General features: G+C 60.9%; 56 protein-coding genes and 1 tRNA gene (2 of these 57 running past the window's edge). 26 read left to right on the top strand and 31 right to left on the bottom strand.

Annotated elements, in window-relative coordinates; genetic code table 11:
* The 11 genes from M1D78_RS12330 to M1D78_RS12280 form a co-directional block, all read right to left on the bottom strand.
* On the bottom strand, positions 1-414 hold the 5' portion of the coding sequence (locus tag M1D78_RS12330; protein ID WP_437422836.1) for a PhoX family protein. Its footprint begins 1,545 nt before the window's first position; the window shows 414 of its 1,959 coding nt (coding positions 1-414); its start codon is at positions 412-414; its stop codon lies beyond the left edge, outside the window.
* Between the two features lie 199 nt (positions 415-613).
* Positions 614-2,209, bottom strand: a complete 1,596-nt coding sequence (locus tag M1D78_RS12325) for an isocitrate lyase (RefSeq protein ID WP_437422727.1) — start codon at positions 2,207-2,209, stop codon at positions 614-616.
* Positions 2,210-2,698: 489 nt separating this feature from the next.
* The gene (locus M1D78_RS12320; RefSeq protein WP_437422728.1) at positions 2,699-3,508 is read right to left on the bottom strand and encodes a secretin N-terminal domain-containing protein; all 810 of its coding nucleotides are present in this window, start codon (positions 3,506-3,508) and stop codon (positions 2,699-2,701) included.
* A complete protein-coding gene (locus tag M1D78_RS12315; RefSeq protein WP_437422729.1) occupies positions 3,505-4,116 on the bottom strand; it encodes a DUF7931 domain-containing protein in 612 nt (203 codons plus the stop codon). Before M1D78_RS12315 ends, M1D78_RS12320 begins: the two co-directional genes overlap by 4 nt.
* Before the next feature lies 1 nt (position 4,117).
* Positions 4,118-4,543, bottom strand: coding sequence for a GNAT family N-acetyltransferase (locus tag M1D78_RS12310; protein ID WP_437422730.1), 426 nt, complete (start codon positions 4,541-4,543; stop codon positions 4,118-4,120).
* Entirely contained in the window at positions 4,536-5,702 is a 1,167-nt protein-coding gene (locus M1D78_RS12305) for a ribosomal protein uL16 3-hydroxylase (protein WP_437422731.1), read from the bottom strand. Before M1D78_RS12305 ends, M1D78_RS12310 begins: the two co-directional genes overlap by 8 nt.
* A 76-nt stretch (positions 5,703-5,778) precedes the next feature.
* On the bottom strand, positions 5,779-7,149 hold the full coding sequence (gene purB / locus M1D78_RS12300) for an adenylosuccinate lyase (protein WP_437422732.1): 1,371 nt from the start codon (positions 7,147-7,149) through the stop codon (positions 5,779-5,781).
* A gap of 100 nt (positions 7,150-7,249) precedes the next feature.
* A complete protein-coding gene (gene hflD, locus M1D78_RS12295; protein ID WP_437422733.1) occupies positions 7,250-7,873 on the bottom strand; it encodes a high frequency lysogenization protein HflD in 624 nt (207 codons plus the stop codon).
* Positions 7,870-9,000, bottom strand: a complete 1,131-nt coding sequence (gene mnmA / locus M1D78_RS12290; protein WP_437422734.1) for a tRNA 2-thiouridine(34) synthase MnmA — start codon at positions 8,998-9,000, stop codon at positions 7,870-7,872. Before mnmA ends, hflD begins: the two co-directional genes overlap by 4 nt.
* Positions 9,001-9,071: 71 nt before the next feature.
* On the bottom strand, positions 9,072-9,512 hold the full coding sequence (locus tag M1D78_RS12285) for an NUDIX hydrolase (protein ID WP_437422735.1): 441 nt from the start codon (positions 9,510-9,512) through the stop codon (positions 9,072-9,074).
* An 81-nt stretch (positions 9,513-9,593) separates the two neighbouring features.
* Positions 9,594-11,819 carry an NADP-dependent isocitrate dehydrogenase gene (locus tag M1D78_RS12280; protein WP_437422736.1) on the bottom strand — a complete coding sequence of 742 codons (2,226 nt, stop codon included), beginning with the start codon at positions 11,817-11,819 and terminating at the stop codon, positions 9,594-9,596.
* A 364-nt stretch (positions 11,820-12,183) separates the two neighbouring features.
* On the opposite strand from M1D78_RS12280, the gene icd reads away from it, so the two are divergent.
* The gene (gene icd, locus M1D78_RS12275) at positions 12,184-13,440 is read left to right on the top strand and encodes an NADP-dependent isocitrate dehydrogenase (RefSeq protein ID WP_437422737.1); all 1,257 of its coding nucleotides are present in this window, start codon (positions 12,184-12,186) and stop codon (positions 13,438-13,440) included.
* Positions 13,441-13,494: 54 nt separating this feature from the next.
* Here the strand turns inward: icd and cspD are convergent, their stop codons facing one another.
* Positions 13,495-13,752, bottom strand: a complete 258-nt coding sequence (cspD, locus tag M1D78_RS12270; RefSeq protein ID WP_437422738.1) for a cold shock domain-containing protein CspD — start codon at positions 13,750-13,752, stop codon at positions 13,495-13,497.
* Positions 13,753-13,967: 215 nt separating this feature from the next.
* Here cspD and clpS point away from each other — a divergent pair, with 215 nt between their 5' ends.
* Positions 13,968-14,330 carry an ATP-dependent Clp protease adapter ClpS gene (gene clpS / locus M1D78_RS12265; RefSeq protein WP_437422739.1) on the top strand — a complete coding sequence of 121 codons (363 nt, stop codon included), beginning with the start codon at positions 13,968-13,970 and terminating at the stop codon, positions 14,328-14,330.
* A gap of 30 nt (positions 14,331-14,360) precedes the next feature.
* Positions 14,361-16,631, top strand: a complete 2,271-nt coding sequence (gene clpA / locus M1D78_RS12260; protein ID WP_437422740.1) for an ATP-dependent Clp protease ATP-binding subunit ClpA — start codon at positions 14,361-14,363, stop codon at positions 16,629-16,631.
* Positions 16,632-16,748: 117 nt separating this feature from the next.
* Here the strand turns inward: clpA and infA are convergent, their stop codons facing one another.
* The 4 genes from infA to trxB form a co-directional block, all read right to left on the bottom strand.
* Positions 16,749-16,967 (bottom strand): translation initiation factor IF-1, encoded by a 219-nt coding sequence (gene infA, locus M1D78_RS12255; protein WP_002553999.1) that lies wholly within the window; start codon positions 16,965-16,967, stop codon positions 16,749-16,751.
* Between the two features lie 98 nt (positions 16,968-17,065).
* A complete protein-coding gene (locus tag M1D78_RS12250; RefSeq protein ID WP_437422741.1) occupies positions 17,066-17,773 on the bottom strand; it encodes an arginyltransferase in 708 nt (235 codons plus the stop codon).
* A 52-nt stretch (positions 17,774-17,825) separates the two neighbouring features.
* The gene (aat, locus tag M1D78_RS12245; protein WP_437422742.1) at positions 17,826-18,506 is read right to left on the bottom strand and encodes a leucyl/phenylalanyl-tRNA--protein transferase; all 681 of its coding nucleotides are present in this window, start codon (positions 18,504-18,506) and stop codon (positions 17,826-17,828) included.
* Between the two features lie 43 nt (positions 18,507-18,549).
* Positions 18,550-19,497, bottom strand: coding sequence for a thioredoxin-disulfide reductase (gene trxB / locus M1D78_RS12240; protein ID WP_437422743.1), 948 nt, complete (start codon positions 19,495-19,497; stop codon positions 18,550-18,552).
* Positions 19,498-19,658: 161 nt separating this feature from the next.
* Here trxB and ftsK point away from each other — a divergent pair, with 161 nt between their 5' ends.
* The 6 genes from ftsK (at position 19,659) to cysG (ending at position 27,473) form a co-directional block, all read left to right on the top strand.
* Positions 19,659-22,112 carry a DNA translocase FtsK gene (ftsK, locus tag M1D78_RS12235; RefSeq protein ID WP_437422837.1) on the top strand — a complete coding sequence of 818 codons (2,454 nt, stop codon included), beginning with the start codon at positions 19,659-19,661 and terminating at the stop codon, positions 22,110-22,112.
* Positions 22,113-22,127: 15 nt separating this feature from the next.
* Positions 22,128-22,751, top strand: coding sequence for an outer membrane lipoprotein chaperone LolA (gene lolA / locus M1D78_RS12230; RefSeq protein ID WP_437422744.1), 624 nt, complete (start codon positions 22,128-22,130; stop codon positions 22,749-22,751).
* Between the two features lie 66 nt (positions 22,752-22,817).
* Complete coding sequence (locus M1D78_RS12225; protein ID WP_437422745.1) at positions 22,818-24,143, top strand: replication-associated recombination protein A; 1,326 nt, start codon at positions 22,818-22,820, stop codon at positions 24,141-24,143.
* Positions 24,140-24,514, top strand: a complete 375-nt coding sequence (gene crcB, locus M1D78_RS12220; RefSeq protein WP_437422746.1) for a fluoride efflux transporter CrcB — start codon at positions 24,140-24,142, stop codon at positions 24,512-24,514. Before M1D78_RS12225 ends, crcB begins: the two co-directional genes overlap by 4 nt.
* Before the next feature lie 75 nt (positions 24,515-24,589).
* Complete coding sequence (serS, locus tag M1D78_RS12215; protein WP_437422747.1) at positions 24,590-25,873, top strand: serine--tRNA ligase; 1,284 nt, start codon at positions 24,590-24,592, stop codon at positions 25,871-25,873.
* Between the two features lie 205 nt (positions 25,874-26,078).
* Positions 26,079-27,473 (top strand): siroheme synthase CysG, encoded by a 1,395-nt coding sequence (cysG, locus tag M1D78_RS12210; protein WP_437422748.1) that lies wholly within the window; start codon positions 26,079-26,081, stop codon positions 27,471-27,473.
* Positions 27,474-27,495: 22 nt separating this feature from the next.
* On the opposite strand, the gene M1D78_RS12205 is transcribed toward cysG, so the two are convergent.
* The 7 genes from M1D78_RS12205 to M1D78_RS12175 all read right to left on the bottom strand — a co-directional run bounded on the left by M1D78_RS12205 (position 27,496) and on the right by M1D78_RS12175 (position 31,702).
* Positions 27,496-28,494 carry a glutathione S-transferase family protein gene (locus M1D78_RS12205; RefSeq protein WP_437422749.1) on the bottom strand — a complete coding sequence of 333 codons (999 nt, stop codon included), beginning with the start codon at positions 28,492-28,494 and terminating at the stop codon, positions 27,496-27,498.
* An 87-nt stretch (positions 28,495-28,581) separates the two neighbouring features.
* A complete protein-coding gene (locus M1D78_RS12200) occupies positions 28,582-29,562 on the bottom strand; it encodes a glycosyl transferase family protein (protein ID WP_437422750.1) in 981 nt (326 codons plus the stop codon).
* A complete protein-coding gene (locus M1D78_RS12195; RefSeq protein ID WP_437422751.1) occupies positions 29,559-29,894 on the bottom strand; it encodes a TusE/DsrC/DsvC family sulfur relay protein in 336 nt (111 codons plus the stop codon). Before M1D78_RS12195 ends, M1D78_RS12200 begins: the two co-directional genes overlap by 4 nt.
* Positions 29,891-30,193 carry a sulfurtransferase complex subunit TusB gene (gene tusB, locus M1D78_RS12190; RefSeq protein WP_437422752.1) on the bottom strand — a complete coding sequence of 101 codons (303 nt, stop codon included), beginning with the start codon at positions 30,191-30,193 and terminating at the stop codon, positions 29,891-29,893. The genes M1D78_RS12195 and tusB overlap by 4 nt, the downstream gene beginning before the upstream one ends.
* Entirely contained in the window at positions 30,193-30,552 is a 360-nt protein-coding gene (gene tusC, locus M1D78_RS12185) for a sulfurtransferase complex subunit TusC (RefSeq protein ID WP_437422753.1), read from the bottom strand. Before tusC ends, tusB begins: the two co-directional genes overlap by 1 nt.
* A complete protein-coding gene (tusD, locus tag M1D78_RS12180) occupies positions 30,552-30,944 on the bottom strand; it encodes a sulfurtransferase complex subunit TusD (RefSeq protein WP_437422754.1) in 393 nt (130 codons plus the stop codon). The genes tusC and tusD overlap by 1 nt, the downstream gene beginning before the upstream one ends.
* Positions 30,945-31,033: 89 nt before the next feature.
* Complete coding sequence (locus tag M1D78_RS12175) at positions 31,034-31,702, bottom strand: Bax inhibitor-1/YccA family protein (RefSeq protein WP_437422755.1); 669 nt, start codon at positions 31,700-31,702, stop codon at positions 31,034-31,036.
* Between the two features lie 129 nt (positions 31,703-31,831).
* Between M1D78_RS12175 and M1D78_RS12170 the strand changes: the two genes are divergently transcribed.
* Positions 31,832-31,921 (top strand) — tRNA-Ser (locus M1D78_RS12170).
* Between the two features lie 99 nt (positions 31,922-32,020).
* On the opposite strand, the gene M1D78_RS12165 is transcribed toward M1D78_RS12170, so the two are convergent.
* The 6 genes from M1D78_RS12165 to M1D78_RS12140 form a co-directional block, all read right to left on the bottom strand.
* On the bottom strand, positions 32,021-33,013 hold the full coding sequence (locus tag M1D78_RS12165; protein WP_437422756.1) for a peptide ABC transporter ATP-binding protein: 993 nt from the start codon (positions 33,011-33,013) through the stop codon (positions 32,021-32,023).
* Entirely contained in the window at positions 33,003-34,031 is a 1,029-nt protein-coding gene (locus tag M1D78_RS12160) for an ABC transporter ATP-binding protein (RefSeq protein WP_437422757.1), read from the bottom strand. The genes M1D78_RS12165 and M1D78_RS12160 overlap by 11 nt, the downstream gene beginning before the upstream one ends.
* 40 nt (positions 34,032-34,071) lie before the next feature.
* Positions 34,072-34,983 (bottom strand): ABC transporter permease subunit, encoded by a 912-nt coding sequence (locus M1D78_RS12155; protein ID WP_437422758.1) that lies wholly within the window; start codon positions 34,981-34,983, stop codon positions 34,072-34,074.
* A 10-nt stretch (positions 34,984-34,993) separates the two neighbouring features.
* Entirely contained in the window at positions 34,994-36,004 is a 1,011-nt protein-coding gene (locus M1D78_RS12150) for an ABC transporter permease subunit (protein ID WP_437422759.1), read from the bottom strand.
* Positions 36,005-36,106: 102 nt separating this feature from the next.
* A complete protein-coding gene (locus M1D78_RS12145) occupies positions 36,107-37,708 on the bottom strand; it encodes an ABC transporter substrate-binding protein (RefSeq protein WP_437422760.1) in 1,602 nt (533 codons plus the stop codon).
* 255 nt (positions 37,709-37,963) lie between these two features.
* A complete protein-coding gene (locus M1D78_RS12140) occupies positions 37,964-38,527 on the bottom strand; it encodes a cupin domain-containing protein (RefSeq protein ID WP_437422761.1) in 564 nt (187 codons plus the stop codon).
* Positions 38,528-38,687: 160 nt separating this feature from the next.
* Between M1D78_RS12140 and M1D78_RS12135 the strand changes: the two genes are divergently transcribed.
* The 3 genes from M1D78_RS12135 (at position 38,688) to M1D78_RS12125 (ending at position 42,263) form a co-directional block, all read left to right on the top strand.
* Positions 38,688-39,914, top strand: coding sequence for a M24 family metallopeptidase (locus M1D78_RS12135; protein WP_437422762.1), 1,227 nt, complete (start codon positions 38,688-38,690; stop codon positions 39,912-39,914).
* 111 nt (positions 39,915-40,025) lie between these two features.
* Positions 40,026-40,931 (top strand): drug/metabolite exporter YedA, encoded by a 906-nt coding sequence (gene yedA / locus M1D78_RS12130; protein ID WP_437422763.1) that lies wholly within the window; start codon positions 40,026-40,028, stop codon positions 40,929-40,931.
* Between the two features lie 135 nt (positions 40,932-41,066).
* The gene (locus M1D78_RS12125; protein ID WP_437422764.1) at positions 41,067-42,263 is read left to right on the top strand and encodes an MFS transporter; all 1,197 of its coding nucleotides are present in this window, start codon (positions 41,067-41,069) and stop codon (positions 42,261-42,263) included.
* A gap of 13 nt (positions 42,264-42,276) precedes the next feature.
* Here M1D78_RS12125 and M1D78_RS12120 read toward each other — a convergent pair whose 3' ends face one another.
* Entirely contained in the window at positions 42,277-42,444 is a 168-nt protein-coding gene (locus M1D78_RS12120; protein WP_437422765.1) for a hypothetical protein, read from the bottom strand.
* A gap of 413 nt (positions 42,445-42,857) precedes the next feature.
* On the opposite strand from M1D78_RS12120, the gene M1D78_RS12115 reads away from it, so the two are divergent.
* The 13 genes from M1D78_RS12115 to M1D78_RS12055 all read left to right on the top strand — a co-directional run bounded on the left by M1D78_RS12115 (position 42,858) and on the right by M1D78_RS12055 (position 55,352).
* Entirely contained in the window at positions 42,858-43,169 is a 312-nt protein-coding gene (locus M1D78_RS12115) for a con-10 family general stress protein (RefSeq protein ID WP_437422766.1), read from the top strand.
* Between the two features lie 288 nt (positions 43,170-43,457).
* On the top strand, positions 43,458-44,114 hold the full coding sequence (locus M1D78_RS12110) for a cytochrome c3 family protein (RefSeq protein ID WP_437422767.1): 657 nt from the start codon (positions 43,458-43,460) through the stop codon (positions 44,112-44,114).
* Positions 44,115-44,117: 3 nt separating this feature from the next.
* The gene (locus M1D78_RS12105; protein ID WP_437422768.1) at positions 44,118-47,069 is read left to right on the top strand and encodes a TAT-variant-translocated molybdopterin oxidoreductase; all 2,952 of its coding nucleotides are present in this window, start codon (positions 44,118-44,120) and stop codon (positions 47,067-47,069) included.
* The gene (gene nrfD, locus M1D78_RS12100) at positions 47,062-48,417 is read left to right on the top strand and encodes an NrfD/PsrC family molybdoenzyme membrane anchor subunit (protein WP_437422769.1); all 1,356 of its coding nucleotides are present in this window, start codon (positions 47,062-47,064) and stop codon (positions 48,415-48,417) included. Before M1D78_RS12105 ends, nrfD begins: the two co-directional genes overlap by 8 nt.
* The gene (locus tag M1D78_RS12095) at positions 48,410-48,937 is read left to right on the top strand and encodes a DUF3341 domain-containing protein (RefSeq protein WP_437422770.1); all 528 of its coding nucleotides are present in this window, start codon (positions 48,410-48,412) and stop codon (positions 48,935-48,937) included. Before nrfD ends, M1D78_RS12095 begins: the two co-directional genes overlap by 8 nt.
* Entirely contained in the window at positions 48,934-49,464 is a 531-nt protein-coding gene (locus M1D78_RS12090; RefSeq protein ID WP_437422771.1) for a c-type cytochrome, read from the top strand. The genes M1D78_RS12095 and M1D78_RS12090 overlap by 4 nt, the downstream gene beginning before the upstream one ends.
* Positions 49,461-50,519: a hypothetical protein gene (locus M1D78_RS12085; RefSeq protein WP_437422772.1), complete on the top strand. Its 1,059-nt coding sequence runs from the start codon at positions 49,461-49,463 to the stop codon at positions 50,517-50,519. Before M1D78_RS12090 ends, M1D78_RS12085 begins: the two co-directional genes overlap by 4 nt.
* A complete protein-coding gene (locus M1D78_RS12080; RefSeq protein ID WP_437422773.1) occupies positions 50,516-50,953 on the top strand; it encodes a hypothetical protein in 438 nt (145 codons plus the stop codon). Before M1D78_RS12085 ends, M1D78_RS12080 begins: the two co-directional genes overlap by 4 nt.
* Positions 50,953-51,816, top strand: a complete 864-nt coding sequence (locus tag M1D78_RS12075; protein WP_437422774.1) for an SCO family protein — start codon at positions 50,953-50,955, stop codon at positions 51,814-51,816. The genes M1D78_RS12080 and M1D78_RS12075 overlap by 1 nt, the downstream gene beginning before the upstream one ends.
* Complete coding sequence (coxB, locus tag M1D78_RS12070; protein WP_437422775.1) at positions 51,813-52,781, top strand: cytochrome c oxidase subunit II; 969 nt, start codon at positions 51,813-51,815, stop codon at positions 52,779-52,781. Before M1D78_RS12075 ends, coxB begins: the two co-directional genes overlap by 4 nt.
* Positions 52,782-52,829: 48 nt before the next feature.
* Complete coding sequence (locus tag M1D78_RS12065; protein ID WP_437422776.1) at positions 52,830-54,455, top strand: cytochrome c oxidase subunit I; 1,626 nt, start codon at positions 52,830-52,832, stop codon at positions 54,453-54,455.
* Positions 54,442-55,089, top strand: a complete 648-nt coding sequence (locus M1D78_RS12060; RefSeq protein WP_437422777.1) for a cytochrome c oxidase subunit 3 — start codon at positions 54,442-54,444, stop codon at positions 55,087-55,089. The genes M1D78_RS12065 and M1D78_RS12060 overlap by 14 nt, the downstream gene beginning before the upstream one ends.
* Entirely contained in the window at positions 55,086-55,352 is a 267-nt protein-coding gene (locus M1D78_RS12055) for a hypothetical protein (RefSeq protein WP_437422778.1), read from the top strand. Before M1D78_RS12060 ends, M1D78_RS12055 begins: the two co-directional genes overlap by 4 nt.
* Positions 55,353-55,460: 108 nt before the next feature.
* On the opposite strand, the gene M1D78_RS12050 is transcribed toward M1D78_RS12055, so the two are convergent.
* Positions 55,461-56,353 carry the 3' portion of a cation:proton antiporter domain-containing protein gene (locus M1D78_RS12050; protein WP_437422779.1) on the bottom strand. Its footprint extends 370 nt past the window's final position, so the window shows 893 of its 1,263 coding nt (coding positions 371-1,263); its start codon lies off the right edge, out of view; its stop codon occupies positions 55,461-55,463.

The following is a 56,353-nucleotide window of genomic DNA, read 5'->3' as shown; positions in this document are numbered from 1 at the left end:
TCCCTTGAATCGCGCGTCCATTGGAAAGAAGTGCATGCCGTCGTGGTGCATGCCGGTCTGCTGTGCCTGATCTTCGGCGCTGTTGCTTGCGTCCTCGAGATAAGCAGGATAACTACCGCAAATGGGCGTACCCCACGGAATGAATACTTCTGCGGTATAGCCTTCTGGGACCGTGATAGCGTCAGCGCGCGTAACCCCTACGGCACCAAAGGGGAGACGGCTGCGGCGTTGAAAGGCCGGCGCTTTGCCTTGAGGTGCGGCGGCTTGAGCGATCGCCGGCATCCCGCCCAGGAACGCCAGTGCACCCAGCGCGGCGCCGCCGGCGAGGATTTGGCGTCGCCCTAGGGCGATCACATCCTGGATATGCGGGTTGGTGGAACGGTTGCTGGGGCGTTCATCACCATTGCCGAACATGATGCTGTGATTATCGTCAGTCACGATTGAGGCTCCATTAGGCTAATCGACGGAGCCATGACGCTATAGGGTGCACGCGACAAGTTAATGACAGGCTTGCGCCGGCCGACGAGAGGTTTGCTGACGCAAAAAAAAGCCCCGGCACAAGGCCGGGGTTGGGAAATTTATCCGGCCCGGCTCACCCGGGCCGGCACCATGATCAGTGGAATTGGTTCATGGTGTTGTCTTTGCCGCTGGCCTTCAGAGCCGCTTCGCCAGCGAAGTACTCTTTGTGGTTATCACCAATATCGGAACCGGCCATGTTCTGGTGCTTGACGCAAGCGATGCCCTGGCGAAGCTCCTCACGCTGGACGCCCTTGACGTAGGCCAGCATGCCTTGGTCGGCAAAGTAGCCCTTGGCCAGATTGTCGGTGGAGAGTGCGGCAGTGTGGTAAGTCGGCAGGGTGATCAGGTGGTGGAAGATACCGGCGTGGGCCGAACCGTCGCGCTGGAAGGTACGGATCTTCTCGTCGGCAACCTGGGCGAGCTCGGTCTCGTCGTATTCAACGCTCATCAGCTTGGCGCGGTCGTAGGCGGACACGTCCTTGCCCTCCGCAACGAACGCATCGAACACCTGTTGACGGAAGTTCAGGGTCCAGTTGAACGATGGGCTGTTGTTGTAGACCAGCTTGGCGTTCGGGACGACGTGGCGGATGCGGTCAACCATGGCCTTGATCTGGCCTACGTGCGGCTTCTCGGTTTCGATCCACAGTAGGTCAGCGCCATTCTGCAGCGAGGTGATGCAATCCAGGACGCAGCGATCTTCGCCGGTGCCCTTGCGGAACTGGAAGAGGTTGCTCGGCAGGCGCTTGGGCCGCAGCAGCTTGCCTTCACGCTTGATGACCACGTCGCCATTACCCAGTTCGGCTTCGGAGATCTCTTCACAATCCAGGAACGAGTTATACAGGTCGCCGAGGTCGCCCGGCTCCTTGGTCACGGCGATCTGCTTGGTCAGGCCGGCCCCCAGCGAGTCGGTACGTGCAACGATCACGCCGTTGTCGATGCCCAGCTCGAGGAAGGCGTAGCGGACGGCCGCGATCTTGGCGAGAAAGTCAGCGTGCGGAACGGTAACCTTGCCGTCCTGGTGGCCGCATTGCTTTTCGTCAGAAACCTGGTTCTCAATCTGGATGCAGCAGGCGCCTGCTTCGATCATGCGCTTGGCCAGCAGATAAGTGGCTTCAGGGTTACCGAAGCCGGCATCGATGTCGGCAATGATCGGGACAATGTGCGTTTCGTGATTGTCGATCTGGTTCTGGATCTCGTTGGCCTTGGCGGTATCGCCAGCGGCACGGGCAGCGTCCAGAGCGGTGAACAGCAGGTCCAGTTCACGAGAGTCAGCTTGGCGCAGGAACGTGTACAGCTCCTCGATCAGGTCGGAGACAGCCGTTTTTTCGTGCATCGACTGGTCCGGCAGCGGACCGAACTCCGAACGCAGAGCCGCAACCATCCAGCCGGACAGGTAGAGGTAGCGCTTGTTGGTGGTCTTGAGGTGCTTCTTGATAGAGATCAGCTTCTGCTGGCCGATGAATCCATGCCAGCAACCAAGCGACTGCGTGTACAGCGACGAGTCCGCATCGTACTCGGCCATATCCCGGCGCATGATGTCCGCGGTGTATTGAGCGATTTCCAGGCCAGTCTTGAAGCGGTTCTGGGCGCGCATGCGGGCCACGGACTCAGGGTTGATCGCGCTCCAACTGCTTCCAGCTGCTTCTTTCAGCGCGGCAACGGCTTTGATGTCGTTTTGATAAGCGGACATGGTCAATCCTTTCGAGAGAAATTCGTGTTTGGTTGAGCACCGACTGTTCCCACCGAAACCTGCATGCTGGGCTCATCATGCGAGCAACATGCGGCAGAGCGTCGAAATACCGACCGAGACGAGATTGACCAGGAGGAGGGTGTGCAGTTACGACCGCAAGAAGAGCAAGGCAACTAAGGGAATGGTCGTGGCATTCCAACACACTGGCAGGCGCCATGAGTGGCTTAGCGGACTGATCTTCATGCTGTACGTCAATCGCTTCCCCGTCCCTCAGGACGACTCGTTCCAGTCGCAACCTCGTCAGTCCGCCTTGTGGGCAGTGCAGTCACGGAACGCTTGCTGGTTGGCCGAGCGATCCGGAGACCCTTTAAGGGCCCCTGGTTAGCGGGAGCGGGGCCATGATGCGCCGGGCACATTGCTTCGTCAAATGTTTTGTAGTGGTTTTTTTAAGGCACTACATATTTCGCGGAAGGAAGATGGGAGGGGACGTTAATCGAGGCGTTCGACCTTGAGGCGAAGCGAGTGGTCCTGCTGCCCGTTCGTGGAGTAGCGACGCAGCGAGCCTCGCTGCTCGGAGGTAGCGCTTTCGTTAACGCCGCCTAGCGAAATCCATTCGCCCAGCCGGCCGCTGACCCGCGTATCAGTTTCCTGAATGTCGATCACATCAGGGTGGGCACTGTTAAGGCGGTCGTTGTGGCTGCTGATGGTAACTTGGACGCGCTCGCCCTGAACCGTGGCGGTCGCATAGAAGCCACGAGACACGTCGCGATATTGAGTTTGTTGGTAGATCTGGCCGTAGCCGTCGGTACTACGCGTAGTGATCGGAACGCTCTGGCCGACCTGAATCAACGCCGGGTAGCCCTCGGTTGCCTGCACTTGCTGGATGCCGCCCCCTTGGCTTTGCGTGCTGTGCCGAATGATGCGGACCTCGTCCCGCCCCCTGCGCTCGCCCTGGCCTGTCTCGATGCTGACATTGCCGCCACGAATCGCCCCATCGACCTGATAGCCGCTGCCGGCATCGCTCGCGGTGTTCTGAGTGTCGACGCTGATCAGTAGGCGCTTCGGCTCGGTGTCCAACTGTGACAGTACCTGCCGAAGCTCACCAATCACCTCATCGGGGGCATTCACGATCAATTGGTTGCCATAAGCGTTGACCTTCCCCTGATTGCCTACCACCGACTGGGCGATGGGCAGAACGTCTTCGGCCATTCGGAAGTCCAGCGGAATCACTTCGGTTGCCGCCTGGGTGGACAGGCTTATCAGAAAAACTGAAATCGCAGCAAGGCGGCACCGGCTCATAGCAAGAAGCTCCTCAGGTCAGGGTCCGGCAGGCTGTGGGCCCAAGCGGAGTCGAACATCTGCTGGCGTTGGCGTGCCCGGGCTGCGTCCTGGTACACCGCGTATCCGGCAAATAGCTCAGGGCTTGGCCGGATCAGCACACCCTGTTCATCAACGATCAGGAAAGTGCTTTGCTCGATCGGATAATCCGGGTTGAGTCGGCGAATATGCAAGTTGCTTGTCAGCCTTCGTGACAGGGCAAGCAGGCGATGGCTCTCGCGTATTGCCCGAGACGAGTCGGCGAGCAGGATGCGCATACGATTTCGCGGATGCGCGCGCAGCAAGCGGGCGCAGGCTTGCTGGATTTCCACTCGGCTGTACAGCCAGGATTCTAGGTCCGTGCTGTACAGGGCAAGGTTGCGACGCGCCTGTTGCATCAGGCTTAGCGCATGGTGCCTGGCCTGTTCAGCCGTCTCGAAGGGGTGGCGCTCAGCAGAACGATCGGCCAGTGCGCTAGCGGGTGCCGAAGCGGGGAGTGTGGCTCCGCGCGGGAAGCGACCCGGCGAATCGAACTCTATCGCCGGCAAGTCGCTTGTGTCCTCGCTTCGATCCGGATCGCCTCCGCTCATGTCATTGGCTCTTGCGTAGCATGTCGACGTGGGGAATACCCGCCTCGAGGAACTCGTCGCTGGTCACCTCGAAGCCCAGCCGCTCGTAGAAAGAGGTTGCGTGGACCTGTGCCGTCAGATGTTGCTCATCGAGCCCGCGCCGTTCGGCCTCGCTGATCACTGCGCGCATCAACGCCTCGCCGACATTCAAGCCACGCCAGTCCCTTAGTACTGAGACGCGGCCAATGTGCCCATCGTCCAGCAGGCGCGCGGTGCCAATGGCATAGCCATCTTCCAGCGCCAGGAAATGCACCGCGTCGGCATCGTCAGCGTCCCATTCAAGCTCCGGAGGGACAGACTGTTCGGCAATGAACACCGTTTCTCGAATCCGGCGCAGTTCGGCGTTGTCTCGCTGCCAGTCGGCGATACGTACTTCAATCTCACTCATCAGCGAACTCCAGACTTCCTTGTTTGACCAGTTGCCAGATCAGGTTACGCCCATCCTCATCGGCGAGCCACGGGCTGAGGTTGTCTTCATGCAGCGCGTCGGCCGAGCATATCAGCTTGAGCAAATCCTTCAGGTGTGCCGGTAGCAGGCGGCTCTGACCACTTGCGAACAGCAACAGCCCGATGTCAACCTCGCTCCAGGCGAGGCGGGCACTGAGGTTGCGAACCAGCACGGCGCCATCGCCTAAGTTGTCCAGCAACTCGTCCTGCTCGAGCTCGTTGTTCTGTACTCGCTCAGGGTAGCGTGGTTCGGTCATGAACTGGCCGAACCAGGTCAGCAGCAGGCGCTCATCGCCCATGTGTTCGGTGAGCATCGCACGAAGGCGATCAAGGGCGTCGCTCTGGATCTGATAAGGGTCATCCGCGGGTTTCAGGTCAGGATCGCTGTAGCGTTCCTCGTCCGGTAGGAATTGCGCAAGAAAGTCGGTGAAATGCGTCAGAACCTCAGCTGCGCTCGGTGCTCGGAAGCCGAGGGAATAGGTCATGCATGCGTCTTCCGCTGAGCCGTAGTGGGCCAGGTGAGGCGGGAGGTAAAGCATGTCGCCGGGCTCCAGCACCCATTCGTCACCGCACCGGAAGTCGGCGAGGATGCGCAGATCCTGATGAGGCAGCATCGCACTGTCCGAGTCGCACATTTGGCCGACACGCCAGCGCCGCTTGCCGTGCGCCTGCAGCAGGAATACGTCGTAGTTGTCGAAGTGCGGGCCAACACCACCGCCCGGTGCGGCATAGCTGACCATCACGTCATCGATACGCCAGTTCGGTAGGAAGCGGAAGTGCTCGATTAGCTGCGCTACCTCAGGAACGAGCTGATCGACGGCTTGAACCAATAGCGTCCAGTCCTGTTCGGGCAGATCCTGATAGGTGGTCTCGGTGAAAGGGCCCCGCCGCAGCTCCCACGGACTTTCGCCGTGCTCGATCACCAGTCGCGATTCGACTTCTTCCTCCAGCGACAGCCCGGCCAGCTCATCGGGCGAAACTGGACTTTCGAAGCCTGGGATGGCCTGGCGGATCAGCAGCGGTTTCTTCTGCCAGTAGTCCCGAAGAAATTCGCGCGCGCTGATACCGCCAAGGATTTGCAGAGGGATGTCGGATGTCATGAGAGCACCTTGCTCGATGGGCGAGCGGCCAATAAAAACGCCCGGCACAGCCGGGCGCGTACTAGAGAGAAAAGGTTCAGATTCGCTTGGCTTGTGCTGCCGCATTTCCAATGTAGGACGCAGGGGTCAGCTTGCGCAGTTCCTGCTTTGCCTCGGCCGGAATGTCGAGATCGTCGATGAACTTCGCCAACGCATCAGGGCTGATGCCCTTGCCGCGGGTTAGCTCCTTGAGCTTCTCGTAGGGGTTCTCTACGGCATAACGGCGCATGACCGTCTGGATGGGCTCGGCCAGCACTTCCCAACACGCGTCCAGGTCTTCAGCGATGCGAGGCGCATTGAGCTCCAGCTTGCTGATGCCTTTCAACGTTGCTTCGTAAGCGATCACGCTATGGGCGAAGCCTACACCCAGGTTGCGAAGGACCGTCGAGTCGGTCAGGTCGCGCTGCCAGCGTGAAATGGGCAGTTTGCTGGCAAGGTGCTGAAGCAAGGCATTGGCAATGCCCAGATTGCCCTCGGAATTCTCGAAATCGATCGGGTTGACCTTGTGCGGCATGGTCGAGGAGCCAATTTCGCCGGCAACGGTGCGCTGTTTGAAATAGCCGAGCGAGATGTACCCCCACACGTCCCGATCGAAGTCGATAAGGATGGTGTTGAAGCGCGCCACCGCATCGAACAGCTCAGCGATGTAGTCATGCGGTTCGATCTGAGTCGTATAGGGGTTCCACGTGAGGCCCAGGTCGCCCTCGATGAACTCACGTGCGTTGGCTTCCCAATCGATGTCCGGATAGGCGGACAAATGAGCGTTGTAATTGCCCACCGCACCGTTGATCTTGCCGAGCAGCGGCACGGCTTCGACCTGGGCAATCTGGCGCTCGAGGCGATAGACCACGTTCGCCAGTTCCTTGCCAAGCGTGGTCGGTGAGGCTGGCTGGCCATGCGTGCGGGACAGCATGGGCACATCCGCATGATCGACCGCCAGTTGCCTGATCGCATCGGCGAGCTGCCGCATCAGCGGCAGCAGTACCTGATCCCGGCCTTCACGCAGCATCAGCGCGTGAGACAGATTGTTGATGTCTTCGCTGGTGCAGGCGAAGTGGATGAACTCGTTAACCTTCGCGAGCTCCGGCAATTGCTTGGCCTGCTCTTTGAGCAAGTATTCGACCGCCTTCACGTCGTGGTTGGTTGTGCGCTCGAAGGCTTTGACTCGCTCGGCGTGCTCGATCTGGAAGTCTTCGGCGAGCTTGTTCAGGAGCGCATTGGCTTCGGCGGAAAACGGTGCGACTTCGGGAACGCCATCATGCGCGGCCAGGCGTTGAAGCCAGCGCACCTCTACCAGAACGCGGCAACGGATCAGACCGAACTCGCTGAAGATCGGGCGCAACGCGCTGGTTTTGCCGCCATAGCGGCCGTCGACAGGGGATACGGCGGTGAGCGAGGAAAGCTGCATAGAGGGCATTCTCGGACGTTCGAGCACTAAAAAGAGGGCGACGATTATACATGAATCCCACCCGGGGAATTTTACCGGGCCGTGATCGAAGGACGGCCGTTCAACCCGCGCGCACCAGCGGATAGAGAGCGTCGAGCATCTTTCTACGGCTGAATATCATCTGCCAGCGATGCCCGCCTAGCTGGCGCCAGAGCCGCGCAGCTCGGATACCCCCCAGCAGTAACGCACGAATTTTCGCGGCGTTGTTCGGCTGCTGCAGATGACGCATGTCGCCCTGCACCTGGATGCGTTGGCGGAACGTGCTAAGCGTGTCTTGATAGAGGCCTCCGAACGAGGCGATCACGTTTTCATGGGTCAGGCCGAAATGGTCCGCTTGCGCCTGTATCTGGTCCAGTCGGCTGCCGATGACTTGAAGCATGTCGCGGCGCTTGTCCAGTTGACGTTCGAGCCCGATCATCGCCAGCGCATAGCGCAGCGGTTCGCGTTGCAGGCTGCTGGTGTCTCGCTCGAGCGCGCCGACTAATGCCCGATACCCTTCCCGCAAGTTAAGATCGTCGCCGCCGTAGATGTCCAGCGCGGGCAGTTCTTCACGGATGAGCAGGCTACCCAAGAGGCTGGAGAGCGCTGCATTGGGCGCTTGCCCGGTGCGCGCGATGCGGTCGACGAGCGCCGCCGCTTCGAATACGGCGCCGAGCGCAACGAGTTGTTCCTGTAGCGGCGTCATGGGCGCGCTCCGGTTTGCCAAGGCTCGGCGGTCTCGATCACGCCGCCGCCCAAGCAGACATCGCCGTCATAAAGGACGACCGACTGCCCCGGTGTCACTGCGCGCTGCGGCTCGTCGAACACGACGCGATAGCCCGTTTCGGTGCGTTCGAGCGTGCATGCTTGGTCGGTCTGGCGATAGCGCACCTTGGCACTAAGCCGCTTCGGCCCGCTCAGCTCGATTGGATTGACCCAGTAGATGTCCGAAGTTAGCAGGGCGCGCGAGAAGAGCAGAGGGTGGTCGTTGCCCTGGCCTACGATCAATGTGTTTCGCGTCAAATCCTTAGCGAGGACATACCACGGGTCGTCACCGGCATCCTTGAGCCCTCCGATACCTAGCCCCTGGCGTTGGCCGATGGTGTGATACATGAGGCCGTGGTGGCGGCCAATCAGCTGCCCATCGACCGTTTCGATGTCGCCGGGCTGGGCTGGCAGATACTGCTTGAGGAAGTCACTGAACCGGCGCTCGCCAATGAAGCAAATACCAGTCGAGTCCTTCTTCTTGGCAGTAGCGAGCCCATGCCGTTCGGCAATGATGCGAACCTCCGGCTTCTCCAGCTCGCCGACCGGAAACAGCGTTCTACTGAGCTGCGCTCCACCGACAGCATGAAGGAAATAACTCTGGTCCTTGTTCGGGTCGAGCCCCTTGAGCAGCTCGCTGCGACCGTGGCTATCCCGACGCCTTACGTAGTGGCCCGTGGCAATGAGGTCGGCGCCCAGTGTCAGCGCATAGTCAAGGAAGGCCTTGAACTTGATCTCCCGGTTGCAAAGGATGTCCGGATTGGGGGTTCGCCCAGCCTTGTATTCGGCCAGGAAATGCTCGAACACATTGTCCCAATACTCCGCGGCGAAGTTGGCGGTATGCAGCGGGATGCCAATCTTGTCGCAGACTGCCTGGGCGTCCGCTAAGTCTTCCTTAGCCGTGCAGTATTCGGTGCCGTCATCTTCTTCCCAGTTCTTCATGAACAGGCCTTCGACCTGGTAACCCTGCTCCATGAGCAGCAAGGCTGAGACCGAGGAATCGACGCCGCCGGACATGCCGACGATGACGCGCAGGTTTTCGGGGGTGGGGCTGGCGGAGACAGGCATACGGGCTCAGGGCGAACGATGAAAGGGCGGAATTCTAGCAGGCTTGGCGCGTTTCGCGCGCGGCGCCCCGGTCAGTCGCGAATGACCGCCAGGGCGTGGATCGGCCCGGCGAGATAATCGTCAATGCAGCGCAGAATCAACTCGCTGCGCCAGCGAGCGCGCTGCGCGAGCAGTTCCTCTCGGGTGAGCCAGCGAGCAGCGACGATGCCTTCGTCCAGCGGCCGCGCGGCGTCATGGTGAAGCGCGGTTGCGGCAAAGCACACGCGTTGATAGGTCACGCCGTTGCTCGGTGCGGTATAGAGATAAACGCCGACCACGCCGGTCAGCTCGACGCTCCAGCCGGTCTCTTCGAGGGTTTCACGAATCGCGGCCGCCTTGAGCGTTTCATTTGGCTCCAAGTGGCCGGCGGGTTGGTTAAAGACCAGTTGACCGCCTTTGGATTCCTCCACCATGAGGAAGCGGCCGCCTGCTTCGACGATGGTGGCTACGGTTATATGGGGTTGCCATGTCATCTTGGTGGCGCCTTGAGTTGAGTAAAACAAAAAGCCCCGACAGTGCCGGGGCTTCTTTGGGTGCAGCTTATGCCAGGCTGATCAGCCGAGCGAGGCGAGGGCGCTGTTGAAGGTCGTGCTCGGCCGCATGACCTTGCTCGTCAGCTCGGGGTTGGAGCGGTAATAGCCGCCGATATCAACCGGCTTGCCCTGGACCTCTGCCAGTTCCGCAACGATTTTTTCCTCGTTTTCGCTCAGTTGCGTGGCCAGCGGCGCGAACTGTGCCTGCAGGTCCAAATCCTCGGTCTGCGCGGCCAGTTCCTGTGCCCAGTACAGCGCCAAATAGAAGTGGCTGCCGCGGTTGTCCAGCTCACCTGTGCGGCGCGACGGCGACTTGTTGTTGTCGAGCAGCTTGCCGGTGGCAGCATCCAGGGTCTTGCCCAGCACCTTGGCCTTCGCGTTGTCGGTCTTGATTCCTGTTTCCTCGAGCGATACCGCCAGTGCCAGGAACTCGCCGAGCGAATCCCAGCGCAGGTGGTTTTCCTCGATCAGTTGCTGGACATGCTTGGGAGCCGAACCGCCCGCGCCGGTTTCGTACATGCCGCCGCCCGCCATCAACGGAACGATCGACAGCATCTTGGCCGAGGTGCCGAGTTCCATGATCGGGAACAAGTCGGTCAGGTAGTCGCGCAGCACGTTGCCGGTCACGGAAATGGTGTCCAGGCCACGAACGAGGCGCTCCATGCTGACGCGGATGGCTTCGTTGTAGCCCATCATGCGAATGTCCAGACCGGTCAGGTCGTGATTCTGCAGGTAGGCTTCGACCTTCTTCTGCAGCTCGCGGTCATGCGCACGCTCTGGATCGAGCCAGAAGATCGCAGGGGTGTTGGACTGGCGTGCACGGGTGACGGCCAGCTTGACCCAATCGCGGATCGGCGCGTCCTTGGTCTGGCAGGCACGCCAGATGTCGCCGGCTTCGACCTGATGCTGCATGAGCACGGTGCCGTCAGCGAGCACGACGCGCATCGTACCGTTGGCGGTCATTTCGAAGGTCTTGTCGTGTGAGCCGTATTCTTCGGCCTTCTGCGCCATCAAGCCGACGTTCGGCACGGTGCCCATGGTGGTTGGGTCAAACGCACCGTTGGTTTTGCAGAAGTTGATCATCTCTTGATAGATTCGGGCGTAGGTGCTTTCTGGCATCACCGCCTTGGTGTCTTTCAGCGTGCCGTCCTTGCCCCACATCTTGCCGGAGCTGCGGATCATCGCTGGCATCGAGGCGTCCACGATGACGTCGCTCGGGATATGCAGGTTGGTGATGCCCTTGACGGAATCGACCATCGCCATTTCCGGGCGGTGGCTGTAGCAGGCGTGAATGTCGTCCAGGATCTCTTCCTGCTGCGAGGCGGGCAGGCTCTTGATCTTGTCGTGGACGCTAGACAGCCCATTGTTCGGGTTGACGCCGAGCTCCTTGAACAGGTCGGCGTACTTATCAAAGACTTCCTTGTAATAGACGCTGACTGCATGACCGAACACGATCGGGTGCGACACCTTCATCATGGTCGCCTTGACGTGCAAGGACCACATGACGCCAGTTTCCTTGCAGTCCTGCAGGGTTTGTTCGAAGAACTGGCGCAGTTTGTTGCAGCTCATGAACATGCTGTCGAGCACTTCGCCCTTTTCAAGCGAAAGCTGCTTCTTGACCTCAACCTGGCCATCGTTACCCACGAACTCGATGCGGACGTCGCCAGCTTCGGCCATGGTGATGGACTGTTCGCTGGAAAAGAAATCGCCGCCGCGCATGTAGTCGGCATGGGACTGCGAGGCCATGCTCCATTTGCCCATCGAGTGGGGATGCTTGCGTGCATACGCCTTTACGGCCGCAGGGGCCCGGCGGTCGGAGTTGCCTTCGCGCAGAACAGGGTTTACGGCGCTGCCGAGTACCTTGCTGTAGCGGGCGCGAATGTCCTTCTCCTCATCCGTGCGAGGATCTTCAGGGAAATTCGGTACATCGAAGCCTTGCGCCTGGAGTTCGGCGATGGCGTTGCGCAGTTGGGGAACCGAGGCGCTGATGTTCGGCAATTTGATGATGTTGGCTTCAGGAGTGGTGGCCAACACGGCCAGCTTTGCCAGGTCGTCTTCGATGCCCTTGTCGGCACCCAGGCGGTCGGCGAAGGCGGCAAGGATGCGCCCCGCAAGAGAGATGTCACGTGTTTCGACGGCGATGTCTGCGGCACCGGCAAATGCCTCAACGATAGGCAGGAGCGAATAGGTGGCCAGCGCCGGGGCTTCGTCGGTGAAGGTATAGATGATCTTCGAGCGGGTGGACATGTAGGGTTAACTCTCTCTTGCTGAGCGTACACAGATCCTCGATATGCGCAGGTAGGCGCTCTGGCAGCTGTCTGGCATGCCAGAACTCGAGGATTCGCCGCGATGATGTTGGTTGCACCACTAGAGTGTCGAGCATTCGAGCCGTCCGGCTGCGATGGCAATCGAACGGTTTCAGGACAGGAGTCTCTATAGTTGACCGCCTGGGACCTATGACTCGTTAGTCACCTAAGCAGTATATCACCGCACGTCATGTACGAAGAATGGCCTGCCTCTAAGACCAATGAACATCTGGTTTCGGCGAAATCAACTAGGTTACCCTCCGAGAGGATGACCACTGTTTTTAACCAACAAAACGGAGTCCAGCATGGGATACCAAAAGATCCAGGTGCCTGCCGGCGGTGACAAAATCACCGTCAATGCCGATAACACCCTGAATGTGCCAGACAACCCAATCATTCCTTATATCGAGGGAGACGGGATCGGCATCGATATCAGTCCGGTGATGATCAAGGTAGTCGATGCGGCCGTCGAGAAGGCTTACGGTGGTCAGCGCAAGATTTCGTGGATGGAAATCTATGCCGGGGAGAAAGCGACGCAGGTTTACGACCAGGACACCTGGCTACCGAAAGAAACGCTCGATGTGGTGCGTGATTATGTCGTTTCGATCAAGGGGCCGCTCACTACCCCCGTTGGGGGCGGCATTCGCTCGCTGAACGTAGCCTTGCGTCAAGAGCTTGATCTGTACGTCTGCCAGCGCCCTGTTCGCTGGTTTACGGGTGTCCCCAGCCCTGTGAAGAAGCCAGCTGATGTGGACATGGTTATTTTCCGCGAAAACTCGGAAGACATTTATGCCGGCGTCGAGTGGAAGGCTGGCTCCCCTGAGGCGGAAAAGGTCATCAAGTTCCTCACGGAAGAAATGGGCGTCAAGAAAATTCGCTTCACCGAGAACTGCGGCATTGGTGTGAAGCCCGTATCGCTAGAAGGCACAAAGCGCCTGGTTCGCAAAGCGCTTCAGTATGCCGTGGATAATGATCGCCGCTCTGTCACCCTTGTGCACAAGGGCAACATCATGAAGTTCACCGAGGGGGCCTTCAAGGAGTGGGGGTACGAAGTGGCGCGGGACGAATTCGGTGCTGAGTTGCTCGATGGCGGCCCGTGGATGCAGTTCAAGAACCCCAACACTGGGAAGAACATTGTCGTCAAGGATGCGATCGCTGATGCGATGTTGCAGCAAATTCTGCTGCGACCAGCAGAGTACGATGTCATCGCCACCCTCAATCTGAATGGCGACTACCTGTCCGATGCGCTGGCTGCTGAAGTGGGTGGTATCGGTATCGCGCCGGGCGCCAACCTATCGGATACCGTCGCCATGTTCGAGGCCACTCACGGTACGGCGCCCAAGTATGCGGGGCAAGATAAGGTCAACCCCGGTTCGCTGGTCCTATCTGCCGAGATGATGCTGCGGCATATGGGGTGGGTGGAGGCGGCTGACTTGATCATCAAGTCGACCGAAGGCGCCATCGCGGCAAAAACAGTGACCTATGACTTCGAGCGCTTGATGGACGGGGCAACGTTGATGTCGTGCTCCGAATTCGGCGACGCCATGATTTCCCACATGTAAAAAGCAGAGCAGCACAAAAAGGCCGATCGAAGATCGGCCTTTTTGTTTATTGCATCAGGCGTCGACAGTCGAATTCTGCGAGGCGGTCGCAGTCACTTCGGCAGTCGTCGGCAACGACCTGATATTGGTTGCGTGCAGGCCCTTCGGACCTTGCAGGATATCGAACATGACCGCCTGGCCGGCTTTGAGCGTTCTGTACCCGTCCATCTGGATAGCCGAGTAGTGGGCGAACAGGTCCTCATCGCCGCCGTCTGCTACGATGAATCCATAGCCCTTGGCGTTGTTGAACCACTTGACCTTACCGCTTAGCATGCTGTTGTCCCTCTGCAAAGGAGTCCATCACTGGAGTAACATCCATTTCATTCCGCGCTGATGCAGCACATAGGCCCCATGCGCGCAACCTGTTGCCGTTGTGGCAATTACTGTTTGTATCATCGTTTTGCCGTTAGTCAAGGCGACTCGTCAGGTGGCTGTGAAGCCTTTCCACTTACCCGGCCTCGGCGCCCCGATCCAGAACCGTTATCCGCATGCGTGCATTCCCCGAGATTCGACTAGTATTCAACCAGGATCGTCCCAGTAGAGCTGACGATGATTCGTCTGGGCTGGCCGTTGAAGAGGCCAAGCCAGCGCTGAAGGCACCTCCCATGTTCAAAGTTGTCATGTTTAATGATGACTACACGCCGATGGATTTCGTCGTCGAGGTGCTCGAAGGAATTTTCAACCACAATCGGGAGCTCGCCACCAAGATAATGCTGGCGGTTCATACCGAAGGGCGAGCCGTTTGCGGCATCTACACCAGGGATGTCGCGGAAACCAAAGCAATGCAGGTCAATCAATATGCACGGGAGTGTCAGCATCCGTTGCTTTGTGAGATCGAGAAAGACGGTTAACCCCCGACTGTTGGGTAAGAGGTGAAAGCTATGTTGAACCGTGAGCTCGAAGTCACTCTGAATCTGGCTTTCAAGGAGGCACGCACCAAGCGTCATGAATTCATGACGGTCGAGCATCTCTTGTTGGCCTTGCTTGACAACGAGGCCGCCGCAACGGTGCTGCGCGCCTGTGGTGCCAGCCTGGACAAGCTCCGTCACGACCTTCAGGAGTTCATCGACTCCACCACTCCATTGATTCCGCAGCACGACGAAGAGCGTGAGACCCAGCCGACGTTGGGTTTCCAGCGCGTGCTTCAACGGGCTGTGTTCCATGTCCAGAGCTCCGGAAAGCGCGAGGTTACCGGCGCAAACGTGCTCGTGGCGATCTTTAGCGAGCAGGAAAGTCAGGCGGTGTTCCTTCTCAAGCAACAGAACGTCGCGCGAATCGATGTCGTCAATTTCATTGCTCACGGAATATCCAAGGTTCCAGGCAGTAACGGCAATCCGGAAAGCGATTCGGACATGCAGGACGAAGAGGGTGGTGATGCGTCAACCGCGGGCAACCCCCTCGACGCCTATGCGAGCAACCTGAACGAGTTGGCCCGCCAAGGGCGTATCGATCCTCTGGTAGGGCGAGAGCACGAGGTTGAGCGTGTCGCTCAAATATTGGCTCGACGCCGTAAGAACAACCCGCTGTTGGTCGGCGAGGCCGGTGTCGGCAAAACAGCCATTGCCGAAGGCTTGGCGAAGCGCATCGTCGATAATCAGGTTCCCGAACTACTCGCCAATGCGGTGGTTTACTCGCTCGACCTGGGCGCTCTACTCGCCGGAACCAAATATCGCGGCGATTTTGAAAAACGGTTCAAGGCCCTGCTGGGTGAGCTCCGCAAGCGCCCGCAAGCGGTGCTCTTCATTGACGAGATTCATACCATTATCGGCGCAGGCGCTGCCTCCGGTGGCGTGATGGATGCGTCCAACCTGCTCAAGCCGTTGCTTTCGTCGGGTGAGATACGCTGCATAGGGTCCACTACTTTCCAGGAGTTCCGCGGCATATTCGAAAAGGATCGTGCGCTGGCTCGGCGCTTCCAGAAGGTGGATGTCTCGGAGCCATCGGTTGAAGACACGATCGGAATCTTGCGTGGTCTCAAAGGGCGCTTCGAACAGCACCACAATATCGAATACAGCGACGAGTCCCTTCGAGCTGCAGCGGAGCTGGCATCGCGCTATATCAATGATCGCCACATGCCCGACAAGGCGATAGACGTCATTGATGAAGCGGGGGCTTTCCAGCGCCTACAGCCGGAAGACAAGCGTGTATCGCGCATCGACGTGGAGCAGGTCGAGGATATCGTGGCGAAGATCGCGCGTATTCCGCCGAAGCACGTCAGCACTTCGGATAAGGAGTTGCTGCGCAATCTCGAACGTGACCTGAAGCTGACGGTGTTCGGTCAGGATGATGCAATCGATTCGCTTGCAACGGCGATCAAGCTATCCCGTGCCGGACTCAAGGCTCCCGATAAGCCGGTGGGTTCGTTCTTGTTCGCCGGACCGACGGGTGTTGGCAAGACGGAAGCGGCCAGGCAGCTGGCCAGGGCCCTGGGTATCGAGTTGGTGCGCTTCGATATGTCAGAGTACATGGAGCGTCACACCGTATCTCGTTTGATCGGGGCTCCGCCTGGCTATGTCGGGTTTGACCAGGGTGGTCTTCTGACAGAAGCGATTACCAAGCAGCCGCACTGTGTGCTGCTGCTGGACGAGATCGAAAAAGCGCATCCCGAGGTCTTCAACTTGTTGCTGCAAGTGATGGATCACGGCACGCTGACAGATAACAACGGCCGCAAGGCTGACTTCCGTAATGTCATTCTGATCATGACCACTAATGCCGGTGCCGAGACGGCTGCCCGTGCTTCGATCGGTTTTACCCATCAGGACCATGCATCTGACGCCATGGAGGTTATCAAGAAGAGCTTCACCCCCGAATTCAGGAACCGCCTGGACACGATCATTCAGTTCGGCCGGCTCAGCCATGAAGTCATCAAGAGCATCGTCGACAAGTTCCTCATCGAGCTCCAGGCTCAGCTGGAGGACAAGCATGTCACGCTCGAGGTGACGGACGCGGCGCGCAGTTGGCTGGCGGAGCGGGGGTATGACGTTCAGATGGGCGCTCGCCCCATGGCGCGTCTGATCCAGGATAAGATCAAGCGCCCGTTAGCTGAGGAAATTCTCTTCGGCGAGTTGGCGGAGCACGGCGGTGTCGTTCACGTCGATGTGCGTGACGGTGAACCGTTCTTCGAATTCGAAACGACTGCCGAGCTGGCTTAACGACTACGAGCCAGCTTGATGTACAAACGCCCGGCTTGCCCGGGCATTTTTTTGTCTATGCAACTAACTCTGAGCACAAAAAAGCCCGGTCGGACCGGGCGTTCTTCTCGCGACCCTTTAGCGGGCGCGGTAGGTGATGCGACCCTTGCTCAGGTCATACGGTGTCAGTTCCACGCGAACCTTGTCACCGGTAAGAATCCGGATGTAGTTCTTGCGCATTTTTCCAGAAATATGCGCAGTAACGACGTGCCCGTTTTCCAACTCCACACGAAACATGGTGTTAGGCAGGGTGTCGACGACAGTACCTTCCATTTCGAAGCTGTCTTCTTTCGACATTCAGTAAAGTCCTCGGTATTCAAAAATTGACCCGGCGCCAGGGTGCCTGGGTAAAAGCGGCAAGCATTGTGCCTGAAAGGGCCTCTTGAGCCAAGGGTTCAGCTAAGAACAATCCAGCGTTGATTCACCAACAGTTCGATCGGCCGATATTCGGTCTTGTAATTCATTTTCCGGCAATTCTTGATCCAGTAGCCCAGATAGACTGCGTTCAAGCCCAACCGGGACGCTTCACTGATTTGCCAGAGAATGGCTAAGCGGCCCAGGCTGCGACGTTCTTCTCGTGGATCGTAGAAGGTGTAGACGGCAGACAACCCATTCGGCAGCACATCGGTCACCGCGAGTGCCAGCAGCCGTCCCTGAAGGCGGAACTCATAGAAGCGCGAAAAGGGAAGGTCCCGTACGAGAAACGTATGAAATTGATCTCTGCTAGGCGGGTACATGTCGCCATCGGCATGGCGTTGCTCGATATAAGTTGCGTATAGCGCGTAATACTCTTCGGTGAACGCCGGGCGCGTCGCAGTAACAGTGAGGTCGGCGTTCCGCTTTAGTATGCGCTTCTGCTGGCGATTGAGCTGAATGCCCTCGGCCGGGATGCGCGCCGGTATGCATGCAGTACACCGCTGGCAGTGAGGGCGGTACAGGTGGTCGCCGCTGCGCCGGAAGCCAATCTCTGACAGCTCCGCATAAACCTGGACGTCCATGGGCTGGCTCGGGTCGAGAAAAAGAGTCGTAGCCTGTTCATCGGGCAGGTAGCTGCACGCATGCGGTTGCGTGGCATAGAACTTGAGGCGAGCCAGTGAAGTCATGGTCAACTCTCGGGAAACATGCACTCAGTTTAGGTCAGCCTCGCGCCCTCTACTAGGAATCCCATCGGGGTGAGCTGGGCGCATCCAAGTACCGAGCCAGGGCCTCGGCGAATACGGTGCGAGGTATCGAGCGAGCGCCGAAATTGGCTAGGTGTTGCGTGTGCATCTGGCAGTCCATCATTTTGAATCCCCAGTCTTGAAGACGTTCCACCAATGTCACGAAGCCCACTTTGGATGCATCGGTCGTATGGCTGAACATCGATTCACCGAAGAATAGTTGACCCATAGCCAGGCCATAGAGGCCGCCGACCAGCCGTTCTTCCTGCCAAACCTCTACAGAGTGGGCCAGGCCTCGCTCATGCAGCTCGAGGTAGGCGGCCTGCATGGCAGAGGTGATCCAGGTGCCATCGGCATATGCGCGCGGCGCTGCGCATTGGCGTATCACGTCGCTGAATGCGCGGTCCAGGGTTACCAAGAAATCGCCCTTGCGAAGTGTCTTGCGCAGGCTGCGCGATACATGCAGTTCAGTGGGGAAAAGGACGGTGCGGGGGTCTGGTGACCACCACAGGATCGGTTGCCCATCCTGGTACCAAGGAAAACAGCCGTGCCGATACGCGGCTACAAGGCGCGCGGGTGACAGGTCGCCGCCGGCAGCTAGCAAGCCGTTCGGTTCTCGCATGGCCTTTTCCAAGGGGGGGAAGGACAAATCGTCTCGCTGCAACCATGTCAGCATTCGCTAGGGCTCGAAAAGGAGCGGGCAGGGCCCGCTCACTGCTTCATAGGTCGAGATACTTTTCCGCATCGAGCGCAGCCATGCAGCCTGCCCCCGCCGAGGTGATTGCCTGGCGATAGACATGATCAGCCACATCGCCTGCGGCAAAAACGCCCGGAATGCTGGTGCAGGTTGCGTCGCCCTCACCGCCGCCGCGTACCTTTAGGTAGCCATCTTTCATCTCGAGCTGACCCTGGAAAAGATCGGTGTTGGGTTTGTGGCCGATAGCGATGAAGACACCCGCCAAGTCGAGAGTATTCTCCTCGCCCGATAGGGTGCTCTTGAGGCGTATGCCTGTGACGCCGCTGGCGTCGCCCAACACTTCCTCCAATGTGTGGTTCCAGTGAAGGCGAATGTTCCCACTTGCCGCCTTGTCCATGATCTTGTCTTGCAGGATTTTCTCCGAGCGCAGCTTGTCGCGGCGGTGGACCAGGTGGACTTCCTTGGCGATGTTGGAGAGATACAGTGCTTCCTCGACAGCCGTGTTGCCGCCGCCGATAACCGCGACCACCTGGTTACGGTAGAAGAAGCCGTCACAGGTCGCACATGCAGAAACACCTCGGCCGGCAAAGGCTTCCTCGGACGGGAGGCCCAAGTACTGGGCGGATGCGCCAGTGGCGATGATCAGAGCATCGCAGGTGTAGACGCCGCTATCGCCCTTCAGCGTGAATGGCCGCTGTTGAAGATCAGCAGTATGGATGTGATCGAAGACGATCTCAGTGTCGAAGCGCTCGGCGTGCTTCTGCATGCGCTCCATCAGCGCGGGGCCGGTCAGACCCTCGACGTCGCCGGGCCAGTTGTCGACCTCGGTCGTAGTGGTGAGTTGGCCGCCCGGCTGAATGCCCGTGATCATGAGTGGCTTGAGGTTCGCACGGGCCGCATAGACCGCAGCCGTATACCCGGCCGGGCCCGAGCCGAGGATGATCAGCCGCGAATGCTTGACTTCGTTCATAAAAAGCCCTCATAAGTCTTTGTTGCCAATAGGGAAGCGTGCTCTAGTCGAGGCCCGCTGAAAAATCTGGCGTTTATGCTACACCGAAGCATCCAGAAAAGACCAAGCCGGCACGGAACCGGCATGTCTTCCTGTCGACAAACCCGTACAATGCCCAGGTTCTGGCTGATACGGTTCATAGATCGCGCCGCTGGCGCAGGAAATTAAGCGTTTTGAAGAATTCCTCATCTACCGCGCCAGCTTCCGTCTGGCGTCAGCAACTGCATTACCGTCTCAAGGAAGGCGCCTTGATCGCGCTTGGCGCACTGTGCGCCTACCTCTGGATGGCGCTGCTGACTTACGATCCCTCCGATCCGGGCTGGACCCACACCAGTAATGTGCAGCACGTTCAGAACGCGGCGGGCCGCGCAGGGGCCTGGTTCGCGGACGTCCTGTTCATGGTGCTCGGCTATTTTGCGTACCTCTTTCCGCTGTTGCTCGCCATCAAAACCTTGCAAGTGTTCCGTGCGCGGCATCAACCGTGGACGTGGAATGGCTGGCTATTTTCCTGGCGGCTCATTGGATTGGTGTTCCTCGTCCTATCGGGTTCGGCGCTTGCTTACATTCATTTCCAGTTTGCCAATAACCTGCCGGCCTCCGCGGGTGGCGCGTTGGGTGAAAGCCTCGGTCAATTGGCCGAGGCTGCGCTCAACGTCCAAGGCAGTACCTTGTTATTGCTGGCTTTCTTCCTGTTTGGGCTGACGGTCTTCACGGACCTGTCCTGGTTCAAAGTGATGGACCTTACGGGCAAGATCACGCTCGATCTGGTCGAGTTGATCCAGAGCTTTTTTGCTCGCTGGTGGGCGGCACGGAACGAGCGCAAGCAAGTCGTTGCGCAGCTTCGACAAGCCGATGAGGTCGTCAACGAAGTCGCTGGGTCACTGTCGGATCAGCGTGAGCGGTCGCGTGTCAAGGAGCGGTTGCTGGAGCGCGAGGAGTCGCTTAACAAACACATGAGTGAGCGGGAGAAGCGCCCGGCGCCGGTCATTCCTCCAGCGCCTCCTCCAAAACCGGTCGAGCAGAGCAAGCGTGTTCTGAAGGAAAAGCAGGCGAACCTGTTCGTCGATCCGCTTATCGAGGGCAGTCTGCCACCGCTGTCCTTGCTGGATGTCGCGGAAAAGCAGCAGAAGCAGTACTCGCCCGAATCGCTCGAGGCCATGTCGCGTCTACTCGAGATCAAGCTGAAGGAATTCGGCGTCGAAGTGATCGTGGAATCCGTCCATCCGGGGCCTGTCATTACCCGGTTCGAAATCCAGCCGGCGGCAGGGGTGAAGGTAAGCCGCATCTCCAACCTGGCGAAAGACCTGGCTCGTTCGTTGGCCGTCATCAGCGTTCGCGTCGTCGAGGTCATACCGGGCAAGACCACGGTCGGTATCGAGATTCCGAACGAAGACCGGCAAATCGTGCGCTTCTCCGAAGTCCTGTCATCTGCACCCTACGACGACGCCAAGTCACCCGTCACCATTGCGCTGGGCCACGATATTGGTGGCAAGCCCGTCATCGCCGATCTGGCGAAGATGCCGCACTTACTCGTTGCCGGCACCACCGGCTCGGGTAAGTCGGTAGGCGTCAATGCCATGATTCTGTCGATCCTGTTCAAATCCACGCCGGACGACGCGCGGCTGATCATGATCGATCCAAAGATGCTCGAGCTCTCGATCTATGAGGGCATTCCGCACCTGCTTTGCCCGGTCGTGACCGACATGAAAGAGGCGGCCAACGCGTTGCGTTGGAGCGTCGCCGAGATGGAGCGCCGTTACAAGCTGATGGCGGCCATGGGCGTCCGTAACCTCGCGGGATTCAACCGCAAGGTCAAAGAGGCCGAGGAGGCGGGCACCCCTCTGACCGATCCGTTGTACCGGCGCGAAAGCATGGACGACGAGGCGCCGCTGCTGAAGAAGCTGCCAACCATCGTTGTAATCGTCGATGAGTTTGCCGACATGATGATGATCGTCGGTAAAAAGGTCGAAGAACTCATTGCGCGGATCGCGCAGAAGGCCCGTGCTGCTGGTATTCACCTCATCCTGGCGACGCAGCGTCCATCGGTCGACGTCATTACCGGCCTGATCAAGGCCAACATTCCGACGCGCATGGCTTTCCAGGTATCGAGCAAGATCGATTCACGAACGATCCTTGACCAGGGCGGCGCCGAGCAGTTGCTCGGCCACGGTGACATGCTCTACCTACCACCGGGTACAGGCCTGCCGATCCGTGTTCACGGCGCATTCGTCTCCGACGATGAAGTGCATCGCGTCGTCGAGGCATGGAAGGCGAGAGGCGCGCCTGACTACATTGAGGAAATCCTGGCGGGAGCTGAAGAGTCTGGCAGCGGCTTCGATGGTGGCGGTGAAAGCGGCAGCGGTGAGGGCAGTGAAGAGGATCCGCTGTACGACGAGGCTGTGCGCTTCGTGACCGAAAGCCGTCGCGCGTCGATTTCTGCTGTGCAGCGCAAGCTCAAGATCGGCTACAACCGTGCGGCCCGCATGATCGAGGCGATGGAGATGGCCGGCGTCGTGACTTCCATGAATACCAACGGCTCGCGGGAAGTAATCGCTCCGCCGCCCATGCGCGACTAATCGCACCGAGGTCTTATGCAATTGATTCGCTTGTTTGTTGCGTCCGCCTTGCTGTTTACGCTGGCTCCGGCTCATGCCGACCAGGCGTCGACCAAGCGCTTGACCGAACTGCTACAAAAAGCCGAGACGCTGACAGGCCGGTTTTCCCAGCTTTCGCTCGATGGCAGCGGTACACAGCTTCAGGAAACCTCCGGCGAGATGGCACTGAAGCGTCCGGGCCAGTTCCGCTGGCATACTGACGAGCCGATGGAGCAGTTACTCGTATCCGACGGCAAGAAGGTTTGGCTGTACGACCCAGATCTTGAGCAGGTCACTATCCAGACCCTTGATCAGCGTTTGACCCACACCCCGGCGTTGTTATTGTCGGGCGACGTTTCGGCCATCAGCGAGAATTTCGATGTCAGCCACAAGGAGGCGGGTGGCGTGGTCGATTTCACGCTTACGCCAAAAGCTAAGGACACGCTCTTCGATAACTTGCGATTGTCCTTCCGTGACGGTGTGATCAATGACATGCAGCTTGTCGATGGCGTGGGCCAGCGCACCAATATCCTGTTCCAGGGCGTCGAGCTGAATGCGCCGATCAAGGCCGACCAGTTCAAGTTCGAGATACCTGAAGGGACCGATGTGATCACCGAGTGATCGTGCTCCTTCGCAACCCATACGGCCTGCTCTGTGCAGGCCGTTTGCATCATACATAGGCCGCTCATGGACCTGTTCAGCCACGAACCCGTCGCGCAACCCCTAGCCGCGCGCCTGCGTGCTACCTGTCTCGACGACTACGTCGGACAGGAGCACTTGCTGGCGCGGGGCAAGCCGCTCCGTGAAGCGCTGGAGCAGGGTGCGCTGCATTCGATGGTTTTCTGGGGGCCGCCCGGGGTTGGCAAGACGACCCTGGCCAAGCTGCTGGCCAAGGTATCCGATGCGCATTTCGAAACCGTCTCGGCCGTACTTGCGGGTGTCAAGGAGATCCGCCACGCCGTCGAGGTCGCCAAGCAACAGGCCGCTCAGTACGGGCGCCGCACCATCTTGTTCGTGGATGAGGTGCATCGGTTCAACAAGTCCCAACAGGACGCCTTCCTGCCCTATGTCGAAGACGGCACGCTGATTTTCATCGGGGCGACTACCGAAAACCCCTCGTTCGAACTCAACAATGCGCTTTTATCGAGGGCGCGCGTCTACGTGCTCAAGAGCCTGGACGAGGCAGCAATGCGCAAGCTGGTCCATCGTGCCCTCAGCGAGCCACGGGGACTCGGCGAGCTGGGCCTGAGTCTTCCGGAAGATAGCTTCCAGATGCTACTTGCCGCCGCGGATGGTGACGGGCGTCGCCTGCTTAATCTGTTGGAGAACGCGTCGGATCTTGCCGAAGAAGGCGGTGAGATCAGCGCCGAACTGCTGCAGGATCTCCTGGGTGACAGCCGCCGTCGCTTCGACAAGGGTGGCGAAGCCTTTTATGACCAGATTTCAGCCCTGCACAAATCCGTGCGGGGCTCCAATCCCGATGCGTCGCTGTACTGGTTCGCACGCATGCTGGACGGCGGTTGCGATCCGCTCTACATCGCGCGCCGCGTGGTGCGCATGGCAAGCGAGGAGGTCGGTAACGCTGACCCTCGCGCGCTTGGCCTTTGCCTCTCGGCGTGGGACGTGCAGGAGCGGCTCGGCAGCCCCGAGGGCGAGCTCGCCGTCGCGCAGGCAATCATCTACCTGGCATGTGCGCCAAAGAGCAACGCGGTTTACAGCGCCTTCAACGCGGCCAGGCGTGATGTGGCCGAGAACGGCTCCGCCGAAGTGCCGTTGCATCTTCGCAACGCTCCGACCCGCCTGATGAAGGATTTGGGCTATGGCGATGGCTATCGCTATGCCCACGACGAACCCGATGCCTATGCCGCAGGAGAGGATTATTTCCCGGATGCGGTCGAGCCGCGGCGCTACTATCAGCCCGCCCCGCGTGGACTCGAAGCTAAAATTCGCGACAAGCTCGATCATCTGGCCCGTCTGGATCGCGAGAGCCCACGTCAGCGGAGGAAACCATGATGCGCATGTGGCTCGCAGTCGTCGCTGGCGGTGTGCTGGGTACGCTGATCCGCTTTGGTGTGTCGACTTGGGTCGCATCGAGCTGGCCGCGGCATTTCTACCTTGCGACGCTGGCAGTCAACCTAGTCGGTTGCCTCGCCATCGGCTACCTCTACGCCACTTTCCTACTGCGTCCGGAATGGTCGCCAGAGTTGCGTAACGGCCTGATGGTCGGATTGCTCGGCGCGCTGACGACGTTCTCCAGTTTCTCCCTCGATGGCCTGCGCTTGTTCGAGAGCGGGCAGGCAGCGACGGCCGTCGCTTACGTCGGTGTCAGCGTAATCGGGGGGCTGCTGGCTGCCTGGGCCGGGCTCGCGCTTGGCAGGTTATGAACCTGGCCGCTATCGAAGTAAACTCCGCAACCGCTGCGCCAATTCCTATCGAAGCTTTCACAGACGAGACTCACCATGCTTGATTCGAAACTGCTCCGTACCCAGCTGCACGACGTCGCCGAACGGTTGGCTACTCGCGGCTACCAGTTGGACGTGGCGCGTATCGAGGCGCTGGAAGCACAGCGCAAGACCGTCCAGACCCGTACCGAGCAGCTGCAGGCCGAGCGCAACGCCCGTTCCAAGTCCATCGGGCAGGCAAAGCAGCGTGGCGAAGACATCGCGCCGCTTCTAGCCGATGTCGACCGGATGGGGTCCGAGCTAGAGGCGGGCAAGGTCGAACTGGACGCCATCCAGAACGAGTTGGACCAGCTGATGCTCAGCCTGCCCAATCTTCCGCATGAATCCGTGCCGGTAGGCAAAGACGAAGACGACAACCTTGAGGTGCGCCGCTGGGGTGAGCCAAAAGCCTTTGAATTCCCCGTCAAGGATCATGTCGCCCTTGGCGAGCAGCACGGTTGGCTGGATTTCGAGACGGCCGTCAAGCTATCCGGTGCCCGTTTCGCCTTGATGCGCGGACCGATTGCACGCCTGCATCGCGCGCTGGCGCAGTTCATGCTCGACCTGCATACCCGCGAGCATGGCTACGAAGAAGCGTATACACCGTATCTGGTGCAGGCGCCTGCGTTGCAGGGAACCGGCCAGTTGCCGAAGTTCGAAGAAGATCTATTCAAAATCAGCCGTGAGAATGAAGCCGATCTCTATCTGATCCCGACTGCCGAAGTGTCGCTGACCAACATCGTGGCCGGCGAAATTCTCGATGCGAAACAGCTCCCGCTCAAGTTCGTCGCGCATACGCCCTGTTTCCGAAGCGAGGCGGGCGCGTCCGGTCGCGACACCCGGGGCATGATCCGCCAACACCAATTCGACAAAGTTGAAATGGTGCAGATCGTCGAGCCCGGTGCCTCCTTCGAAGCCCTGGAAAGCCTCACGGCCAATGCCGAGGCTGTCCTGAAGGCGCTGGAGCTTCCCTATCGGGTGCTTGCACTGTGCACTGGCGACATGGGGTTCGGTGCGACCAAAACCTATGATCTTGAGGTCTGGGTACCCAGTCAGGACAAGTACCGCGAGATTTCGTCCTGCTCGAACTGTGGAGACTTTCAGGCACGGCGCATGCAGGCGCGCTACCGCAACCCTGAAACGGGCAAGCCCGAGCTCGTCCATACGCTCAATGGTTCAGGGCTGGCCGTCGGCCGCACGCTGGTTGCCGTTCTTGAGAACTACCAGCTAGCGGACGGTTCCATTCGGGTTCCAGCCGTACTCAAGCCCTACATGGGCGGCATAGAAGTAATCGGCGGTTGATTGGACATATGTGTTTCTGGCCGATTGGCTAGGCTGCCCGATTTGCCAGGTTTGCTGCTCCGCTCACCTGGCTGACCGGCGAGATGCGGATCGAGAGTGACCACTGAAGGCGCGCCGATTCGAAGATCGGCAACCTTGATTGCCGACAAGGGCGTGGCGGGCGTTTGACGCTGTGATGCCCCAACCCCCGTTTACAGGATTCGCTATGGATTTTCTGCCGCTGTTTCATAACCTCAAGCGCCAGACCGTGCTGGTGGTCGGCGGCGGAGAAATTGCGCTGCGCAAGGCCCGCCTGCTCAGTGAAGCCGGAGCGGTGCTGCGTGTGGTCGCTCCGGAGATCGAGCCTCAACTGGCCGCGCTGGTGGAGGGGGGCGGTGGTCGCCTTCTCAGGCGGGGCTACGCCACCAACGATTTGGATGGTTGCGTGCTTGCCATCGCCGCGACCGATGACGAGGCGCTCAATGCGCGGGTTTCCCAGGAAGCCCGGTCACGCAGCCTGCCAGTCAATGTGGTCGATTCTCCTCAGCTCTGCAGTGTGATCTTTCCCGCCATTGTCGACCGCTCTCCGTTGGTGATTGCCGTCTCCAGCGGTGGTGATGCGCCCGTGCTGGCACGGCTGATTCGCGCGCGTATCGAAACCTGGATCCCCGCGGTCTATGGGCAACTGGCCGGCCTGGCCAAGCGTTTTCGCGCCCAGGTCAAGGCAAGCCTGCCGGACGTACAACAGCGCCGCGTTTTCTGGGAGGAGGTGTTCGACGGCCCAGTGGCCGAACGCGCGCTGGCCGGCCAAATGCAAGAAGCCGAGCACATGCTCGAGGACAAGCTCGCCGGCGCCTTGCCTAGAACGCTGGGCGAGGTTTATCTGGTTGGCGCGGGGCCGGGCGATCCGGATCTGCTCACGTTTCGTGCACTGCGGCTGATGCAGCAAGCCGATGTTGTTCTTTACGACCGGTTAGTCGCGCCGGCGATTCTGGATCTCTGTCGGCGTGACGCCGATCGTGTTTACGTGGGCAAGCGCCGCGCCGAACATGCCGTACCGCAGCAGGAAATCAATCAGCTGTTAGTTTCCCTGGCAAAGGAGGGCAAGCGGGTGTTGCGTCTCAAGGGCGGCGATCCGTTCATCTTCGGACGTGGCGGGGAAGAGATCGAGGAGCTGGCGGCACACTCTGTGCCCTTCCAGGTGGTGCCTGGCATCACGGCTGCCAGCGGCTGCGCAGCGTATGCCGGCATTCCACTGACTCACCGGGACCATGCGCAATCGGTTCGTTTCGTCACCGGGCATCTCAAGGATGGCAGCTGCGATCTTCCATGGGGCGAGCTCGTTGCGCCGAGCCAGACGTTGGTGTTCTACATGGGGCTAGTCGGCCTTCCGGTCATCTGCCAGCAACTAATTGCACATGGGCGCTGCGGGGACACGCCAATTGCGCTGATCCAGCAGGGCACCACGTCGAACCAGCGCGTATTCACTGGAACCCTGGCGGACCTGCCTGGCCGGGTCGCGAGCGAACAGGTGCAGGCGCCGACGTTGGTCATCGTGGGCGAGGTAGTGCAGCTACGCGACAAGCTTGCCTGGTTCGAGGGTGCGGCTCACCGCCAATAGTGCAAAGGGGCTTTTGCTTCGATCAGCGCTGCCAAATGCCCTTACTGGGCAGGCGCTCACGGTCGTGCGGGGCATCGAACGCCAGATGTGGGCCGCGCGGCACGACACCGGTCGGATTGATGTGCCGATGACTGGCGTAATAGTGGTGCTTGATGTGGATCAGGTCGACGGTATCGGCGACGCCTGGCCACTGGTAAAGCTCTCGCAGCCAATTCGACAGGTTAGGGTAATCCTGGATGCGTCGCAGGTTGCACTTGAAGTGGCCGTAATAGACCGCATCGAAACGCACCAGGGTGGTGAACAGACGCCAGTCGGCCTCGGTCAGGTATTCCCCGGACAAGTAGCGTGAGCGGCCGAGCTGAGCCTCCAGCTCGTCGAGCTCATTGAACAGCGGGTCGAACGCCGCTTCGTAGGCCTTCTGGCTTGAAGCGAAGCCGGCCCGGTACACGCCGTTGTTCACTGCCGGGTAGATGCGTGCGTTGAGCCGGTCGATTTCCGGCCGCAACGGTTCAGGATAAAGATCGAGCGTCGAGCCTGTGATGTCGTCGAAGGCATCGTTGAAGATGCGGATGATTTCGGCGGACTCGTTGTTCACGATGCGCCCTGCCTGACGATCCCACAACACGGGAACGGTGACGCGACCGGTGTAGTCCGGATCGTCCGACGTGTAGCGTCGGTGAAGATACTGCAACCCATCCAGCGCGTCGCCACTGGAGCCGGTAGCCGTATCGAAGGTCCAGCCGTTCTCCCCCATTAGCCAGCTGACGACCGATACCTCTATGGCCGTTTCGAGCTGTTTGAGCGTGCGATAGATAAGCGTGCGGTGAGCCCAGGGGCAGGCGAGCGAGACGTAAAGGTGAAAGCGGCCGGTCTCGGCTTTTACCGCTTCCTGGCCGTCCGGCCCGGCAGCGCCATCGCGCGTCACCCAGTTTCGGCGCTGCGCTTGCTCGCGCTGAAATTCGCCGTCACGGCTGTTCTCGTACCAACGATCCTGCCACTGCCCGTCGACCAGAAGCCCCATCTGCATCTCTCCACGACTCGTTAGATGCTTGAAGTTTAGGTCGATGCTTCGCCGGGAATGGTCGCAATGACCGGTACTACCTATCGTTCAGTTCGATGAGTTACGGTGCCGCCACAAGCGTTGGGCATGTTCGAACGCGGCCTCGCGGGGCTCACCCAGGCCGCGCAGCCCCAGCGCGATGGTCGACATGACGGCCAGTTCGCCGTACTGGTCCGTTTCGACCCCACGCCACACGGCCAATAGGTGCTGCGGATCGAGCTGGGCCGGCTTGACGTGGCGCTGTGGTGACAGCGACGGCCAGTCCTCGTCCCAGTTTTCGCCTGCCGCGGTGCCGTAGAGGTGAGAGACGCCGTCCGGGTTGACCTCGATCTCGCCGCCTTCACCCTTGATGACGATGGCGCTGTCACCGAGCAGCCGGCTGGCTTCGCGATGGTTGGCCTGGTAACCGGGGTGGAAGATGCTCTGCAGTCCGCAACGAGCCTGCAGCGGATTGAGGGTGCGGGCCAAGGAGTGGATAGGCGATCGCAGTCCGAGAATGTTGCGCTGGTCGATCATTCGCTGCAGGCCTGGCATCCAGGCTCCAAGCGGCATGAAGGCCAGGCGCTCTTGCGCCAGCGCTTCGCCTACCTCAGGCCAGGTCTCGCAGCGGCGGATGTTCAGCAAATCGAGCAGTTGCTCTGTGTACAGGCGGCCTGCCGTGTGGGCGCCGCCGCCGTGCATGAAGATGCGAATACCGCTTTGCGCCAGGCACTTGGCGGCCAACAGATACCAGGGCAAATGCCGTTTCTTGCCGGCATAGCTGGGCCAGTCGATATCGACCTCGAGCGCTGGTGCATCGAGCCGTGCGCGAACCGCTTCGGTGAAGCCGGCAAGCTCCGCGGCGCTCTCTTCCTTGTGCCGCAGCAACATTAGGAATGCGCCGAGCTGTGTATCTTCGGTTTTGCCGTCGAGGAGCATGCCCATCGCATCACGGGCCTCATCACGGGTCAGGTCGCGAGCGCCGCGTTTACCTTTGCCGAGGATTCGGACGAATGGGGCAAAGGGATGTTCTTCTGGCGTGACGATCATATGCAATTGCTCGGTTTCGGCAGCCCTGCAAGCTTGGCGGCGAGCTTGGCCGGTGTGCCCTTGAACAGGCGGTTCAGGTGGACGCTGTTACCTTTCTCTGCACCCAGTTTAAGCGCGGTGTATTTGATCAACGGGCGCGTCGCGGGCGACAGCTGGAACTCTGCATAAAAGGCTCGCAGCACATGGAGGATTTCCCAGTGTGCGTCGCTCAGCTCGATGCCTTCGGCATGGGCCAGGGCAACGGCTACGGGTTCGCTCCAGTCGTTCAGGTCGACCAGAAAGCCTTCCTTGTCGACAGCAATCGAAGTGTCATCCAATAGACGGGTATTCATAGCCAGGCGTTCGTTCTTGCATAGCGGCAGCAGAGTTCGACGAACCGTGCATAGTCGATCGCCTCGACCCTCCCCGGTAACGAGAGGAGGCCGCGCGCGGTGACATCTTCGGCGAGCGCAAACAGCGCGATGGCCTCGTCCAGCTGCTCCAGGGCCGCACGTGGTGCGGTGCCCGCCAGAAGCGCGTGGACCGCATCGCCGGTGAGCAGCAGGGCGTCGCCTGGTGCGATCAGGCGCAGGCAGCTATCCAGGCGGCCATCGGCGAAGGGCGAGTGGGACATCAGGTGCAAGGTCGACATCAGAGCGTGATCACATAGTCGTAGCGGTTGAGGAGGGCGCTGAGGTCGCTGTCATCGATCGGTTCGACTGGCAAGGTCAGCTCCGTGGCATCGAGTCCGCGTTGTAGCAGGCTGCTGCGCGCAATATAAAGCGCCTCGACCCCGAACATCGGCAAGGCCTGGAGGTTGGCCGTCAGATCCTTTTGCTGTAGTGCGGCCGCATGCTGGGCGGGGGCGAGCTGGAAGACACCGTCGTCGAGAAACAGCAGCCCGAGGGGCAAGTCGAACGCGCCGCCGGCAAGCACCAGATCGAGCGCCTCACGAGCCGATGGCCCCGACCAGGGCGCTTGCCGCGAGATGATGAGCATCGAGCGCGCCATCAATGGCCTCCAAAGCAGACCAAGCGGTCGGCCTGTTGCGCGGCTTCATGCAACTGCCCAAGACCGGAAAGCTCCCAGCCTGGCGCCAGGTTGGCCGCGGCGCGCTCGTAACGACTGGCTTCTTGCCCGTCGAGCACGCCCCGGCGCAGGCCGGCCGCGATGCAGACAACTCCATCGAGTCGGTGTCGGCTGACGAACTGTGACCATTGCGCTGCGAGGTCCGGTTCGTCTTGAGGCATCACGACATTGGCCGAAGCGCTGTGTACGCCGTCCTGGTAGAGGAATAACCGGGTGATCTCATTGCCACTTTCAAGCACCGCGTCAGCGAAGCGCAATGCGCGCCGCGAGGCGGGTGAGTGAGCCGGGGAAAACAACGCGATAACGAATTTCATGAGGCACCTGAAAAGATCAGGGCGACATAATACGCCAGCCGTGGAAACGAAAAAGCCCGCCGAAGCGGGCTTGATCCCATGGTCGACGGTCAGTCGTCGCCGCCCATGATGCCCATCAGCTGGAGCAGGCTGATGAACAGGTTGTACAGCGACACGTACAGGCCGATGGTGGCCATGATGTAGTTGCGCTCGCCCCCGTGGATGATCGCGCTGGTCTGATAGAGGATGCAGACCGACGAGAACAGCACGAAGCCAGCACTGATAGCCAATTGCAAGCCGCTGATCTGGAAGAAGAAGCTCGCGACCATCGCACCCAGGAGCACGAAGAAGCCGGCCGTGATGAAACCGCTGAGGAAGCTCATGTCCTTGCGGGTGATCAGCACGAACGCCGACAAGCCGAAGAACACCAGGGCGGTCATCGAGAGTGCAGAAGCGATCAGCTCACCGCCGTTGGCCGTGCCCAGGTACATGTTCAGGATCGGGCCCAGCGTGTAACCCATGAAGCCGGTGAGGGCGAAGGTAGAGAGCAGGCCCCAGGCGGAGTTGCGCAGCTTCACGGTCAGGAAGAACAGCCCGTAGAAGCCGATCAGCACGACGAAGATGTTCGGGTAGGCCGCATTGGCCTGCATGGCCATATAGGCGACCAGGGCGCTGAAGCCCAGGGTAATGGCCAACAGGCCATAGGTATTGCGCAAAACGCGGCTGACTTCCTGTTGTTCAACCTGCGTATGCGTAGCGGCGTACTGTTGCTTGAGCATGGCGACACTCCTGTAGATGAATTCAGCCCGAAGACGAATTGCCTCGGATCATAGCAGAGCTTTGAATCGGGACTAACGACAGTGTTTGACAGTGTGTTTCGTTCGGGTACTATGGCGCCCGCTCTCTGCGGAGGAGTGGCAGAGCGGTTGAATGCAACGGTCTTGAAAACCGTCGAAGGGGAAACTCTTCCGTGAGTTCGAATCTCACCTCCTCCGCCATATCAAGCGAAAGGCCCCGTACTCCGGGGCCTTTCGCGTTTCTGGCAGGCTGAAAACCGATAACCGTCATGCAGTCTCGCTGGCTGGCTTCTGGCTGGCTTAGTGTCGATCGGCCAGGGTTTCAGCGTAATGACAGGCAACCTGCCGACCGTCGACCGGGCGGAAGGCAGGGACTTCAGCGCTGCAGCGTTCGGTCGCATACGGACAACGGCCATTGAATGGGCAGCCAGACGGCGGATCGAGCGGGCTGGGTAGCTCGCCGCTGGCCTTGAGCCTGTTGTTGGACCGATCGGCAGCGAAGCTCGGTGTCGCGGCCAAAAGTACTTGCGTGTATGGGTGTAGCGGGCGGCGATAGACCTCTTCAGCTGGCCCCATTTCCATCGGACTGCCGAAATACATGACCAGTACCTGGTCGGCCACGTGCCGCACCACCGCCAGGTCGTGCGAGATGAATACGTACCCGGCCTGGAACTGCTCCTGTATATCCATGAACAGATTGAGGACCTGCGCCTGGATCGATACGTCGAGCGCCGAGGTCGGTTCGTCGGCGACAAGCACCTTGGGCTTGAGCATCATCGCCCGTGCGAGCGCGATGCGTTGGCGCTGGCCACCGGAGAACATGTGCGGGTATCGCTGGTAGTGCTCCGGGCGCAGGCCCACCTGCTGCATCATCGCCTGTACCTGCTCGCGTCGCTCCGCGCGTGAAAGTGAAGTATTGATTACCAGCGGCTCGGCCAGCTGGTCGCCAATCTTCTGCCGGGGATTCAGCGAGGCGTATGGGTTCTGGAAGACCATCTGCACGTCGCGGCGTAGGCGTTTGCGTTGGGCACCGTCAGCCTGGGTTACGTCTTGCCCAGCGATTTGCAGCGACCCTGACGTCGGCTCCTCAATCAGGGTCAGGGCGCGGGCCAGGGTCGATTTGCCGCAGCCTGATTCACCGACCACGGCAAGCGTCTCGCCAGCGTTCAGTTCGAAGGAAACGCCGTTCAGGGCCCGCACGGTGGCGCGTGGCTTGAACATGCCCCGAGACACCTCATAGTGGCGCGCGAGGTCGCGCGCCGACAACACGCACTGTGTTGGCTCAGTAGGCATGATGATCTCCTGGCGGTGTTTGTTGACGTTGTGTGTCGGGCAATACCTCTGGTGCTTGCTCGGCCGTGAGGTTGCGTGGATAGAAGCAGCGCACTTCGCCACGCTCATACGGCTCGAGGGAAGGGCGCTCCGCGCAGTGCGGGCGCGCATAGGGGCAGCGTGGCGAGAGCAGGCAGCCGGAGGGACGATCGTAGCGACCCGGCACGATGCCGGGCAGCGTCGCCAAGCGATGCCCAGTGCAACGTTCTGGAATGGAGGCCAGCAGCGCTTCGGTGTAGGGATGCGCCGGCGCATCGAACAGCGCGGGCACGTATCCGGTCTCGACGGCCTGGCCCGCATACATCACGCAGACGCGCTGCGCCGTCTCGGCGACAACCGCCAAGTCATGGGTTATCAAGATCAGCGCCATGCCCTGGTCGCGCTGCAAAGCGAGCAGCAGGTCCATGATCTGCGCCTGGATCGTCACGTCGAGCGCGGTGGTCGGTTCGTCGGCAATCAGCAGTTGCGGCTCGCCCGCGATCGCCATGGCGATCGCGACACGCTGGCTCATGCCACCCGATAGCTGGTGTGGATAGGCATCGAGGCGGCTGGCCGCGGCGGGAATCTCAACGCGTTCGAGCAGCTCCAGCGCCCGCTGGCGAACCGCCTTGCCCTTGAGGCCGAGATGCTGGCGCAGCACTTCGCCGATCTGGAAGCCCACGGTGTAGCTGGGATTGAGCGCCGTCATCGGGTCCTGGAAGACCATTGCCAGGTCCTTGCCGATCAGCCGGCGCCGTTGCCGCCCCTTGAGCGTAAGCAAGTCGTGGCCGGCAAAGTGCAGGCGGTCGGCCTGGACGCGTCCGGGCGGGTCGATAAGGCCCATCAGGGCCATCATGGTGACGGACTTGCCGGAACCGGATTCGCCGACGATGGCCAGAACATCCCCTCGATCGACCCTGAGGTCGAGCCCGTCGACCACAGGCGGTGCGCCCGCGTCACCGAAACGCACGCTTAGGTTGCGGATATCCAGCAGGCTCACGGGTTCACCTCCATCGGGTTACGGGGCATGGATGGGCTCCTCATGTGGCGTTTTTCAGCTTGGGATCCAGCGCATCGCGCAGGCCGTCGCCGAGCAGGTTGATCGCCAGCACGCTGAGCAGGATCGCCAGGCCAGGGAGCGACACGACCCACCAGGCGCGCTCGATGTAATCGCGCGCCGATGCCAGCATCGTGCCCCACTCAGGCGTTGGCGGTTGCACGCCGAGCCCAAGGAAGCCCAGTGCAGCCGCATCAAGGATGGCCGACGAGAAACTGAGGGTTGCTTGTACGATGAGCGGTGCCATGCAGTTAGGCAGTACGCAGACGAACATCAGCCGCAGGGTGCCGGCGCCGGCGAGGCGAGACGCTGTGACGTAGTCGCGGTTGAGTTCGCTCATCACCGCGGCGCGAGTCAGCCGCACGTAGGAAGGCAGTGACACGATAGCGATGGCGAACACGGTATTGATCAGCCCGGGGCCAAGTACGGCGACGATGGCTACGGCCAGCAGCAACGATGGCAGCGCCAGCATGATGTCCATCAGGCGCATGATGAAAGGGCCGAGCCGGGTTGGCGAGAAGCCGGCCAGCAGGCCGAGCAGGATGCCTGGTAGCAACGAGACGATTACCGAGGCCAGGCCGATCAGCAGCGAAAGCCGTGCGCCATGTATCAGGCGTGACAGCATGTCACGACCCAGCTCATCGGTGCCGAGCAGAAAGCGCGTGGCGCCGCCTTCCTGCCAAGCCGGGGGGGTTATCAGGAAGTCACGAAATTGCTCGGTGGGGTCGTAGGGTGCCAACCAGTGGGCGAAGAGGGCACAGATCACCAGCAACCCCATGTAGATCAGCCCGACGAGGGCACCGCGGTTGCGGCTGAAGGCGGTCCAGAATTCACGAAGCGGAGAGGGGTAGTAGGTAGTCGGCTCGGCGGCCGGCAGTGTTTTGAGACTGCTCATGGCGGCGTCCTCAGCGCTGGTGTCGGATACGGGGATTGGCCAGCCCGTAGAGAATGTCGACGATGAAATTGACCAGGATGACCAGGCAGGCGACAAGCAGAATGCCGTTCTGCACCACCGGGTAATCCCTCGCGCCGATGGACTCGATCAGCCACTTGCCGATCCCGGGCCAGGAGAAAATCGTTTCGGTCAGCACGGCGCCGGCGAGCAGGGTGCCGATCTGTAGGCCGAACACGGTAAGGACCGGAATGAGCGCGTTGCGCAGCCCATGGACGAATACCACCCGATTCGGCGACAGGCCTTTCGCGCGCGCGGTCCGCACGTAATCCTCGCGGAGCACTTCGAGCATGGCCGAGCGAGTCATGCGGGCAATGACGGCCAGCGGAATGGTCGCCAGTACGATGGCAGGCAGGATCATGTGGCGCACGGCATCGAGGAATGCGCCTTCTTCACCGCTGAGCAGCGTGTCGATAAGCATGAAGCCAGTCACGGGCGGCACGTCATAGAGCAGGTCGATACGCCCCGAAACGGGTGTCCAGCCAAGGCTCACCGAGAAGAACAGAATGAGGATCAGCCCCCACCAGAAAATTGGCATCGAATAGCCGACCAGGGAAAGTCCCATCACGCCATGATCGAACAGCGAGCCGCGCTTGAGGGCAGCAACGACGCCTAACAGCACACCGAGAGTGCCGGCGATGAGCAGAGCCGCCAGTGCGAGTTCGAGCGTCGCGGGAAACAACGTAGTGAACTCGTTCCAGACGCTGGTGCGGGTGCGCAACGATTCGCCCAAGTTGCCCTGCGCGAGGTTGCCGATGTAATCGAGGTACTGCGCGTAGAGTGGTTTGTTTAGTCCGAGGCGCTCCATTGCCTGGGCGTGCATTTCCGGGTCGACCCGGCGTTCGCCCATCATCACCTCGACAGGGTCGCCGGGGATCATGCGGATCAGTGCGAAGGTGAGCAGGGTTACGCCGAAAAAGGTCGGGATCAACAGGCCCAGACGGCGCGCGATGAAGCTGAACATGGTAATGCGTACTCCTGGTCGAACGGCTTCGCGGATGCGTAGCCGTGGCGGGTCCCGGTGGTGCTGATAGCCCGGGGCGGGCACTGGGCCCGCCCCGGTCACCTAGCGCTGGTTTTCCACGCCATAGAAGGAGTTGCGGCCGAAGGGGCTGATCTCGAAGCCCTTCACGCTCTTGCGCATTGGCTGGTACACGGTGGAATGCGCGATCGGGGTGATCGGCAGCTGTTCCTGCAGGATCGCCTGAGCCTTCTGGTACAGCTCGGTACGCTCGCCTTGGTCGGTGATGCGCTTGGCCTGTTTGACGATCTGGTCGTACTCGGCATCGCACCATTTCGACCAGTTGTTGCCCTCCACGGCATCGCAGCCATACAAGGTGTTGAGCCAGTTGTCAGGGTCACCGTTGTCGCCGGTCCAGCCGATCAGCATGGCGTCGTGCTCGCCGGCGTGGCCGCGCTTGATGTACTCACCCCATTCGTAGCTGACAATGCGGGCCTTGATACCGACCTTGCCCCAATCGGACTGAATCATTTCAGCCATCAGCTTGGCGTTGGGGTTATAGGGACGCTGCACCGGCATCGCCCACAAGGTGATCTCGGTGCCTTCAGCTATACCCGCCTGCTTGAGCAGTTCACGGGCCTTTTCCGGGTTGTACTCGGTGCCCTTGATGCTCTCGTCGTAGGACCACTGCGTCGGTGGCATTGCATTGACCGCGAGTTGGCCTGCGCCCTGGTACACCGCCTCGATGATGGCCTTTTTGTCTACTGCCATGTCCAGCGCCTGGCGCACCTCTAGCTTGTCGAGCGGCGCGTGCTCGACGTTATAAGCGATGTAGCCGAGGTTGAAACCCGGCTGGCTGGGCACGGCGAGGTTGGGGTCTTTTTTCAGCGCCTCGAGGTCGGCAGGGCGCGGGTTGAGGGTGATCTGGCATTCACCGGCACGTAGCTTCTGCGCGCGGACTGAAGCGTCGGTGGTGATGGCGAAGATCAGGTTGTCGATCTTCACGTCCTCCGGTTTCCAGTAGTCCTTGTTGCCCTTGAAGCGAATCTGCGCGTCCTTCTGGTAGCGCCCGAATACGAACGGGCCGGTACCGATGGGCTTCTGGTTGATCTGCTCGGCCTTGCCCTCGGCGAGCAACTGGTCGGCGTACTCAGCCGAATGAATCGCAGCGAAGTTCATCGCCAGATTCTGAATGAAGGCTGCGTCGACATGGTTGAGTACGAAGCGTACGGTCAGGTCGTCGACTTTTTCGATGCGGGCAATGTTCTTGTCCATCCCCATGTCGGTGAAGTAGGGGAACTCGCTGGGGTATGCCTTGCGGAAGGGATGATCCTTGTCGAGCATGCGCTCGAAGGTGAAGACCACATCGTCAGCGTTGAATTCGCGGGTTGGCTTGAAATAGTCCGTGGCGTGGAATTTAACGCCGGGGCGCAGATGGAAGGTGTAGGTCAGGCCGTCTTCGCTGACATCCCATTTGGTGGCAAGCGCCGGCAGCGCGCGGGTGCCGCCGCGTTCGAACTGGGCGAGGCGATTGAACACGGTTTCGGAAGCCGCGTCGAAATCCGTTCCAGTGGTGTACTGACCCGGGTCGAAGCCAGCTGGGCTGCCCTCTGAGCAGTAGACCAGGTTGCTGGCGGCGAAGCCCAAGGGAGAAGCGACGAGCAGACCCGCGGCGAGCAGGGCCCGGATGGACGTGTTGTTTCGCATGCAAACCTCATTCTTTTTTATGTTCATCGAGGGTTGGTCTTGTGGACCCCAGGGCGTCACTGCATGCCGCTCGCAACGGTGTTTCCCCGTGCGGCGCTTGATCGTCCCGTGGCGGCTGCTTCACCTTAGGTACGCAGCCAAGCCTGCCCCGAAATTAAGTCATGCTGAAAACTGGGTCAATCGAAATTAAGCAGGGCTGAATTTGCGAGACGCAGCTCAACGTGTTTGTCGAAGCAAAGCGGGTGCCAGGTCTGATCAGCGAGTAACCAGATCGTCGAACAGACCCATGGTAGTGACGGTCAGCACTTCCGCAGGCTGGTCACCAACGTTCGCGAGATAGTGCGGTTTGCCTGCATCGAAATGAATCGAGTCGCCGATGGCGAGGGGGTAGCTGCGACCGTCAACCGTGTAGACGATGCGGCCGCTCAGCACATAGGCGAATTCCGATCCCTCATGAGCGATCAGCTCCGACTGGTAGCCGACCGGCATGCTGACTTTTACAGCGTTCAGCAAGTTGCCGGGAAAGCTCGTAGACAGGCGTTCGTAAGCAAGCGGCTGGCCTTCGATCGTGTAGCGGACCCGCTCACCCTGGTGCGAATCGGGCTGGGCTTGCATGGGTTGGTCGAACAAGGCGTTCAACGGGACGCCAAGGGATTTAGCGATGTTCGCCAGCGACGAGATCGACACGCCGGTCAGGTTGCGCTCAGCCTGGGAGAGAAAGCTTGCGGTGAGGCCCGCCTCTTTAGCCACCTGGTTCAAAGTCTTGTTGGCGGCACGCCTGTAGCGCCGCAAGCGCTCGCCGATGCGATTGTCTGTCATGGGATTCGCTCATGCTGGAGTGTGGCCAGTATACGGCCAGCGCAACGCTACTAGACCAGCCGTTAGGCCTGCGGATGAAGTCATGCTTAAAAAAGCTTTGCGTGAAAATTTAAGCTGTACTTAAATCTTGCCACTTCCTTACAGCTACCAGGAGAACGGCATGACGATCGGCGTTGGCGGCAGTACACCCGAGCAAGCACTCGCACGGCTGCGGAACATGCTCGAGGGCGTCGAGCCGATTGGGTTGAGCGAATACCAGGCGCGGATCGAGCGCGCACAGGCACGCATGTGTGAACTTGGCATCGACGCCATTTTCATCGGCGCAGGGAGCAATCTCGAGTATTTCAGCGGGGTGCGCTGGAGCCCGAGCGAGCGCCTGGTTGGTGCGTTGCTGCCCGCCGATGGTGCGCTGGAATACATCGCACCGGCGTTCGAGGAGGGCACCATCCGCGACTTCATGGTCGTAGACGGCCCGGTTCGCGGTTGGCAAGAACATGAAAGCCCGTACCGCCTGGTCTTCGACAGGCTGGCGAGCATGGGAATCAAGCCGAACGTCCATGCCCGACCAAGGATCGGCATCTGCCCGTCGCTTCCGTTCTTCATGTTCGACGGCCTGCGCCAGCTCGACCCGGGCTATGCCTTTGTCGATGCCGCTGCGGTCAGCGGTTATTGCCGCCAGCGTAAGTCGCCGCAGGAGATCGCGCTGATGCAGCGGGCCAAGCTGATGACGCTGGAAGTCCAGAAGGCCGCCGCGAGCATCCTCCACGAGGGCATCAGTACCGTCGAGGTTGCGGATTTCATCCAGCGTGCGCACCGAGCGGTGGGCGCGACGGGTTCGGTGTTCTGCATCGTGCTGTTTGGCGAGGCCAGTGCGTTTCCGCATGGGGTCAGTTACCCGCAACGCCTGAAGCAGGGCGATATGGTGCTCATCGACACCGGTTGCCGGGTGCACAGCTACCTGTCGGATATCACCCGCAGCTATGTGTTCGGCAAGCCCAGCGAGCGTCAGCGAACCCTCTGGGGTTTCGAGCAGGAGGCGCAGCTTGCCGCGTTTGCAGCGGCCCAGTTGGGCGTGCCGTGCGAGCAGGTGGACGAAGCGGCGCGCAGTTCGCTTGAAGCCTGCGGCCTTGGGCCGGGCTACACGCTGCCTGGCTTGCCTCACCGGACCGGTCACGGCATCGGCCTCGACATTCATGAAGGGCCGTATCTGGTGCGTGGGGACTACACACCGCTCGATGTCGGCATGTGCTTCAGTAATGAACCCATGATCTGCGTGCCGGGCGAGTTCGGCATCCGGCTGGAGGATCACTTCTACATGAGCGCGAGCGGCCCGCGCTGGTTTACTGAACCGAGTCCGAGCGTTGACGATCCGTTCGGCCTGGGCTGATCGCTCCGATAGCCCTAACTGCACCGGTAAACGAATGGCCGACTGTGCTTAGCGGCGCCAGCGGCCAGTGCCTAGAATGAAGGGCCAACCCTCTCTCGCCGGGCGCCCCGCATGCCATCACGTCCTTTTCCGTTGCTGTTGGTGGGTGCCTTCGCTGCGCTCTACCTCATCTGGGGCTCAACCTATTTCGTCATCCGCATCGGGGTCGAGTCCTGGCCGCCGATGCTGCTCGCTGGGCTGCGGTTCGTCATTGCCGGTAGCCTAATGTTCGCCTGGTTGCGGTGGCGCGGTGTGCCGGTACCGAGCGCGCGCCAATGGCGGTCTTGCACGCTTGTCGGTGTGCTGCTGCTGAGTTGTGGGAATGGCGGTGTGACAGTTGCGGAACACTACGGTGTGGCCTCGGCCGTGGCTGCGCTGGCGATCGCCACCGTGCCGCTGTTCGCGCTTCTGTTCGGCTTGATCTGGGGTCAGAAGACAACCGGGCTGGAGTGGGGCGGCATCGTGCTCGGCCTTACGGGGATCGGGCTGCTCAACCTCGGTCATAACCTGCAGGCGAGCCCGGCCGGTGCCGTGATAGTGCTGCTGGCCGCCGCGAGCTGGGCGCTCGGTTCGATGTGGAGCCGCCAGCTCGATCTGCCCGGCGGCGCCATGGCCAGCGCGGCGCAGATGCTTGCCGGTGGCGCGGTGCTGCTGATCGGCAGCGCGCTGAGCGGCGAGCGTCTCGAGCAGATGCCTACGCCGTCTGGCTGGGCGGCCCTGGCTTATCTGACGCTGCTCGGCTCCATCGTTGCGTTCAGTGCTTATCTCTACCTGCTCAAGCACGTCCGGCCGGCCGCGGCGACCAGCTATGCCTACGTCAACCCAGTAGTGGCTGTGCTGCTGGGTATCAGCTTCGCCGGTGAGCGTATCGGCCCGGTCGAATGGATAGCGATGATGGTCATCCTCAGCGCCGTCGTGCTGATCGGCTTGCCCAAGTGGCGTCGTCCCGCGCCGAACGTCGCGCCGCGTCAGGTGTGACCACAGACTTGTAAGTCAGTTGTATGATGAGTTCGCCATGCGCAGGGATTTACCGGTTCGCTCGTAGGTCATAGTCCTAAGCGCGCCACCGGCCTTGGCGACCACCATCCCGTTTCCTCAATGACAGGCGCACTCATGCCCGCTGCGAAAGAACCTGCTGCCAACGACACCTTTTTCATCCTTTCGCTGGTCGTGTTCAACTTCATTTCCTTCATATCCATTGGTATTCCGCTGGCGTCGCTACCCGGCTACGTGCATGAAACGCTGGGCTTCAGCACAGCCATCGCCGGTATCGTCATCGGCGCGCAATATCTCACCACGCTGCTATGTCGCCCCCTGGCCGGGCGCCTGGCGGACGAGCGCGGCGCAAAGCAGACCGTGCTGATCGGCATGGCATCCGGACTGGTCAGCGGCGCGCTGTTGCTGGTTTCGGCGCAGCTGGCTGACTGGCCCATGGCAAGCATCGGCGTGTTGCTAGCGAGCCGATTGATCCTGGGCTTTACCCAGAGCCTGATCGGTATTTCAGCGATCAGCTGGGGTATCTCCCGCCTCGGACCGCAGAGCACGGCACGGATGATTTCCTGGAACGGCATCGCGGCGTATGGCGGGGTTGGCATTGGCGCGCCGCTGGGCGTCTATCTGCAACAGTCTCTGGGGCTGTGGAGCCTAGGCGTGGCAACCATGGTGCTCGCGACTACTGGCCTGGCGCTGGCCTGGCGACGCGGCGACGCACCGCTCAACCCGGGCGCGCGCTTGCCGTTCGGCAAGGTTCTGTGGAAGGTCGCACCGCCAGGCATCAGCCTGGCACTGGCGACGATCGGCTACGGCACGCTTACTGCCTTTATCGCGTTGTACTACGACATGCGAGGGTGGGACGGCGCCGCGTGGTGCCTGACGGCCTTTGCCTTCGCCTTTATCGGCACGCGCTTGCTGTTCCCCAACCTGATCAATCGAGTAGGCGGCTACACAGTGGCCGTGGCCTGCCTGGTGATCGAGATCTTCGGGCTCGTCATGCTCTGGCTCGCCGAGGCGCCCAGCCTTGCACTGGCGGGCTCGGCATTGACCGGTTGCGGGCTGTCGCTGCTTTACCCGGCGCTGGGTGTGGGTGTGGTGTCACGCGTCGGGGTGGCGAACCGCAGCTCCGGGCTGAGCGTATTCGCGATGTTCTTCGATCTGGCCCTTGGCTTATCAGGTGCGATCATGGGTGCGCTGGCGACCTACATTGGCATGCAGAGCATTTTCCTAGGTGCCGGGGCGATGGCCGTGGTGGGGTTGTCGATCGTCTGGGCCTTGCTGCGGCAGGAGCGCAAGACCGAAGGGCAGGGCGCGTGAAGCGGGCGGTGCGCTAGGCGCGCACCGTGTTCGAGAGAGCCGCATCCAGCGAGGCGCGACGAGCAAGGGCCGCTGCGCTGGGCCGGTAGCTCCGGTGGTCACGCTGCTTCCACAGTTCCAATGGCGCTTTGAAGCTGTTATCCGATTGGCGGACCAGATTTTCCAGGGTCTTGCTGCTCATGCGGGGCCTCCAGTGCTCGGTCGAGTGACGTTCGTCATGATGGAGCCGCGTCCTTGCGCCAGCCGTCGTGGCTTTCCTGAGTTCGAGAATGGCTGCCTCTCGTTACAGCCTGTTGACATATCCAGGCGCCGGATGAACGGTCATGGGCGTCGCGGTTTCGGTTAAGTCGCAACCGCTGCGTTTCTTTCACAAGCGATTTTTCGGCAAGCGGCGTCATCGCCGTGCTTGGCGTTTCGTTGCTATTTAAATGCAACTATCTATAAACGGTCTTGATATCAAAATGGCCATGATCCGTTCATCGACCGATTGAAGGAAAGTTCGAACTCTCGGGCGGTATCTGCTTTCGGACATAGTGAGGCGGCTGCACCAAGCGTCGCATCTTTTAAGTACCATCAAGTAACTGGAGTAATCTCATGTCGAATGATAAGAGCGGAAATCCGGGTAACTTTGCAAACGACCGCGAGAAGGCCTCCGAAGCAGGACAAAAGGGCGGTCACAACAGCGGCGGCAACTTTGCCAACGATCCGCAACGCGCATCCGAAGCAGGCCAAAAAGGCGGCCAGAACAGCGGTGGCAACTTTGCCAATGATCCGCAGCGCGCTTCCGAAGCCGGCCAGAAAGGCGGCCAGAACAGTGGCGGGAACTTCGCTAACGATCGCGAAAAAGCATCGGAAGCCGGTCGCAAGGGTGGCGAGAATAGCCACGGCGGTGGCCGCAATTCGTAAGAGGTGATGCTATATAGCTAATCACTTGCGATATATAAAGCGGGGCCTGATGATTCGGGTCTCGCTTTTTTATGCGTGTAAATAGTTCATTGATTAATTGCCAATATTAATCGATTGCCCTTGATTACATTGATGCCTGTTAATAACGGTGCCCTCTGGCATTTCGCCTTTTGTGGATGACTAATTTCGCCCAGACAATGCATTCGTACGAGGTGTTTCGCTTGTTTCGCTGAACTCATCGTGACGAATGGGGCCGAAACAGACAGATACAAAAACACGACGAAGGGCATGGCTCAGATTTTCCCCCGTTCGGCTGACATGTGGCTGCGCTTGGCCTTGCTCATCTTGTTTGGTGGGATGGCTTGTCTGCTCGTGACGCTCATGGTGTTGGATCGTTCGGATTACAACAGCGGCAAGGGTTGGGTGGTGCGCCAACCGGTGCCCTTCAGCCATGAACACCACGCCGGGGCGCTCAAGATCGACTGCCGCTATTGCCACGACAGCGTCGAGGCGAGCGCTGTCGCCGGGCTGCCGCCGACCGATACCTGCATGACCTGCCATTCGCAGATCTGGACGGGCGCCGACATGCTCGCACCTGTCCGCCAGAGTCTGGTTGAGGGTAAACCGCTGCGCTGGAACCGCGTTACTGAGCTGCCGGATTACGTCTATTTCCGTCACAACGTCCACGTCAACGCAGGGGTGGGTTGCGAAACCTGCCATGGCCAGGTGGACACCATGCCGCTTATGTATCGCGCCGAGTCCTTTTCGATGAGTTGGTGCCTCGACTGCCATCAGGACCCAGCGCCACGGCTGCGTCCGCGTGATGCGGTGACCACCATGGGCTGGACCACCAAGCTCAATCGTCGCGCCGTCGGTGAGCAACTGATCAAGGAGCACCACATCGATACCCAGAACCTGACTCACTGCTACGTCTGTCATAGGTAGCCCATGGATCGTATGCCGCTCGACTACGCCGCCATCCGCCAGCGCCTCGAAAGCCAGCACGGCCCACGCTACTGGCGCAGCCTCGAGCAATTGGCGGACGAGCCGGAGTTCGCCGCATTCGTGGAAGCCGAATTTCCAGGCATCGCGCCAGAAATGGACCGACGGCGGTTCCTGCAACTCATGGGGGCCTCCATGGCGCTGGCCGGGTTGGCCGGTTGCGGGCAGGAACCGGAGCAAGGCGTGACTTATGTGAAGCAGCCCGAGCACATCATTGCCGGGCAAGCCCGTTGGTTCGCCAGCGCGGTGCCATTTGCCGGCTATGCGCAGCCAGTGCTAGGCCGGACGCACGTCGGCCGGCCAACCAAGCTCGAGGGCAACCCGGATCATCCCGTCAGCCAGGGCGCTGCGACGGCGTTTACCCAGGCGGCGATTCTTCAGCTCTACGATCCTGACCGTTCGCAGGCGCCTAAACATGAAGGGCATAGCAGTACCTGGAACGCATTCCAGCGCACGGCCATCGAGCAGGCGACGCGTGCCGATGCCGCTCAGGGGCGCGGTCTGCATGTGCTATTGGGTGCCAATAGTTCACCGACGCTACATCGCCAATTCGCCGTGATGCGCGAGCGCTGGCCGCAGGCGAAGCTCTATCGTTTCGAGCCCTGGGAGGGTGACGCCTATATGGCCGCCGAGCGGGCTACAGGCCGGGCGCTTGAAACGCACTACCATTTCGATCGCGCGGAGTGGGTCGTGAGCTTCGAGCACGACTGGCTTGGCTCGGGGCCGCGAGAGCTCTCGCAGGCAATGGCCTGGGGCGCTCGCAAACGTCGCGCCGCGGACGGTGAGGGCGAGGCGCGACTGGTCGTCGTTGAGTCCTTGTCTACCGTCACCGGCGCCAAGGCAGCCAACCGGCGGCGCGTCGAACCTGCTGAACTGCATGCTTATGTCCGGGGATTGGTGGCGGCTCTGGGCGGTGGTGCGGCACCAACGCTGCCAGACGACATTAGACAATGGGTCGACGAGCTCGCTGGGCAGTTGCAAGCGCGTCGGGGGCGGTGCCTGGTTACTGCTGGCGAATACGCGCCGCTGGATGTTCAGGCGGCTGTTCACTGGATCAACCAAACGCTCGGCAATATCGGCAAGACGCTGAGCTACAGCGAGCCTGTCACCTGGCTTGAAGTCGGCAGCGAGCGTCTGTCCGACCTAACCGAGCTGGTCGCCGCCATGCAGGCCGGGGACGTCGAGACGCTGCTGATGCTTGACTGCAATCCGGCGCATACCGCACCCGGCGACCTTGCGTTCACGGACGCCATGAGCCGAGTGCCGCTGCGCATTCACGCCGGCCTCTATTACGACGAAACGGCAGCACACAGCCATTGGCACCTGCCGCTGACGCACGCCTTGGACGGTTGGTATGACAGCCGGGCGGCGGATGGAAGCGTCTGCCTGATCCAGCCTCTGGTGCGGCCGTTCTATAGCAGCCGCACACTGGCTGAGGTGGTGGCGCTGATGATGGGTGAGCTGTCGCCGGATGCTCGCGCATTGGTTCGTCAGACCTGGTCAGCGCTCGATGACGATGCCTGGCGCAAGGCCCTCGAGCTCGGCTTCATCCAGGGCAGCGCATTTGCGCCCGTCGAAGCCAGGGCGCGCCTTCCAGAATGGGACGAAGAGCCGGCTGGCGGTGGGCTGAGTCTGCTGTTCAGGCCAGACCCGAGCGTGTGGGACGGCCGCTTCGCCAATCTCGGCTGGCTGCAGGAGCTGCCCAAGCCAATCAGCAAGCTCACTTGGGATAACGTCATTGGCCTCTCGCCCACACTGGCCGAGCGGGAGGGCATTGCAAGCGGAGATCGCGTGCATGTCACGCTTGGCCAACACCTGGTCGAAGGCCCGGCCTGGATCATGCCGGGCCAGGCTGATAACACGCTGAGCCTGTTTGGTGGCTACGGGCGCGACCGGGCTGGGCGCGTCGGTGACGGGCTGGGGTATGACTTGACGCCGCTTCGCAAGGCGGCAGAGCCCTGGTCGCGTTATGGTGCAAAGCTGACCCGGTTGGAAAGCCACACTCGCCTGGCATCAACCCAGCCGCATCATCTGCTGCATGGCAAGGAGCTGATCCGCAGCCATCCAAGAGCAGCAGCCTTCGAAGAGGTTGCCCCCAAAGCCGAGCCGGTCACGCTGTATCCGCCACCAAAGCGGGGCGATACCGCCTGGGGCATGGTCATCGATCTGGACCAGTGCATTGGCTGCAATGCCTGTGTGGTCGCATGCCAGGCGGAGAACAACATCCCCGTAGTCGGCAAGGAGCAAGTCGAGATGGGGCGCGGCATGCATTGGTTGCGCGTCGACCATTACTACGGCGGCGATCCCAGAGAGCCGACATCCGCGTTTCAGCCAGTGCCCTGCATGCACTGTGATCAGGCTCCGTGCGAAGTGGGGTGTCCCGTGAATGCAACGGTTCATGGACCGGATGGGCTGAACGAGCAGGTGTACAACCGCTGCATTGGCACGCGCACCTGCTCGTCGTACTGCCCGTACAAGGTGCGTCGCTTCAACTGGTTCGATCTCACCGAAGATGATCCGCCCTCGATCCAGCACCAGCGCAATCCCAACGTCACGGTGCGTTCGCGCGGGGTCATGGAAAAGTGCACCTACTGCGTGCAGCGCATCAGCGAAGCGCGAATCACCGCCCGTATCGAAGACCGTGACATCCGGGATGGCGAGGTCAAGACGGCCTGCCAGCAGACCTGCCCAACGCAAGCGATCGTGTTCGGCAACCTTGAAGATCCCCAGGCAGCGGTTAACCGCGAGCGCCATACCCGGCGCCATTACGCATTGCTCGAAGAGCTGAATACACGCCCGAAAACGACCTATCTGGGGCTGGTTGAGGAGCCGGCGGCATTACCCGGCGATGCAGAGCCCTTGCAGGTGCAATCGGCCAGGGGTGAGCGCGATGGCTGAGCGGCCGCACTTCTTGCCGGCCGGGATGCCGCTGGGCGCGGTATCCGAGCGGGTGCTCGATGTGCCGACCGGATTCGATCGTTACCGGCGGGCTTGGTGGATGCTATTCACTGTTAGCTGCCTGTTGCTGGGTCTTTTCGTCGCCGCGTCAGCTGTTGTGCTCTGGCGGGGTGTAGGCGTCTGGGGCAACAACATTCCGGTGAACTGGGGGTTCGCCATCCTCAACTACATGTGGTGGCTTGGTATCGGCCACGCAGGCACCTTTATTTCTGCCTTGCTGTTGCTGCTCAACCGCCCATGGCGAAACTCGCTCAACCGCCTCGCCGAGTTGATGACGCTCATGGCGGTGGTGTGCGCTGGCATTTATCCGATCCTGCATCTCGGGCGGCCCTGGCTGTTCTACTGGACAGCGCCATACCCCAACACCATGGAGCTGTGGCCGCAGTTCAAGAGCCCTACGGCCTGGGACTTCTTCGCCGTGCTGGGCTATCTCGCTGTCTCGGTACTGTTTCTCTACGTAGGCTCAATTCCTGACTTTGCCTCCGCACGAGACCGCGCGACCAAGCGGCACTACCAATTCTTCTATGGGCTGCTTGCGCTCGGCTGGCGTGGTGCGTCCTCGCATTGGAGCCACTGGCGCCGCACCTATCGGTTCATTGCGTTGCTGGCGGTCCCGCTGGTGTTCTCGGTGTCCAGTGGCTACTCGTTCCTGCTCGATCTTGCACCGGAAACGGGGTGGCACTCGACCGTATTCCCGCCTTACTTCGTCGCCGGTGCGGTGTTTTCCGGTTTCGCCATGGTGATCGTGATTGCGCTCGGGCTTAGGCGATTCTTCGGTTGGCATGAGCTGATTACCGACAGCCACCTGGACATGCTCGGGCTGCTGCTTCTAGCCACCAGCTGGATGACCAGCTACGGCTATTTCGTCGAGCCTTTCATCGCGTTCTATTCGGGAAAGGAGCACGAGATCCTGGTGACCATGAACCGAATCGCGGGGCCGACCGCCTGGAGCTTCTGGACCGCGATAGTGCTGAATCTGGTGGTGACGCAAGCGCTCTGGTGGCCGGCGGTGCGCCGTAATGGTCGGGCCATGCTGTTGATTTCGTTCGGTGTGCTGGTCGGCATGTGGTGCGAGCGCTACATGCTGATCATCCAGCCACCGACACGGGACTACCTCGTCTCCAGCTGGCATGAGTACAGCCCCTCGTTCTGGGACTGGGCACTGTTCATCGGTACCTTCGGCCTGTTTCTTGTGCCGTTCTCGCTGTTCATGCGGTTCCTCCCGATGATCTCCACGTTCGAGCTCAAGGAAGTGCTACATCGCCACCGTGGAGGCGACGATGAGTGAACGGCACTACGGCATGTTGGCCGACTTCACCAGTCCCGAGGCAATGCTCGACGCCGCGCGCGCCGCCCGTGCTGCGGGCTATCGGCGGATCGAAGCCTACAGCCCGTTCCCCGTCGAAGGCATCGAGCAGATGCTGGAGCACCGCAGTAACCGCGCGTACCTGTTGGGCATCGTCGGGGCATTGGTCGGTATCGCCATCGGGCTGGGCATGCAGGTGTATGCCAACCTCAGCTACCCGTTGGAGGTCGGTGGGCGACCACTGATCGCACTGCAGAGCTTCAGCGTCGTCACTTTTTTGCTGATGGTGGGCTTTGCCACGCTATTTGCGGTGTTCGGCCTGCTCTGGCTATGCCGGCTGCCGTTGCTCTGGCACCCACTGCATGATGCGCGCGCGTTCGAGCGCGCCACCGATGATCGTTTCTTGCTGTGCATTCGCGCCGACGACCCGCTGTACGACCGTACCGGCACGGCGCTCTGGCTGGCCGATCGCGCGGTGTCGGTCACCGAGGTGCCCGCATGATTCGCTGCCTTCTGCTCTGGGCGCTGCTGCTCAGCCTGGTCGGCTGTGACGACATGGCCAAACAGCCCCGTGCAGATGCACAAGAGGCCAGCATCTTTTTCCCAGACGGAAAGGTCAATCAGGTCCCGCCTGCGGGAACCGTGGCGCGGGGTGATCTGGCGCGAGCGTCCGTACTGGTCGAACGCCCGGCCTTGACCGTGCAACTCATGCAGCGCGGCCGCGAGCGTTTCGACATCTACTGCTCGCCGTGCCATGGGCTCGCCGGGGACGGCCAAGGCACTGTGGTCGCGCGCGGCTTTCCGCAGCCGCCGGACTTGACGGTGCCCAGGCTGGTGAACGCACCGGACCGGCATTTCATGGATGTGATCGCGCACGGCTACGGCCAGATGTACAGCTACGCGGCGCGCGTACAGCCAGCTGATCGTTGGGCCATCGTCGGTTATATCCGCGCGCTGCAGTTCAGCCGTCGAGCACCGCTGGATAGCCTGCCCGAGATCGATCGCAACACACTGGAGCAACTGCCGTGAGCGCGCGAAGACTGGCAGCGGTCGCCGCCGCGCTGGGTGCGCTCGTATGGTTGGGGTGTCTGCTGTTGGCCAGCCGGGAAACGGTGGCGGCAAGCCTGGCCAGCTTGCTGGGCATGGCCGGCATTCCGCTGGGTGGCCTGTGTCTTGGCCTAAGCGTGGCGATGGTCAGTGGCAATGCACGGGACCAATTATGGATGTGGTCGGTATTCACGGCGGGCGCCATGCCCATGCTGGCGCTCATCGCTCTGCCGGTGCTGGCGGGTGCTGGCGTGCTCTATGAGTGGGTTGGGCAGGAGGAGGGCGGCTTTCGCGGTTTCTGGCTTGCCTGGCCGAGCTTCGCGGTGCGCGGCGCGGTCTACCTGGCGCTGTGGTGGGCCTTGGCCCGATGGGTATTGCCGCTGAGTGTACGAAACCCTGCCGGGGCTGGCCTCGGCCTGATCGCCCTTGTGCTGAGCACAACATTGGCCTCGGTGGATTGGGCGATGTCGCTCGACCCGCATTTCAAATCCAGCCTCTTCGGCCTGGTCTGGTTCGGCCGGCTGATGCTTAGCGGTGTGGCGTTCTGTTGCCTGCTGGCGCTGGGGCTGGGCAGCGACCGCCTGGGTGACGGTAGGTCGGGCCGCGATAGGTCGGACCGTGATAGTTCGAACCGCGACAGGCCGGGCGTGCTGCGCGGAATGTTGGCCGCCGCGGCCTTGGCCTGGCTCTATCTGCATTTCATGCAATACCTGGTGATCTGGTACGGCAATTTCCCAGAGGAAATCCGCTGGTATCAGCATCGCGGCGAGGGCGTCGGGTTGTGGCTGACGTGGCTGCTCGGCGCCGGCCAATCGTTGGTGTTCATGCTGTTGCTCTGGCCATTTTCGCAGCGGCGCCGCGTTCTGACCGCCCTTGCAGCGGCCACGCTGGTGATGGGGCTGATAGAGGGTGCCTGGTTGAGCCTGCCGGGTTTGAACGCGCTACAGCTGCTACCGCTGGTGCTAGCGTTGGTCGCCGCCTGGGTGGCGGGGGCCGGCCTGCTGGCGCTGGCCTTGTTGCCGAGGAGGTTTCGATGAGCGTGCCGGTTGATCCGGCTTCGAAAGAAGACGGCTTCGAGCATCACGACGCCAACGTCAGGGTGCTGCTGATGATTGGCTTCGGCATCTTCGCGACCTTACTGGTGGCCGGCCTGGGCGTGGCGGGCCTGCTTTGGTGGTACGACCTGCAGCCGGACAAACCGGTTACCGCACTCGAGCGGCGAACCGAGGAACCGCCGGAACCGCGGCTGGAAAGCGATCCGCGGGCCGGTGGTAACCACGTCGCCGCGGCGGGGAGAGCGTTGATCGAACACTACGGCTGGGCCGATCGCGATGCCGGGTTCGCAAGGATTCCAGTCGATCGCGCCATCGTGCTGCTGGCGCAGCACGGGTGGCCTTCACAGGCGGAGCCTGACGCAGGCGAAACCGTCCCGCCACGGGAGCAGCAGGCTAGAGAGAGGGCAACGCCGTGATGCAACGCAGGCTCGCCCCGGTACGCCTCATCGCTGCCCTGTTGTTGGTGTGTGCGGCACTGTCCACTGCTGCGCCCGTCATGGCCGAGGCGCCTTTCGACCCCTTTGCCGCGGCTGGCATTGAGCAAAAGCCCGGTGCCCAGGTCCCGCTCGGGCTGCGCTTCGTCGACGCGAGCGGCGACCGCGTCGTGCTAGGGGACCTGCTCGGCCAGCGTCCGGTGATTCTCGCGCCGGTCTACTACCGCTGCCCGAATGTGTGCGGAGCGCAACTGGCGAGCCTGTTCAATCTCCTCTCGGCGCTTTCGTTCGAGCTGGGCAAGGACTATGAGGTGATCGCTTTCAGTATCGACCCGCGCGAAACCCCGGCTGATGCCGAGGCTGAGCGCGCCAAATTGCGAAAACGCTGGCCGCAGCTGGTGGATTCGCCTCATGTCCATTTCCTCAGCGAGGTCGCCCCGGCGTCCCAACCAGAGCCGAACCCCGCTCATCCGGCCGCCGGACGTGCGTTGGCCGAGGCGGTAGGCTTCGCCTACAGCTGGGATCCGGAGATCGGTGAGTTTGCCCACGCTTCGGCCATCGCCACGCTCAGCCCGGACGGCAAGCTGGTGCGCTGGCTCTACGGCCTCGGTTATCAACCCGACGACATGCGTTTGGCCCTGACGGACGCCGGTGAGGGCAAGGTCGGATCGCTGGGCGACCAGCTGCTGCTGCTCTGTTACCACTACAACCCGCGTACCGGCGGCTACGACAATCTGGTAATCGGCGCGCTGCAGGTCGGCGGCATCGGCACCACTCTGGCGCTGGGCGGCTTCATCGGTTTCACCCTTTGGCGTGAGCGGCGCAAGCGGGAGGGTGACGCGTGAACGAGACATTCATCCGTTTCTGGCCCGAAACGGCCTCGCGCTATGCGAGCAATGTCGACTGGCTGGTCTTCGCCTTCACCGGAATGATGATGTTCTTCGTGGTGCCGGTGTTCGTGCTGCTGGTGCTTTTCGCGTTTCGCTATCGCCAGGGCACAAAGGTGCCACGCGACCATCGCCCGCGCGGCAGCATGAAGGTCGAGATGACGTGGATCGCGTTGCCCTTCGTTGGCGCGATGGCCATCTACCTGGTGTCGGCCAGGCTTTACTACGAAGTGCGGACCCCTCCGGCGGATGCGATGGAAATCCAGGTCGTGGGCAAGCAATGGATGTGGAAATTCCAGCATCCCGGCGGGCAGCGCGAGATCAATACGCTGCACGTTCCGGTTGATCAGCCAATCAAGCTCAACATGATCTCTCAGGACGTCATTCACAGCCTTTACTTCCCGGCGCTACGGGTAAAGCAGGACCTGCTGCCGGGGCGCTACACCCAGCTCTGGTTCAAGGCCACCAAGACGGGGCGCTACCAGGCGTACTGCGCCGAATACTGCGGCACCGACCATTCGCGCATGCTCGCGGACCTGGTGATTCTGCCCGCGCAGGAATACGCGGCATGGCTGGAGCAGGCCGGCACGTCCGAAAGCCTGGCCGACCAGGGCGGCGCACTGTTCCGGCAGTTCGGTTGCAGCGGTTGTCACGGCGAGGCCAACGTTGCCCACGCACCCAATCTGAACGGCCTCTATGGCCGACGGGTCGCGCTGGAGAACGGCGACTCGGTACTGGCGGACGACGGTTATATCCGCGACAGCATCCTGTTGCCCAACAAGCACATCGTGGCCGGCTTCGAGCCGATCATGCCGAGCTTCGACAACGTATTGGATGAAGAAGCAGTGCTGCGCCTGACGGCTTATATCAAGTCCCTCGGGCATATCGGCGAAGGAGGGGAAGATGGCTCCGACCCGCCTTGAACCGACACCACCCGCACCTGGCTCGCCTCGGCAAAGGAGTTACACCCGTTGAGCGAAAAGAATACCGCCGCAAATCAGCGCCCCAGCTATCTGGCCGACGAGCATGGGCTGCGCACCTGGTTCATGACCACCGATCACAAGCGCATCGGGATCATGTACCTGATCGCCGTCACAGCGTTTTTCTTTCTTGGTGGGCTGGCTGCCAGTGCAATCCGCATCGAGCTGATCACGCCCGAAGGCGACCTGCTGACCGCCGATGGCTACAACCGCGCCTTCACCCTGCATGGCGTGGTGATGGTGTGGTTCTTCCTGATCCCGTCGATCCCGGCGGTGTTCGGCAATTTCCTCATTCCGATCATGATCGGCGCGAAGGACATGGCCTTTCCCAAACTGAACCTCTTCAGCTGGTATCTGCTGGTGGGCGGCGGGGCGTTTACGATCTTTGCGCTGCTGGCCGGCGGGGTGGATACCGGGTGGACGTTCTATACACCGCTGTCGACGATGTTCAGCAACGGCCACGTAGTGGCGGTGATCCTCGGGGTGTTCATCACCGGGTTCTCCTCGATCCTCACGGGGCTGAACATCATCGTCACTATCCACACCCTGCGTGCACCGGGCATGACCTGGTTTCGCATGCCGCTGTTCTGCTGGTCGCTGTACGCCACCTCGGTGATTCTGGTGCTGGCTACGCCGGTGCTGGCGATCACGCTGATCCTCGTTGCCGCCGAGCATCTGTTCCACATCGGTGTGTTCGACCCGGCGTTGGGTGGCGATCCGTTGCTGTTTCAGCACCTGTTCTGGTTCTACAGCCACCCGGCGGTGTACATCATGATCCTGCCGGCCATGGGCGTGATGAGTGAGCTGGTCACTGCCGCCGCGCACAAGCGCATCTTCGGCTACAGCTTCGTCGCCTATTCGAGCCTGGCGATCGCGGTGATCGGCTTCATGGTCTGGGGGCACCATATGTTCGTCGCGGGCCAGTCGATGTACGCGAGCATGGTGTTTTCACTGCTCAGCTTTCTGGTCGCCATTCCTTCGGCGATCAAGGTCTACAACTGGACTGCGACGCTTTACAAAAGCAACCTGACCATCAATGCGCCGTTCCTTTATGCGGTGACCTTCATCGGTCTGTTCGTGGTAGGCGGCGTGACGGGCCTGTTCCTGGCGCTGCTGGCGGCCGACGTGCACGTGCACGACACCTATTTCGTGGTCGCGCACTTCCACTACATCATGGTCGGCGCTGCAGTGGCGGGCTTCTTCGGCGCGCTGCATTTCTGGTGGCCGAAGATGACCGGGCGGATGTATTCGCAGCTGTGGGGCAAGATCGCCGCGGTGATGATCTTCCTCGGGTTCAACCTGACCTTCTTCCCGCAATTCCTGCTCGGTTACCTGGGCATGCCGCGGCGCTACCACAGCTACGGCGAGGATTTTCAGTTCCTCCACGTGTTGTCCTCTGCCGGCGCGGGGATTCTCGCAGTGGCCTACATTCTTCCGTTCTTCTATCTGATCTGGTCGCTGCGCTATGGGCCGGTCGCCGATGATGATCCCTGGGACGCCGCTGGGCTCGAGTGGCGCACATCCTCGCCGCCGCCGACGCACAATTTCGTCGAAACACCGATCGTCGATTTCGAAGCCTACGAATATCCGCCCGAGGCGACTCATGGCCGTTCGTAAGGGATACCTCGCCGAGCAGTTCAGTACTGCCTCGCAGCAGCGCGAGGCGACCTACCTGGGCATGTGGCTGTTCCTGGCCACGGAAATCATGATGTTCGGCGCCTTGTTTCTGGTGATCGGTTACTACCGGCTGCAATATCCAGCGCCGGTCGCGGAGGCGGTGCATCACTTGCATTTCGTCCTGGCGGGCTTCAACAGCGCGCTGCTGCTTACCGCCAGCCTGTGCATGAGCCTGGTAGTCAGGGCGTCGCGTCAGGAATACCACCAGCATGTGCAGCGGTGGTTGGTGCTAGCCGCTTTGCTGGGTTTGGGCTTTCTGGGTCTGAAGGGCTTCGAATATGCCTGGGAGTACAGCGAAGGGTTGCTTCCCGGCTCGCCGAACGAGTCACCGCTCAAGGACCCGGCGTCGCGCTTGTACATGGCGATCTACCTGTTCTCCACGGGCCTGCACGCCGTGCATGTGTCGATTGCCGTCGTGCTGGCGCTTGGCATGGCCGTGCGTATTCACCTTGGCCACATGAAGCTGCCGGAGCGCGCGATTACGCTGGAGATGGTCGGCCTCTACTGGCATCTCGTCGATGTCATCTGGATTCTGCTCTACCCAGCGCTGTATCTGTTCGGGAGACCGGCATGACCGTTCGCAACCTCTTGCTGACGTACCTCGGCCTGATGCTGTTGCTGGCAGTCAACGTGCTCGTCGCCTGGCTACTACCGGGTTGGTCCCGTTGGGCCTTGCTCGGTGCCGCGGGCCAGGCGGGCCTGGTGATCTTCGGCTTCATGCAGCTTGGCCAGCATTCCGCGTTGATGCGCTTCTTCGCCCTTGGCGCGGGATTTTGGCTGCTGTTCATGTTCACCTTGACGCTCGTCGATCTGCTCACCCGCGAAGCGGGGTACTGACCCTGCGCCGAACCCTCTCGCCAAAGCCGACAGCGAGCACGGCAGCCTGGAAGACATGATCGATTCGATCATCGAGGGAACGATCGCTCCAGCGTCCGTCGTTTCCAATCAATGATGCGGCTCATCCAGATACGCGGTGCTGCGCGGCGCAGCGCCGGGGCGGCGCGAATACAGGCGTGACAAGGGTGCTGCCGACACGCCGTGGACCATGATCGAAGCGAAGATCAATGCGCTCGCAGCGTGCCAGTAGAGCGGATCATGCAGGTGACTGTGCGCGAGCGCTGAGTAGTAGATCGCGGCGATGCCAATGGGCCCGAACCAACCGAGATAGAGCGAGTCCCGGGTGTTCAGTGTGTCTCGCCACGCCGGCGAAAGCAGCAGTAATACCGGCAGCCTGCGCAGCAGCAGGATCAGCACCGCGAGTGTCAGCAGCGGCCAGCTTAGAACAGCCCACTCGTGTAAAGGCAGGGCGATGCCGAAGAGTACGAACATGGGCAATGTAAAGAGCTTGGCTACCGCTTCCTGAATATTTTCCTCTTCATGCTCTTCACGCTTGTTGCTGGCCAGATTGAAAGCCAGCCCGGCAGCGAATACGGCCAGCACCCCGTCGGTCTGGATGAGCTTGGCGAGGCCTAGTGTTAGTAACGAGAAGGCTACGGTGTAGCCAAGTAAAGAAGTGCTGGCGACCAGCTTCTTGCGCTCAGCGAACCTGAGCGCCCTGGCCGCGATGAAGCCCACTATTGTGCCTAGCAGCGCAGCGCCGCAAATGCCGATCAGTACTGAGTCGACCAGCCAGTGCGACCAGGCCTCGTCTGGTGCATGGCTGAGCATGAGTATTGGCAGCATGGCGAACCCGTAGGCCAAACCATCATTCGCACCGGATTCGGCCGAAAGGGTGGTGCGCAGGCGCAGCGGCAGATGCTTCTTGGCGAACTGGCCGGTGACGATCGAACTCGCTACCACCGGATCGGTCGGCGTGATCGCTGCGCCCAATAGCAGAG

The organism is Pseudomonas sp. SA195, assembly GCF_054131565.1.
This window is presented reverse-complemented; position numbering and strand designations above follow the sequence as displayed.

Coding starts and splice junctions, on each gene's coding strand:
- M1D78_RS12325 (WP_437422727.1), bottom strand. CDS start 2,209: ATGTCCGCTTATCAAAACGACATCAAAGCCGTTGCCGCGCTGAAAGAA.
- M1D78_RS12320 (WP_437422728.1), bottom strand. CDS start 3,508: ATGAGCCGGTGCCGCCTTGCTGCGATTTCAGTTTTTCTGATAAGCCTG.
- M1D78_RS12315 (WP_437422729.1), bottom strand. CDS start 4,116: ATGAGCGGAGGCGATCCGGATCGAAGCGAGGACACAAGCGACTTGCCG.
- M1D78_RS12310 (WP_437422730.1), bottom strand. CDS start 4,543: ATGAGTGAGATTGAAGTACGTATCGCCGACTGGCAGCGAGACAACGCC.
- M1D78_RS12305 (WP_437422731.1), bottom strand. CDS start 5,702: ATGACATCCGACATCCCTCTGCAAATCCTTGGCGGTATCAGCGCGCGC.
- purB (WP_437422732.1), bottom strand. CDS start 7,149: ATGCAGCTTTCCTCGCTCACCGCCGTATCCCCTGTCGACGGCCGCTAT.
- hflD (WP_437422733.1), bottom strand. CDS start 7,873: ATGACGCCGCTACAGGAACAACTCGTTGCGCTCGGCGCCGTATTCGAA.
- mnmA (WP_437422734.1), bottom strand. CDS start 9,000: ATGCCTGTCTCCGCCAGCCCCACCCCCGAAAACCTGCGCGTCATCGTC.
- M1D78_RS12285 (WP_437422735.1), bottom strand. CDS start 9,512: ATGACATGGCAACCCCATATAACCGTAGCCACCATCGTCGAAGCAGGC.
- M1D78_RS12280 (WP_437422736.1), bottom strand. CDS start 11,819: ATGTCCACCCGCTCGAAGATCATCTATACCTTCACCGACGAAGCCCCG.
- icd (WP_437422737.1), top strand. CDS start 12,184: ATGGGATACCAAAAGATCCAGGTGCCTGCCGGCGGTGACAAAATCACC.
- cspD (WP_437422738.1), bottom strand. CDS start 13,752: ATGCTAAGCGGTAAGGTCAAGTGGTTCAACAACGCCAAGGGCTATGGA.
- clpS (WP_437422739.1), top strand. CDS start 13,968: ATGCGTGCATTCCCCGAGATTCGACTAGTATTCAACCAGGATCGTCCC.
- clpA (WP_437422740.1), top strand. CDS start 14,361: ATGTTGAACCGTGAGCTCGAAGTCACTCTGAATCTGGCTTTCAAGGAG.
- infA (WP_002553999.1), bottom strand. CDS start 16,967: ATGTCGAAAGAAGACAGCTTCGAAATGGAAGGTACTGTCGTCGACACC.
- M1D78_RS12250 (WP_437422741.1), bottom strand. CDS start 17,773: ATGACTTCACTGGCTCGCCTCAAGTTCTATGCCACGCAACCGCATGCG.
- aat (WP_437422742.1), bottom strand. CDS start 18,506: ATGCTGACATGGTTGCAGCGAGACGATTTGTCCTTCCCCCCCTTGGAA.
- trxB (WP_437422743.1), bottom strand. CDS start 19,497: ATGAACGAAGTCAAGCATTCGCGGCTGATCATCCTCGGCTCGGGCCCG.
- lolA (WP_437422744.1), top strand. CDS start 22,128: ATGCAATTGATTCGCTTGTTTGTTGCGTCCGCCTTGCTGTTTACGCTG.
- M1D78_RS12225 (WP_437422745.1), top strand. CDS start 22,818: ATGGACCTGTTCAGCCACGAACCCGTCGCGCAACCCCTAGCCGCGCGC.
- crcB (WP_437422746.1), top strand. CDS start 24,140: ATGATGCGCATGTGGCTCGCAGTCGTCGCTGGCGGTGTGCTGGGTACG.
- serS (WP_437422747.1), top strand. CDS start 24,590: ATGCTTGATTCGAAACTGCTCCGTACCCAGCTGCACGACGTCGCCGAA.
- cysG (WP_437422748.1), top strand. CDS start 26,079: ATGGATTTTCTGCCGCTGTTTCATAACCTCAAGCGCCAGACCGTGCTG.
- M1D78_RS12205 (WP_437422749.1), bottom strand. CDS start 28,494: ATGGGGCTTCTGGTCGACGGGCAGTGGCAGGATCGTTGGTACGAGAAC.
- M1D78_RS12200 (WP_437422750.1), bottom strand. CDS start 29,562: ATGATCGTCACGCCAGAAGAACATCCCTTTGCCCCATTCGTCCGAATC.
- M1D78_RS12195 (WP_437422751.1), bottom strand. CDS start 29,894: ATGAATACCCGTCTATTGGATGACACTTCGATTGCTGTCGACAAGGAA.
- tusB (WP_437422752.1), bottom strand. CDS start 30,193: ATGTCGACCTTGCACCTGATGTCCCACTCGCCCTTCGCCGATGGCCGC.
- tusC (WP_437422753.1), bottom strand. CDS start 30,552: ATGGCGCGCTCGATGCTCATCATCTCGCGGCAAGCGCCCTGGTCGGGG.
- tusD (WP_437422754.1), bottom strand. CDS start 30,944: ATGAAATTCGTTATCGCGTTGTTTTCCCCGGCTCACTCACCCGCCTCG.
- M1D78_RS12175 (WP_437422755.1), bottom strand. CDS start 31,702: ATGCTCAAGCAACAGTACGCCGCTACGCATACGCAGGTTGAACAACAG.
- M1D78_RS12165 (WP_437422756.1), bottom strand. CDS start 33,013: ATGCCTACTGAGCCAACACAGTGCGTGTTGTCGGCGCGCGACCTCGCG.
- M1D78_RS12155 (WP_437422758.1), bottom strand. CDS start 34,983: ATGAGCAGTCTCAAAACACTGCCGGCCGCCGAGCCGACTACCTACTAC.
- M1D78_RS12150 (WP_437422759.1), bottom strand. CDS start 36,004: ATGTTCAGCTTCATCGCGCGCCGTCTGGGCCTGTTGATCCCGACCTTT.
- M1D78_RS12145 (WP_437422760.1), bottom strand. CDS start 37,708: ATGCGAAACAACACGTCCATCCGGGCCCTGCTCGCCGCGGGTCTGCTC.
- M1D78_RS12140 (WP_437422761.1), bottom strand. CDS start 38,527: ATGACAGACAATCGCATCGGCGAGCGCTTGCGGCGCTACAGGCGTGCC.
- M1D78_RS12135 (WP_437422762.1), top strand. CDS start 38,688: ATGACGATCGGCGTTGGCGGCAGTACACCCGAGCAAGCACTCGCACGG.
- yedA (WP_437422763.1), top strand. CDS start 40,026: ATGCCATCACGTCCTTTTCCGTTGCTGTTGGTGGGTGCCTTCGCTGCG.
- M1D78_RS12125 (WP_437422764.1), top strand. CDS start 41,067: ATGCCCGCTGCGAAAGAACCTGCTGCCAACGACACCTTTTTCATCCTT.
- M1D78_RS12120 (WP_437422765.1), bottom strand. CDS start 42,444: ATGAGCAGCAAGACCCTGGAAAATCTGGTCCGCCAATCGGATAACAGC.
- M1D78_RS12115 (WP_437422766.1), top strand. CDS start 42,858: ATGTCGAATGATAAGAGCGGAAATCCGGGTAACTTTGCAAACGACCGC.
- M1D78_RS12110 (WP_437422767.1), top strand. CDS start 43,458: ATGGCTCAGATTTTCCCCCGTTCGGCTGACATGTGGCTGCGCTTGGCC.
- M1D78_RS12105 (WP_437422768.1), top strand. CDS start 44,118: ATGGATCGTATGCCGCTCGACTACGCCGCCATCCGCCAGCGCCTCGAA.
- nrfD (WP_437422769.1), top strand. CDS start 47,062: ATGGCTGAGCGGCCGCACTTCTTGCCGGCCGGGATGCCGCTGGGCGCG.
- M1D78_RS12095 (WP_437422770.1), top strand. CDS start 48,410: ATGAGTGAACGGCACTACGGCATGTTGGCCGACTTCACCAGTCCCGAG.
- M1D78_RS12090 (WP_437422771.1), top strand. CDS start 48,934: ATGATTCGCTGCCTTCTGCTCTGGGCGCTGCTGCTCAGCCTGGTCGGC.
- M1D78_RS12080 (WP_437422773.1), top strand. CDS start 50,516: ATGAGCGTGCCGGTTGATCCGGCTTCGAAAGAAGACGGCTTCGAGCAT.
- M1D78_RS12075 (WP_437422774.1), top strand. CDS start 50,953: ATGCAACGCAGGCTCGCCCCGGTACGCCTCATCGCTGCCCTGTTGTTG.
- M1D78_RS12060 (WP_437422777.1), top strand. CDS start 54,442: ATGGCCGTTCGTAAGGGATACCTCGCCGAGCAGTTCAGTACTGCCTCG.
- M1D78_RS12055 (WP_437422778.1), top strand. CDS start 55,086: ATGACCGTTCGCAACCTCTTGCTGACGTACCTCGGCCTGATGCTGTTG.